The 56003-nt window shown below is 67.6% G+C and carries 51 protein-coding genes, 1 pseudogene and 1 riboswitch (1 of these 53 cut by a window edge); of the genes and pseudogenes, 26 read left to right on the top strand and 26 right to left on the bottom strand.

What is annotated here, in order from left to right; all coding sequences use genetic code 11:
- The 4 genes from ACFQ4G_RS02790 to ACFQ4G_RS02775 form a co-directional block, all read right to left on the bottom strand.
- Positions 1–574, bottom strand: partial view of a potassium transporter Kup gene (locus tag ACFQ4G_RS02790; protein WP_238205196.1) — the 5' portion only. Its footprint begins 1286 nt before the window's first position; the window shows 574 of its 1860 coding nt (coding positions 1–574); its start codon is at positions 572–574; the stop codon falls past the left edge of the window.
- A 349-nt stretch (positions 575–923) separates the two neighbouring features.
- Positions 924–1655 (bottom strand): dethiobiotin synthase, encoded by a 732-nt coding sequence (gene bioD / locus ACFQ4G_RS02785; protein ID WP_238205105.1) that lies wholly within the window; start codon positions 1653–1655, stop codon positions 924–926.
- Complete coding sequence (locus tag ACFQ4G_RS02780) at positions 1652–2425, bottom strand: ferredoxin--NADP reductase (protein WP_019906363.1); 774 nt, start codon at positions 2423–2425, stop codon at positions 1652–1654. The genes bioD and ACFQ4G_RS02780 overlap by 4 nt, the downstream gene beginning before the upstream one ends.
- Before the next feature lie 148 nt (positions 2426–2573).
- Entirely contained in the window at positions 2574–3509 is a 936-nt protein-coding gene (locus tag ACFQ4G_RS02775; RefSeq protein ID WP_238205107.1) for a ring-cleaving dioxygenase, read from the bottom strand.
- A 160-nt stretch (positions 3510–3669) separates the two neighbouring features.
- Between ACFQ4G_RS02775 and ACFQ4G_RS02770 the strand changes: the two genes are divergently transcribed.
- Positions 3670–4293 carry an FMN-dependent NADH-azoreductase gene (locus tag ACFQ4G_RS02770; RefSeq protein ID WP_238205114.1) on the top strand — a complete coding sequence of 208 codons (624 nt, stop codon included), beginning with the start codon at positions 3670–3672 and terminating at the stop codon, positions 4291–4293.
- Here the strand turns inward: ACFQ4G_RS02770 and ACFQ4G_RS02765 are convergent.
- The 6 genes from ACFQ4G_RS02765 to ileS form a co-directional block, all read right to left on the bottom strand.
- The gene (locus tag ACFQ4G_RS02765; RefSeq protein WP_238205115.1) at positions 4290–4886 is read right to left on the bottom strand and encodes a HupE/UreJ family protein; all 597 of its coding nucleotides are present in this window, start codon (positions 4884–4886) and stop codon (positions 4290–4292) included. The genes ACFQ4G_RS02770 and ACFQ4G_RS02765 overlap by 4 nt on opposite strands.
- Positions 4887–5077: 191 nt before the next feature.
- Positions 5078–6379, bottom strand: a complete 1302-nt coding sequence (locus tag ACFQ4G_RS02760; protein WP_238205116.1) for a M16 family metallopeptidase — start codon at positions 6377–6379, stop codon at positions 5078–5080.
- A gap of 64 nt (positions 6380–6443) precedes the next feature.
- Positions 6444–7829 (bottom strand): M16 family metallopeptidase, encoded by a 1386-nt coding sequence (locus ACFQ4G_RS02755; protein ID WP_238205118.1) that lies wholly within the window; start codon positions 7827–7829, stop codon positions 6444–6446.
- Between the two features lie 322 nt (positions 7830–8151).
- On the bottom strand, positions 8152–8781 hold the full coding sequence (locus tag ACFQ4G_RS02750; RefSeq protein ID WP_238205120.1) for a hypothetical protein: 630 nt from the start codon (positions 8779–8781) through the stop codon (positions 8152–8154).
- Positions 8782–8973: 192 nt separating this feature from the next.
- A complete protein-coding gene (gene lspA / locus ACFQ4G_RS02745) occupies positions 8974–9474 on the bottom strand; it encodes a signal peptidase II (RefSeq protein ID WP_238205122.1) in 501 nt (166 codons plus the stop codon).
- 127 nt (positions 9475–9601) lie between these two features.
- Positions 9602–12586 (bottom strand): isoleucine--tRNA ligase, encoded by a 2985-nt coding sequence (ileS, locus tag ACFQ4G_RS02740; protein ID WP_238205130.1) that lies wholly within the window; start codon positions 12584–12586, stop codon positions 9602–9604.
- Positions 12587–13021: 435 nt separating this feature from the next.
- On the opposite strand from ileS, the gene ACFQ4G_RS02735 reads away from it, so the two are divergent.
- Together ACFQ4G_RS02735 and ACFQ4G_RS02730 are read left to right on the top strand one after the other, a co-directional pair.
- Positions 13022–13288, top strand: a complete 267-nt coding sequence (locus ACFQ4G_RS02735) for a hypothetical protein (protein ID WP_018045876.1) — start codon at positions 13022–13024, stop codon at positions 13286–13288.
- 182 nt (positions 13289–13470) lie between these two features.
- Positions 13471–13671, top strand: a complete 201-nt coding sequence (locus tag ACFQ4G_RS02730; protein WP_238205131.1) for a hypothetical protein — start codon at positions 13471–13473, stop codon at positions 13669–13671.
- Between the two features lie 77 nt (positions 13672–13748).
- On the opposite strand, the gene ACFQ4G_RS02725 is transcribed toward ACFQ4G_RS02730, so the two are convergent.
- The 3 genes from ACFQ4G_RS02725 to ACFQ4G_RS02715 form a co-directional block, all read right to left on the bottom strand.
- A complete protein-coding gene (locus ACFQ4G_RS02725; RefSeq protein WP_238205132.1) occupies positions 13749–14387 on the bottom strand; it encodes a MarR family winged helix-turn-helix transcriptional regulator in 639 nt (212 codons plus the stop codon).
- A gap of 196 nt (positions 14388–14583) precedes the next feature.
- Entirely contained in the window at positions 14584–14973 is a 390-nt protein-coding gene (locus ACFQ4G_RS02720) for a response regulator (protein ID WP_026597410.1), read from the bottom strand.
- A gap of 82 nt (positions 14974–15055) precedes the next feature.
- On the bottom strand, positions 15056–16339 hold the full coding sequence (locus tag ACFQ4G_RS02715; protein ID WP_379039656.1) for an adenosylmethionine--8-amino-7-oxononanoate transaminase: 1284 nt from the start codon (positions 16337–16339) through the stop codon (positions 15056–15058).
- A gap of 149 nt (positions 16340–16488) precedes the next feature.
- Between ACFQ4G_RS02715 and ACFQ4G_RS02710 the strand changes: the two genes are divergently transcribed.
- A complete protein-coding gene (locus ACFQ4G_RS02710) occupies positions 16489–18072 on the top strand; it encodes a hypothetical protein (RefSeq protein WP_379039640.1) in 1584 nt (527 codons plus the stop codon).
- Positions 18073–18122: 50 nt separating this feature from the next.
- Positions 18123–19310, top strand: a complete 1188-nt coding sequence (locus ACFQ4G_RS02705; RefSeq protein ID WP_238205134.1) for an aminotransferase class I/II-fold pyridoxal phosphate-dependent enzyme — start codon at positions 18123–18125, stop codon at positions 19308–19310.
- A 2-nt stretch (positions 19311–19312) separates the two neighbouring features.
- Here the strand turns inward: ACFQ4G_RS02705 and ACFQ4G_RS02700 are convergent, their stop codons facing one another.
- Complete coding sequence (locus tag ACFQ4G_RS02700; protein ID WP_238205136.1) at positions 19313–22738, bottom strand: acyl-[ACP]--phospholipid O-acyltransferase; 3426 nt, start codon at positions 22736–22738, stop codon at positions 19313–19315.
- 187 nt (positions 22739–22925) lie between these two features.
- Here ACFQ4G_RS02700 and ACFQ4G_RS02695 point away from each other — a divergent pair, with 187 nt between their 5' ends.
- The 4 genes from ACFQ4G_RS02695 (at position 22926) to ACFQ4G_RS02680 (ending at position 24910) form a co-directional block, all read left to right on the top strand.
- Entirely contained in the window at positions 22926–23543 is a 618-nt protein-coding gene (locus ACFQ4G_RS02695; protein ID WP_238205138.1) for a TetR/AcrR family transcriptional regulator, read from the top strand.
- A 166-nt stretch (positions 23544–23709) separates the two neighbouring features.
- Positions 23710–23991 carry a BrnT family toxin gene (locus ACFQ4G_RS02690; protein ID WP_238205140.1) on the top strand — a complete coding sequence of 94 codons (282 nt, stop codon included), beginning with the start codon at positions 23710–23712 and terminating at the stop codon, positions 23989–23991.
- Positions 23961–24323, top strand: a complete 363-nt coding sequence (locus tag ACFQ4G_RS02685) for a helix-turn-helix domain-containing protein (RefSeq protein ID WP_238205142.1) — start codon at positions 23961–23963, stop codon at positions 24321–24323. Before ACFQ4G_RS02690 ends, ACFQ4G_RS02685 begins: the two co-directional genes overlap by 31 nt.
- 20 nt (positions 24324–24343) lie before the next feature.
- Positions 24344–24910, top strand: a complete 567-nt coding sequence (locus ACFQ4G_RS02680; protein ID WP_238205144.1) for a pyridoxamine 5'-phosphate oxidase family protein — start codon at positions 24344–24346, stop codon at positions 24908–24910.
- A 178-nt stretch (positions 24911–25088) separates the two neighbouring features.
- On the opposite strand, the gene ACFQ4G_RS02675 is transcribed toward ACFQ4G_RS02680, so the two are convergent.
- Both ACFQ4G_RS02675 and ACFQ4G_RS02670 read right to left on the bottom strand, forming a co-directional pair.
- Entirely contained in the window at positions 25089–25961 is an 873-nt protein-coding gene (locus ACFQ4G_RS02675; RefSeq protein WP_238205146.1) for a DUF3108 domain-containing protein, read from the bottom strand.
- A gap of 141 nt (positions 25962–26102) precedes the next feature.
- The gene (locus tag ACFQ4G_RS02670) at positions 26103–27122 is read right to left on the bottom strand and encodes a gamma carbonic anhydrase family protein (protein WP_238205148.1); all 1020 of its coding nucleotides are present in this window, start codon (positions 27120–27122) and stop codon (positions 26103–26105) included.
- Positions 27123–27356: 234 nt separating this feature from the next.
- On the opposite strand from ACFQ4G_RS02670, the gene ACFQ4G_RS02665 reads away from it, so the two are divergent.
- Positions 27357–27848 (top strand): molybdenum cofactor biosynthesis protein MoaE, encoded by a 492-nt coding sequence (locus ACFQ4G_RS02665; protein WP_238205150.1) that lies wholly within the window; start codon positions 27357–27359, stop codon positions 27846–27848.
- A 148-nt stretch (positions 27849–27996) separates the two neighbouring features.
- A complete protein-coding gene (locus ACFQ4G_RS02660) occupies positions 27997–29145 on the top strand; it encodes an AI-2E family transporter (RefSeq protein WP_238205152.1) in 1149 nt (382 codons plus the stop codon).
- 72 nt (positions 29146–29217) lie between these two features.
- On the opposite strand, the gene ACFQ4G_RS02655 is transcribed toward ACFQ4G_RS02660, so the two are convergent.
- A complete protein-coding gene (locus ACFQ4G_RS02655; protein WP_379039635.1) occupies positions 29218–30189 on the bottom strand; it encodes a site-specific tyrosine recombinase XerD in 972 nt (323 codons plus the stop codon).
- A complete protein-coding gene (locus ACFQ4G_RS02650) occupies positions 30186–30338 on the bottom strand; it encodes a histidine kinase (RefSeq protein ID WP_238205154.1) in 153 nt (50 codons plus the stop codon). The genes ACFQ4G_RS02655 and ACFQ4G_RS02650 overlap by 4 nt, the downstream gene beginning before the upstream one ends.
- 317 nt (positions 30339–30655) lie before the next feature.
- On the opposite strand from ACFQ4G_RS02650, the gene ACFQ4G_RS02645 reads away from it, so the two are divergent.
- Positions 30656–31273, top strand: coding sequence for a shikimate kinase (locus tag ACFQ4G_RS02645; protein WP_238205156.1), 618 nt, complete (start codon positions 30656–30658; stop codon positions 31271–31273).
- Positions 31270–32391 (top strand): 3-dehydroquinate synthase, encoded by a 1122-nt coding sequence (aroB, locus tag ACFQ4G_RS02640; protein WP_238205158.1) that lies wholly within the window; start codon positions 31270–31272, stop codon positions 32389–32391. The genes ACFQ4G_RS02645 and aroB overlap by 4 nt, the downstream gene beginning before the upstream one ends.
- A 27-nt stretch (positions 32392–32418) precedes the next feature.
- Here the strand turns inward: aroB and ACFQ4G_RS02635 are convergent, their stop codons facing one another.
- The gene (locus ACFQ4G_RS02635) at positions 32419–33192 is read right to left on the bottom strand and encodes a cation transporter (RefSeq protein WP_238205159.1); all 774 of its coding nucleotides are present in this window, start codon (positions 33190–33192) and stop codon (positions 32419–32421) included.
- Between the two features lie 68 nt (positions 33193–33260).
- Between ACFQ4G_RS02635 and ACFQ4G_RS02630 the strand changes: the two genes are divergently transcribed.
- Entirely contained in the window at positions 33261–33716 is a 456-nt protein-coding gene (locus ACFQ4G_RS02630) for a MerR family transcriptional regulator (protein ID WP_238205161.1), read from the top strand.
- 76 nt (positions 33717–33792) lie between these two features.
- The gene (locus tag ACFQ4G_RS02625) at positions 33793–34188 is read left to right on the top strand and encodes a hypothetical protein (RefSeq protein ID WP_238205163.1); all 396 of its coding nucleotides are present in this window, start codon (positions 33793–33795) and stop codon (positions 34186–34188) included.
- Positions 34189–34464: 276 nt separating this feature from the next.
- Here ACFQ4G_RS02625 and ACFQ4G_RS02620 read toward each other — a convergent pair whose 3' ends face one another.
- The gene (locus tag ACFQ4G_RS02620) at positions 34465–34686 is read right to left on the bottom strand and encodes a hypothetical protein (RefSeq protein WP_238205165.1); all 222 of its coding nucleotides are present in this window, start codon (positions 34684–34686) and stop codon (positions 34465–34467) included.
- A 395-nt stretch (positions 34687–35081) separates the two neighbouring features.
- On the opposite strand from ACFQ4G_RS02620, the gene ACFQ4G_RS02615 reads away from it, so the two are divergent.
- From ACFQ4G_RS02615 to ACFQ4G_RS02575, 9 genes are all read left to right on the top strand, one after another.
- Positions 35082–35261: a hypothetical protein gene (locus ACFQ4G_RS02615; RefSeq protein ID WP_238205167.1), complete on the top strand. Its 180-nt coding sequence runs from the start codon at positions 35082–35084 to the stop codon at positions 35259–35261.
- A 69-nt stretch (positions 35262–35330) separates the two neighbouring features.
- The gene (locus tag ACFQ4G_RS02610; protein WP_379039631.1) at positions 35331–35462 is read left to right on the top strand and encodes a hypothetical protein; all 132 of its coding nucleotides are present in this window, start codon (positions 35331–35333) and stop codon (positions 35460–35462) included.
- 540 nt (positions 35463–36002) lie between these two features.
- A complete protein-coding gene (locus tag ACFQ4G_RS02605; RefSeq protein WP_238205206.1) occupies positions 36003–37073 on the top strand; it encodes a sulfate ABC transporter substrate-binding protein in 1071 nt (356 codons plus the stop codon).
- A gap of 169 nt (positions 37074–37242) precedes the next feature.
- Complete coding sequence (gene cysT / locus ACFQ4G_RS02600; protein ID WP_238205169.1) at positions 37243–38100, top strand: sulfate ABC transporter permease subunit CysT; 858 nt, start codon at positions 37243–37245, stop codon at positions 38098–38100.
- The gene (gene cysW / locus ACFQ4G_RS02595) at positions 38093–38980 is read left to right on the top strand and encodes a sulfate ABC transporter permease subunit CysW (protein WP_238205172.1); all 888 of its coding nucleotides are present in this window, start codon (positions 38093–38095) and stop codon (positions 38978–38980) included. The genes cysT and cysW overlap by 8 nt, the downstream gene beginning before the upstream one ends.
- 4 nt (positions 38981–38984) lie before the next feature.
- A complete protein-coding gene (locus tag ACFQ4G_RS02590; RefSeq protein WP_238205174.1) occupies positions 38985–40031 on the top strand; it encodes a sulfate/molybdate ABC transporter ATP-binding protein in 1047 nt (348 codons plus the stop codon).
- A gap of 100 nt (positions 40032–40131) precedes the next feature.
- Positions 40132–40689, top strand: a complete 558-nt coding sequence (locus ACFQ4G_RS02585; RefSeq protein WP_238205176.1) for a DUF4337 domain-containing protein — start codon at positions 40132–40134, stop codon at positions 40687–40689.
- 73 nt (positions 40690–40762) lie between these two features.
- Positions 40763–41269 (top strand): phosphate-starvation-inducible PsiE family protein, encoded by a 507-nt coding sequence (locus tag ACFQ4G_RS02580; RefSeq protein WP_238205178.1) that lies wholly within the window; start codon positions 40763–40765, stop codon positions 41267–41269.
- A 167-nt stretch (positions 41270–41436) separates the two neighbouring features.
- Entirely contained in the window at positions 41437–42783 is a 1347-nt protein-coding gene (locus tag ACFQ4G_RS02575; RefSeq protein ID WP_238205180.1) for an L-serine ammonia-lyase, read from the top strand.
- A 59-nt stretch (positions 42784–42842) separates the two neighbouring features.
- Here the strand turns inward: ACFQ4G_RS02575 and ACFQ4G_RS02570 are convergent, their stop codons facing one another.
- Positions 42843–45176 carry a Tex family protein gene (locus ACFQ4G_RS02570; RefSeq protein WP_238205182.1) on the bottom strand — a complete coding sequence of 778 codons (2334 nt, stop codon included), beginning with the start codon at positions 45174–45176 and terminating at the stop codon, positions 42843–42845.
- A gap of 232 nt (positions 45177–45408) precedes the next feature.
- Here ACFQ4G_RS02570 and ACFQ4G_RS02565 point away from each other — a divergent pair.
- Positions 45409–46517: pseudogene (locus ACFQ4G_RS02565) on the top strand (hypothetical protein).
- Between the two features lie 152 nt (positions 46518–46669).
- Here ACFQ4G_RS02565 and ACFQ4G_RS02560 read toward each other — a convergent pair.
- The 3 genes from ACFQ4G_RS02560 to ACFQ4G_RS02550 all read right to left on the bottom strand — a co-directional run bounded on the left by ACFQ4G_RS02560 (position 46670) and on the right by ACFQ4G_RS02550 (position 51969).
- Positions 46670–48823, bottom strand: a complete 2154-nt coding sequence (locus ACFQ4G_RS02560; RefSeq protein WP_238205184.1) for a TonB-dependent receptor — start codon at positions 48821–48823, stop codon at positions 46670–46672.
- A 111-nt stretch (positions 48824–48934) separates the two neighbouring features.
- Positions 48935–49138: riboswitch (cobalamin riboswitch) on the bottom strand.
- 83 nt (positions 49139–49221) lie between these two features.
- Positions 49222–50325, bottom strand: a complete 1104-nt coding sequence (locus ACFQ4G_RS02555) for a catalase family protein (RefSeq protein ID WP_238205188.1) — start codon at positions 50323–50325, stop codon at positions 49222–49224.
- A gap of 168 nt (positions 50326–50493) precedes the next feature.
- On the bottom strand, positions 50494–51969 hold the full coding sequence (locus ACFQ4G_RS02550; RefSeq protein ID WP_238205208.1) for a glucan biosynthesis protein: 1476 nt from the start codon (positions 51967–51969) through the stop codon (positions 50494–50496).
- Between the two features lie 256 nt (positions 51970–52225).
- Between ACFQ4G_RS02550 and mdoH the strand changes: the two genes are divergently transcribed.
- Complete coding sequence (gene mdoH / locus ACFQ4G_RS02545; protein WP_238205190.1) at positions 52226–54178, top strand: glucans biosynthesis glucosyltransferase MdoH; 1953 nt, start codon at positions 52226–52228, stop codon at positions 54176–54178.
- A 9-nt stretch (positions 54179–54187) separates the two neighbouring features.
- Here mdoH and ACFQ4G_RS02540 read toward each other — a convergent pair whose 3' ends face one another.
- Complete coding sequence (locus ACFQ4G_RS02540; protein WP_238205192.1) at positions 54188–54649, bottom strand: hypothetical protein; 462 nt, start codon at positions 54647–54649, stop codon at positions 54188–54190.
- 97 nt (positions 54650–54746) lie between these two features.
- Positions 54747–55925 (bottom strand): trans-sulfuration enzyme family protein, encoded by a 1179-nt coding sequence (locus ACFQ4G_RS02535; protein WP_238205194.1) that lies wholly within the window; start codon positions 55923–55925, stop codon positions 54747–54749.
- Positions 55926–56003: the final 78 nt, after the last annotated feature.

The following is a 56003-nucleotide window of genomic DNA, read 5'->3' as shown; positions in this document are numbered from 1 at the left end:
GGGCGCCGAGGATCTGGGGTGCGTGCCAGATGCCGCCGAGGCCGAGCAACGCCAGGACGATGAACCACACCACCATCACCGGGCCGAAGATGCGACCGATGAAGGCGACGCCCTTGCTCTGCACCAGGAACAGCCCGACCAGGATCGCGATGGTGATCGGCAGGACGAGACGATCGAGCCCGGGGGCGGCGACCTTGAGTCCCTCCACGGCGCTCAGCACCGAGATCGCCGGAGTGATCGCGCCGTCGCCGTAGAGGAGCGCTGCGCCCACGAGGCCGACGACGAGAAGCACGGCCTGCCGCGTGCCCGGCTTGGCATGGCGCGCCCCGAGGAGCGCCAGCATGGCGACGATGCCGCCCTCGCCCCTGTTGTCGGCGCGCAGGATCAGCACGGCGTATTTCAGCGAGACGATGAGGATCAGCGCCCAGAAGATCAGGGACACCGCGCCGACCACGGCGATGGCCTCGGGCGGTCCGCCGCCGGAGGCCGCCCGCACCGCTTCCTTGAAGGCGTAGAGCGGACTGGTACCGATATCGCCGTAGACGATGCCCAGCGCTCCCAGGAGGAGCGGCAGGCTGGCGCGCGGCGTGCCTCTGCTCTCCGGTTGCGCCTCATGGACCGGTTCCCGTTGAGCCAATGGGCTATCCCTCCGCGAGAAGCCCGGATGCATTCGGTTTCCGCCCGACCAGACTTAGCGGTAGCTGGCCCGACGTCCAGGGACGGACGTCATTGCGTCATGCGGATGAGGAAACCATGCACGACTCTCGCACCGAGTGTACCCGCCCGCTCACGCCGAGATCGGCGAACGACATCGGTGATATCCAACGTGATGCCGGCGCAACCTGCTGTTGGAAAACAGGTTCTTCGAGTCCCGGAATCGGCAGGAATGACGGGCGTTCAGGCGCCATCCATAGCCGACACCATCATCGACGGTTTCCTACTTCCGGTTCTGGCGTTCCAGCCGGCGGAGCCTGGACCAGCCGCGCCAACGCCTCCGGGCATTCGCCGTCGCGGGCGATGCACATGACCGGAACCGCCATGTGGCGCCGGATGGATTGGGCGACCGACTCCGGGGATGTCGGCGCGCCGAGGCTTTCGCAGACGACGAGTCCGAGGAGCGTCTGGCCGTGAAACCGCAGGGCTTCCGCCGCGGTGAGAACATGGCTGATCGCGCCGAGATAGCTGCCGGAGACGAGGAGGGTCGGCAGGGCGAGGGCCTTCAGCCAGTCGAGGCCCGTCGCCTCCTCGGTGATCGGGCTCATGAGGCCGCCGACGCCCTCGATCAGGACGACGGTCTCCGAATCTGCGGCCGCGATCCGGGCCTCGCACCAGCCGACGAGGTCGGTGAGATGCAGGCTCCGCCCCTCGCGCGCGGCGGCGAGATCGGGAGCCAGGGGAGCGGAAAAGCGCCAGGGCGTACAGGCCGCGATGGTCTCCGGCGTCACCGGCAAGCCCTGGGCCTGCAGCAGGATCGCCGTGTCGCTCTCGCGAAACGCCGGATCGTCGAGAGAGGGAACACCGCTAGCCAGCGGTTTCAGGGTCGACACGGCGAGGCCCTGGCGGCGCAGGGCACGCGTCAGGGCGGCGGTGACGTAGGTCTTGCCGATCTCGGTCCCGGCGCCGGCGACGAAGACGGCGCGGGCACGCGCGCTCACTTCTCGACGAAGGCCTTCTCGATGACGTAGTGGCCGGCCTCGCCGTGGTTGCCCTCGACATAGCCGCCGCTGGTCAGCATCTCGCGGGTGTCGCGGATCATGTCCGGCGAGCCGCACAGCATGAAGCGGTCGTTCTCCACCGACATCGGCGGCAGGCCGATATCCTCGAACAGCTTGCCGGAGGTCATCAGGTCGGTGATGCGGCCGCGGTTGCGGAAGGGCTCACGGGTGACCGTCGGATAGTAGATCAGCCCGGCGCTGATGACCTCGCCGAGGAACTCGTGGTTGGGCAGGTCCTGCGTGATCGTCTCACCATAGGCGAGTTCGGAGACCTGGCGGCATCCATGGACGAGGACGACCTTCTCGAAACGCTCGTAGGTTTCCGGGTCCTTGATGATCGACATGAACGGGGCCAAGCCGGTGCCGGTGCCGAGAAGGTAGAGGTTCTTGCCCGGCATCAGATTGTCGAGCACGAGGGTTCCGGTGGGCTTCTTGCCGACCATGATCGGATCGCCGACTTTGAGGTGCTGCAGCCGCGAGGTGAGCGGGCCGTTCTCGACCTTGATCGAGAAGAATTCGAGCTCTTCCTCGTAATTGGCCGAGACCACGCTGTAGGCGCGAAGGAGCGGACGACCCTCGACCTCGATGCCCATCATGACGAACTCGCCGTTGCGGAAGCGGAACGCGGGGTCGCGGGTCGTGCGGAAGGAGAACAGCGTGTCGGTCCAGTGGTGGACGCTCAGCACACGCTCCTCGTTGAACTTGCTCATCGACGGGTCCGTCTCAAACTTCGCTTGCGAATCTCAGCCTTCAGCCGGGTCTTTTCGCACCTGCGGCACGCCCGTCAAGGCATAGCAGGCGCGCAGGTAGCGAAACCGCCAACTGTCTGGAATCGCTCTTAATACGTGAACAGGGCGTTCACAGCGGCTTCAGCCCCGCTTCGATCTCGGCGCGACGGCCCTCCAGGAAGGGAGGCAGGGACAGGCGCTCGCCCAAGGTCTCCAGAGGCTCGTCGGCGGTGAAGCCGGGACCGTCGGTGGCGATCTCGAACAGGATGCCGTTGGGCTCGCGGAAGTAGAGGCTGCGGAAGTAGTAGCGGTCCACGGGCCCGCTGGAGGGCATGCGGCGCTGTTTCAGCCTGTCGGCCCAGTCTGCGTAATCCGCATCGGGGATATGGAACGCCACGTGGTGCACGGCACCGGCCCCCTGTCGTGCGGGAGGCGAATCGGGTTCGGCGACGAGGTGAAGCTCGGCTCCCGCTCCGCCCTCGCCCATCTGCCAGACGCGAACCTCGCCCTTCGGCAGTTCGTAGCTCCGGACATGGCTCATGCCGAGCACCTCGGCGAGCACGGCTTCCGTCGCCTCGATCCGTGCGAGGCTGAGGCGGATCGGCCCCAGGCCCCTGATCTGCCGTTCGGCCGGGACCGGACTGCCGGACCACGGATGGGCCTCGCCGGCCCCCCCGTCGTCCACCAGCATCAGGCGCTGGCCCTCGCCATCCTCGAAATCGAGGGTCAGGCGACCGTCGCGCAGGACCGGCTCCCGATGCGCCACGCCGTGGCGGGCGAGATGCTCGCACCACCACGCGATCGTGCCTTCGCCGGAGACGCGAAAGCCCGTCCGGACGATGCTGTTGGTGCCGCGACGCTCGAGGGCGGCGGGCCAATCGAAGAAGGTCATGTCGGTGCCGGGCGCGGCGATGCCGTCGGCATAGAACAGGTGATAGGCCGAGACGTCGTCCTGGTTCACCGTCTTCTTCACGAGCCTCATGCCGAGAACCCGCGTGTAGAAGGCAGCGTTGTCGGCGGCCCGCGCGGTGATGGCGGTGAGATGATGAAGTCCGGTGAGCTGCATCGGCATGTCCTGCGAAGGATGATTTGTGCTGAGATGGATCGTCCGGCCACGGAATACGATGGGAGGCTTCATCCTCGGCCGGAAGATCTCTGCCCCTGGGCCGAAGCGCGTCGCGCGATACATCCTTCGTGTTCCGTCCTCTTAACCAAAGGTCTCCTGCATGCCCCATCTGCTCTATGTCGAAGCCTCGCCGCGCAAGGAGCGTTCCGCCTCGATCGAGGTGGCCCATGCCTTCCTCGATGCCTGGGGCGCTCGGCACGACGACGGCACGGTGGACGTTCTCGACGTGTGGAACACGCCGCTTCCGGACTTCGATGGCGAGGCGCTGGCCGGCAAGTATGCGGCGCTGGCAGGGGAGGCTCTGAGTCCGGCGCAGGAGGAGGCCTGGGTCGCGATCCGCGCCCTGGCCGAGAGATTTCACGCCGCCGACCTGATCCTGTTCGCGGTGCCGATGTGGAACTACACGATCCCCTACAAGCTCAAGCACCTGTTCGATCTGGTCTCGCAGAAGGACCTGCTGTTCACCTTCGACGAGCGCGGCCAGAACGGGATGCTGACATCCACGGCGGTGGTGATCAACGCCCGCGGCGTCGCCATCGGCGAGGATTTCCCGGCCGAGATCTACGACCACCAATCGAGCTACATGGCGACGTGGCTGCGCATGGTCGGCATCACCGACATCCACCAGATCGCCGTGGAGAAGGGACTGATGGGCGCGGATCTCGACAGCGAATCCCGCGAGCGCGGTCGTGCCGAGGCCGAGGCCCTGGCCGGGAAACTCTAGACGACGCCCGCCAGGAGACCGAGGCCGGCGGCGGCGAAGGCCGCACCCGCCATGCGCAGGGCGGGACGCCCCTTCGTCCCGTCGAGGCGGCCCATGCCGAGGCCGAGGCCGAGCCCCGCGGCATGGAGCAAAGCGGTGGCCGCGACGAAGCCGGCACCATAGGCGAGGCCGGAAACCGCCTCCGGCATCTCGGCGCCGTGGGCATGGCCGTGGAAGACCGCGAAGACGCCCACGAGGGCCATGGCCGCCGCGACCGGCATAGTCAGGCGCAGGGCGACGGCGGCGCCGAGCACGGCCACGGACAAGGCGATGGCGGTCTCCACATGCGGGAGCGCCACGCCGGAGACGCCGAGAGCGCCGCCCACCACCATCATGCCGACGAACGAGAGCGGGACGAGGAAAATGGCCCGGCCGCCGACCTGGGCGGCGACGAGCCCCACCGCCACCATGGCGAGCATGTGGTCGAGACCGGTCAGCGGGTGCAGGAACCCATGGGCGAGGCCCGATGCATCGCCCTGCCCGGTATGGGCGAGGGCGGGACCGGCCATGAGACCGAGTGCAAGACCCGGCAGAATTCGAACGACGCTTCTCATTCCCGCTCTCTCCGAAGCCATAGAGGCCGTCACCTTTCCTGAATGCAGGACGTCGTCGGTCCTGGCAACGGTCGTGCCGACGATGGCGGGATCAGACAAATCCGGCGTCGGGGCGCTCCTTCCCCGGACGGGTGGAGCGAAGCGGAACTCGATCCGGGGCCCAGCGAGAAAAGCCGCGAAGCGTCCGAATTCTACAGGAAATCCGTCGGCCGGCCTGCGGCGACCACCAGCATCTTGCCGTCAGCGAAGGTGCGGGCGCCGGCGCGGCGGATGTCAGCCTGGGTCACGTTCGCCACCATGTCGTTGCGGCGGCCGAAATAGTCCATGCCGAGGCCCTCGAAGGCGATCTGCACGAGCTGATGAGCGATCTTGGTCGAGGTGTCGAAGCCGAGCGCGTAGGAGCCGGTGAGGTAGTCCTTGGCCTTCTGCAGTTCTTCGTCGGAGGGACCGTCGCTGATGAGGCGGCCGATCTCGTCGCCGATCACGGAGAGGGCCTCGCCGACCCGCTCGTTCTTGGTGGCCGTGTAGCCCCAGGTCATGGCGCTGGCGCGGTGGCTCACGAGGGAAGTGCCCACCGAATAGGCCAGTCCGCGCTTCTCGCGCACTTCCTGGAACAGGCGCGAGGTGAAGGAACCGCCACCGAGGATGTGATTCAGCACGTAGGCCGGGATGAAGTCCGGGTCCTTCCAAGGCACGCCGCCCATGCCGAAGCGAAGGACCGACTGGGGCACGTCGATATCGACGACGACGCGACGGCCGAGCTGGCCGACCCGAGTCTGCGGAAGCGCTTTCAACGGGCCGGCCTCGTCCAGCGTGCCGAAGGCCCGGTTGAGGGCATCCGCGAGGCGCTCGGCATCGATGGCGCCGACGGCGGCGACCTTCAGGCCGCCGCGACCGATGATCAGCTTGTGCATCGCCACGAGGTCGTCGCGGGTGATGGCAGCGATGCTCTCCGGCGTGCCCGAAGAGGGCCGGGCGTATGGATGGCCGGCATAGGCCTCGGCGAAGAAGCGGCGCGAGGCCATGACGCCCGGATCGTTCTGCTGGTAACGCAGGCCGGCCAGGGTCTGGGCCCGAACCCGCTCGATGGCGTCGGGGTCGAAGCGTGGCTTCGCCAGCGCCAGCGCGAGGAGGTCGATCGCCTCGTCCGCGTGCCTGACCAGCATCTTGAGAGAGCCGCCGACCGCGTCGGCGCCAGCATGGAACGACAGTTCGATGGCGCGCGCGGCGAGACGCTCCTGGAAGGCGTCGGAGGAGAGGTCGCCCGCGCCTTCGTCGAGGAGGCGTGCCAGCATCTGCGCGACGCCGCCCTTGCCCTCGGGATCCTGCGCGGCTCCACCCTCGAAGGTGAAGGCCAGGGCGATCATCGGCACCACGGGTGATTCCACGTGCCAGGCCTCGATGCCCGCGGCGGTCGTCACCGGAAGGGCCAGGGTCGGCGCGTTGGCGCTGCGGCTGGCGGTATCGACCAGATTGGCTTCGGCGAAGGTCATGGGAACCTCATTCTTCTTCTGGCGGCGCGGGCCGGGATCAGCGGGATCGTGCGTGAGGCTCGCCTCACGCAGCCGCGGCGTCGGGATCGCGCGTCTTGGTCAGGTATCCGGTGACGGACCGGGAGGGGATCAGGTAGCGCTCGGCAACGGCGGCGAGCCGAGCCTGGGTCACGCCCTCGATGTCGGAGGGCCAGCGACGGACCTCCTCGATGGATTCGCCGATGGCGAGGGCCGAACCGTAGATGCGGGCCAGCGACGACTGACTGTCGGAGGAATAGACCGTCTCGGCCACGAGCCGGGTCTTGGCCCGCTCGAGCGCCTCCGAACCGAGCGCCTCGGAGGGCACGCGCCGCAGGACGCGGTCGACCTCCTCTTCGAGCTTCTCCAGGCTGACGCCCTCGGCGGGGATCGCGTAGACCGAGAAGCGAGTGTCGTCGATGGCCGAGCCCATGTACCAGGCACCGGCATTCACCGCGATGCCGAGTTCCATCACCAGCTTGCGGTAGAGGAACGAGGTCGAGCCGCCCCCCATCACCTCGGCCAGGAGTTCGAGGGCGTGGCACTCGCCGTCGCGGGCCGTCATGCAGGACGGGGTGAGGTAGAGGCGCTGCAGCGTCGGCTGCTCCACCTTCGGGTCGGCGACACTGAGCCGGCGCAGGGCCCGAGGCTCGGGCTCCTTGGCACGCACCCGCACCGGCCGGGCGCCGCGCGGCGCGACGAGGCCGTAAGTGTCGTCGGCGAGCCGCCGGACCTCGTCGGGCGTCACGTCGCCGGCGACCACCAGGATGGCGTTCTCCGGCGTATAGAAGCGGTTGTAGTAATCGAGGGCATGGGTGCGGTTGAGATCCTCGATCTCGTGCATCCAGCCGATGATCGGCGTGCCGTAGGGGTGATGCACGAACAGCGAGGCAGCCATGGCCTCCGAGAGCTGGGCCGAGGGATCGGTCTCCACCCGCATGCGGCGCTCTTCCAGCACCACGTCGCGCTCGGGCGCCACCACCGAATCCTCGAGGACGAGGCCGGTCATGCGGTCGGCCTCGAACGCCATCATGGTCTTGAGGTGATCGCGGGCGACGCGCTGGAAATAGGCGGTGTAGTCGTAGGAGGTGAAGGCGTTCTCCTGGCCGCCGAGGCCGGAGACGGCCTGCGAGAAGGCGCCGACCGGATGCTTCTCCGTGCCCTTGAACATCAGGTGTTCGAGGAAATGCGCGATGCCGGACTGGCCCGTCGGATCATCGGCCGAGCCGTTGCGGTACCACACCATATGCGTCACCACCGGGGCGCGGTGATCGGGCACCACGACGACGTCGAGGCCGTTATCGAGGGCGAAGGCGGAGACTTCGGGGCCACCCGCCTCGGACCGGCCGAACGGCGCAGCCTCGGCCCGGCCCGCATGGGAATATCGACGGTTGAGCGAGAACCCGGGCGTATCCTTCCGCAGCAGATGCATCGTCTTTTCCTTGATACGTCGGCCATTTCTGACCGACCGTCATGAGCGCAATGCCCTTTGCGCGTTTCTCGACATGCCACGATCCCGAAAACGGAGATCAGGGCAAATCCCGTACCGGTGCCCGTCTCGCACCGATCTGATGCGCCGGACTCGACGGCGCGGTGTGATCTTTCGCGAAGGACGAGCCTGTCCGCGAAGCTGTTCCGGCGATCATCTCGTCCGACGATGCCGGCTGATGCTCGATGTCTGGCCTCGCCGAAGGTCATCGCGACGAAACCAGCCTCCAGAGCATCGTGCCGGATACGGTATCTGGGGCAATACTCTAGCGGCCTCGGATATACGCACCCGGATCGGCTTCCTCACGCTCGCGCGAGGGATTGTTGATCGGATCGCTGTTGTTTCGAGCGACCGCCTTCGGAGCCTTGCGGTATCCGTTCGGCGGGTCGGTGAGCGTGTCGCGATCGGGCTCGGCCAGGACGGGCTCGGCCTTGTCCTCGCGCTTGCCGAAGATGTCGAAGGGGTTCCAGATCGACGACGAGGCGCCATCGCTCTCGGGCCGGCCCGGCTCGGTGCGCACACTCGCATCGGCGCGTCGGCCGCCACGCATCTCGTCGATGGAGAGCGTCATGTTGTTGTCGTTCATGCGACCCTGCGTGCCGCGGGAAATCGGCTTCTTCGCGTCGGCGATCTCGCGCTCGCGCTGGGCGATCTCGGGGTCCTTGGGCCATTGTGGCGAGGCCGTCGCGGCACGCGGCTGCGGAAGGGCCTTGCCGTCGAGCTTGGGCGGCATCACCAGGGGAGCCCGCTCACGATAGGTGATCGTCGGCTTCTCGGGCTCAATGAGCCCGATGCTGCTCAAGGTGTCGCGCATGAAGACGCCCTGCTGCGCCTGCGCACCACTGGCTGCGAGGAGTCCGGTTAGGCCGAGGATGAACCCGCGATGCCCGATCATGCTGCCCCCAAATTGCGCTGGCTCGAAGTCGCGCATGCCCGGACCGTGCCGGCCCTTATTGGTCGATGCCGATCCTGCGCTTCTGGCCTGACGGCGGTTTCAGGCGATCGTATGGCGCCTTGACAGCAGCGCACCAGCCTCGCGGGCACAACGATCCGCACTGTGGTTTACACATCACAACCGCGGAGTTCCTCAGGCGCCGGCCGATGGAGCCTCGTCGCGGGACCGTCGGATGGGAATCAGGCTGTCGATGAGAAGGCCGACCACGCCGGCGACGATGGCCGCATCGGCGATGTTGAACACGTACCAGGACCATGCACCCGCATGCAGGTGCACGAAATCGAACACCGCGCCGTAGGCCGCGCGGTCGATGGCATTGCCGATCGCCCCGCCCGCGATGAGTCCGAGGGCGGCGGCGAGCAGCTTCGACGAGGCCCGGCGCATCCACAGGATCATGCCGGCGGAGGCCGCGACCGAGACCGCCACCAGGATCCAGCGGCCGAGACCGCCGTCCTGCTGGAACAGCCCGTAGGAGATGCCGCGGTTCCAGACGACGACGAAATCCGCGAAGGAAGTCAGGTGCCAGGGCTGGGTCAGCACCAGATCGGTGCCGAAATACAGCGAGAGCTTGGAGGCCTGATCGAGGACGAGGGTGGTCAGGAGGATGAGCCATCCGAGGCGGAAGGGAGTCATCGGGCCGCAACTCCCGGCACGACGATCCCGACGGCAACCTCATCATTAGGTGCCGGAGCCCTCCTCCGAGACCGCTTGTGCGACACCCAGGATCGAGGATCGAGGATGGATGTCGTGCCGCCGTCGCTCACGCCGCGCTCGCCGCACCGTGGAGCGCGTCCCACTCGCGGAGCGCCTGAGCGTCGCGCGGCGTCACGTCCGGATAATCGGGGTCGGACCCGACCGTCTCGGAGACTCGCCACGACCGGGCGCATTTGCGACCCTTGGCCGACCCGGAGACCACCGCCACCCCGCGCACGTCGTCGAGGCGGAAGGCCTGTTCCGGTCCCTCGCCCTCGACGATCGTGATGCCGGAGGTGATGCAGACTTCCGAGAAGTCGATTCCTTCCAGCGCCGTCAGCAGATCGGCATCGGCGATGAACACAGTCGGTGCCGCTTCGAGGCTCGCGCCGATCCGCTTGGCGGCGCGCTCGATCTCCAGGGCGCCGGTGACGACGCGGCGGACCCGGCGGACCTTCTGCCAGCGTTCCGCGAGGGACGCGTTACGCCAGGAGGACGGGGTCTCGGGCAGGGTCTCGAGATGGACCGAGCCGACCTCCGACGGAGTGCGGTCGAGCCAGGCCTCCTCCGCCGTGAAGGCGAGCACCGGGGCCAGCCAGATCGTCACCCGCCGGAAGGTCTCGTCGATCACCTGCAGCGAGGCGCGCCGGACCTGCGACGAGATCGGATCGCAGTAGAGCGCGTCCTTCCTCACGTCGAAGTAGAAGGCCGAGAGATCGCCGGTCATGAAGCCGTTGAGGAGCGCCACCACGCGCTTGGTGTCGAAGGTGGCGTAGGCCTCGCGGATCTCGCCGTCGAGTTCGCAGAGCCGATGCAGGATCAGCCGTTCGAGTTCGGGAAGGTCGGCATGTGGAACGCGCTCACCCGCCTCGAAATGTGCCAGAGAACCGAGCATCCAGCGCAGTGAATTGCGCAGTTTTCGGTAGGTCTCGGCAAAGGTCTTGATGATCTCCGGGCCGATGCGCAGGTCGTCGGCATAATCAGAGGCCGCCACCCACAGGCGCAGGATGTCGGCGCCCGAATCCTTGATGACGCTCTGCGGCGCCACGACGTTGCCCTTCGATTTCGACATCTTCAGCCCCTTGGGGTCGAGGACGAACCCGTGGGTGAGGACGATGTCGTAGGGCGCGCGCCCCCTGGTTCCACTCGATTCGAGCAGCGACGACTGGAACCAGCCGCGATGCTGGTCGGAGCCTTCGAGATACATCACCGTATCCCGGCCGCCGTCGCGCTCGCGCACCACGCCGGACAGGCCCGGGAACTGCTCCGGATCATCGAGCACGAAAGCATGGGTCGAGCCGGAATCGAACCAGACGTCGAGGACGTCGGTCACCTTCTCGTACTCCGCCGGGTCGTATTCGGGCGCGAGGAAGCGGGCTCCGTCCGCATCGGTGAACCAAGCGTCGGCGCCCTCTGCGGCGAAGGCCGCTGCGATACGGGCGTTCACCGCCTCGTCGCGCAGGACCTCACTGGTGCCGCGCTTGACGAAGACCGTGATCGGCACGCCCCAGGCGCGCTGGCGCGAGACCACCCAGTCGGGGCGGTTGGCGACCATGCCGTTGATGCGGTTCTTGCCCTGGGCGGGCACCCATTGCGTGTCGTCGATGGCCTTGAGGGCCACTTCGCGCAGGGTGCGGCCGTCGAGGGAGTCCACCGGCTTGTCCAGCGCGATGAACCATTGCGGCGTGTTGCGGAAGATCACCGGCTTCTTCGAGCGCCAGGAATGCGGATAGCTGTGCTTGAGCGTACCACGCGCCACCAGGGTGCCGGCTTCGGTGAGCGCCGCGATGACCGCCTTGTTGGCGTCGCCCTTCTCGCCCTTGGGGGTGAGAACGAGTTTTCCCGTGAAACCGGGCGCCTCCTCGGTGAGCGCACCATCTGCATCGACGGTGTAAGGGATACGGGTCTCGATGCCGCGCTGGGCGAGCGCGCGGCCATTGGCCATCCAGACCTCGAAATCCTCGCGGCCATGGCCCGGCGCTGTGTGGACGAAGCCGGTGCCGGCCTCGTCGGTGACGTGGTCTCCTTCCAGGAGAGGGACCTGGAAGTCGTAGCCAGCGGTGTGCCCGGCCAGCGGATGCGAGAGAGTGAGGCCGGCGAGTTCGGCGGCGGTCACGTCACGGACGCGCTCGAACGCCTCGACCCGAGCCGAGGCGAAGACGCTGGCGGCCAGGGTGTCGGCCAGGATGTAGGTGTCACCGGTCTTGGCCCAGTTCTCCTCGGCCGCCTGGGTCACGCGATAGAGACCGTAAGCCACGCGCTTCGAATAGGCGACGGCGCGGTTGCCCGGCATCGTCCAGGGAGTAGTGGTCCAGATCACGACGCGCGCGGCGGCGAGATCGCCGGATGCTCCGGCTTTCGGCCGGAACGCCGCAAAGATCGTGTCGCTGACGTGGTCCTCGTACTCGACTTCCGCTTCCGCCAGCGCCGTCTTCTCCACCACCGACCACATCACCGGTTTCGAGCCTCGGTAGAGCTGGCCCGTCATGGCGAAGGTCATGAGTTCGCGCGCGATCGCCGCCTCGGCCGGGAAGGCCATGGTCGCGTAGGGATGTTCCCAATCACCGGTGACGCCCAGCCGCTTGAACTCGGCCCGCTGCACGTCGAGCCAATGGCCGGCGAAGGTCCGGCATTCCTGGCGGAACTCGATGACCGGCACGTCGTCCTTGTTGCGGCCCTTGGCGCGGTACTGCTCCTCGATCTTCCACTCGATCGGCAGGCCGTGGCAGTCCCAGCCCGGCACGTAATTGGCGTCGTAGCCGAGGGTGCCCTGGCTGCGGACGATGACGTCCTTCAGGATCTTATTGAGCGCCGTGCCGATATGGATGTTGCCGTTGGCATAGGGCGGTCCGTCATGGAGCACGAATTTCGGCCGGCCCGCGGCCTTCACCCTGATCTGGCCGTAGAGGTCGATGGCGGCCCAGCGCTCCAGCAGGAGGGGCTCGCGCACCGGCAGACCGGCCCGCATGGGGAACTCGGTCTTCGGCAGGAACAGGGTCTGCGAATAGTCGCGGGCGGGCGGGCCGGCGTCGGTGGCTGTCGAATCGGTCATGGGGTCTTCTGCGAAACGGTGCGCTGATCTTCAAGACGGTCGGCGTCGGGCCGATGTCGGCGAACGGAGGCGGTGCGCCGCCCTCCCGGCTCCCGCTCGGGCCGCCTCAGCGGCCTTCAGGCGGAGGCCGGGCTCGTAATTCGAAGGCGGCCGAGACCGCGCGGGACGTCATGAACGCGCATGGCCGGCTTCTAGCAGCGCCGGGCGGCGGAGGCCAGCAGCCGCTGGACCATCATCGTCCCCGCGTGATCCTGCCCTTCACCTTAACTCGCGATCACCCTGTGCGATCGATGCCACCTTTTCGAAGCTCGGCCGTTATCTGACACGCGTGACGGTGCGCCGCCCGGTCGAGGACGGTGCAGGCCCGAGCGCCCCAAGGTCGATCCAGCCGCCGAAACGCGGCTGGTGCCTGAGGAAAAGAAGAGGAAGCCCGTCATGAAAAAGGCATTGCTCGCCGCAACCCTGGTTCTTTCCGCCTTCGCGCTATCCGGCGCGGCCGAGGCCCAGGGCCTTCCCGGCGGCGTCCGTCGCGGTGCGGCAGAAGGTGATCGCGTCGGCGGACCGATCGGCGGCATCGTCGGCGGTGCGGTCGGTGGCGCGGTCGGAACGGTCAACGGCGCCCTCGGGATCGATCCGGGCCGCCGCGCCTACCGCACGCGCATGAACTCGCGTCGCCATTATCGCCACCGTCACCACCGCTGAGGCGGCACCGGCCCGGCCTTCCCGATAATCGGGAGGGCCGGGCTCATCGCGCGCAACGCGGCGCATTCGTTTAAGCTTGTCTTTATGCCGACCTGACAATGTCGGCCCGTTCTTTTGCATCGGGCGGCATGCCAATGGCTAAGTGGGTTCCCCTGACGGCCCTCTTCGGGCTCGTATGTCTGATGGTCATCCCGACACCCGGCATCATCGGAATCATGATCGGGAGCGTCTGCGCCCTCGCCATCATCGTCAGCGCGATCATCCTGGCCATCGACCGCCTGGCCGGACGCCTCGCGATCATGGTCTCGCGCAGGAAGCAGGCCCGAGCACCGAAGCGCAACCGCGCCGTACATGCGCATTCGGGCATGACCAGAAAAGTCTGAAACGCTGCCACTCTGTGACAGATGAGCCCTATCAGCCTGTCTCCGTAGTCATGGTCGCTCGGAAAACCTGATCCCGCTCAGACCAGACGATCGCCCTGGATCGGGACGACCAGTGCATCCGCGTCGTCCTCGTCGGTCTCGATATCGGAATCCCCATCCACCTCGTGACCGGTCATGCCCGACACGTCGGCCAGGTTGCGAGCCGCCTTGCGCAGGAGCTTGCGCAGACGGCGGCGCTCCTTGCCGTCGAAACCATCGAGCATCTCCGATTCGACGTCGTCCCAGATCCGCTCGATCGCTTCCGCCTTGGCGAGCCCCGTATCGGTGAGGCGCACGCGGACGATGCGGCCGTCGCCGGCCTCGGCCCGACGCTCGACGAAGCCGAGGGCGGCCAGCCGGGAAATCGTCTTCGACGCGGTGGGCGGACGGACCCGCAGGGTGGCTGCGAGATCGCCCATGGTCATGGTGCCGGCAACGGCCAGGGCCTGCACCACCTGCTCCTGTCCGGCGAACAGGTCGAGGGCAGCGAGTCGATCACCCACCCGCGAGCGGTGGAGCCGCGCGGCCTGGACCAGGGCCCAGCCGACGCTCTTCGAACCCGGAGGGCGGATACGCTTGTCGGACTTGCCCATCGTCTGTTCGCTGTCCCTGTCGGTCCTGCCCGACGATGCGGCCTTGCCGGACGATACCGCCAGTCGTTCTTCAGCCGAAACCATCGCCGCCCGACTCCACCGCTCACAGAGGGCCGAATTCCTCCGATCCCGAAAGACCCGGGCGGACGGAAACGGCCATTTGCGCGCATGTGCCGTCCGGCTCGTGAAGCTGAGATGACAGCGGGCCTGGATTCCCGATGAAAACGTCGGCCGGCAAAGGAAACCTTGCCGGCCTGCCATCCGCCCCGATCGGATGTCTTCAGCAGGGCATCAGGCTCTGGATCTGATGAAGGATGTCCTCGCCGGTGCAGGGACGCGAGATGAAGCGGGCGCCTGCAGGGATGCGCTCCGGATCCGGAGCGGCACGACCCGAAACGATGACGATCGGCAGGGTCGGACGCGCTTCCGACACCGCATTGGCGAGATCGAACCCGTTGACCTTGCCTGACAGTTCCACGTCCGTGATCAACCCGCAGATGTCCGGCCGGGCCTGGAGTATGCCGAGGGCCCTCTCGGCCGAGGCGCATTGCACCGTCTCGTAGCCGCCATCCTCCAATACGTCCCCGAGGTCCATGATCGTCAGGGCCTCATCCTCGACGAGGAGGATCACCGGCCTGTCGTCGTCCGAGCGCGTCGTCTCATTCACCACGATGCCCACCCTTCACCGTTTGACCCAACCTGACCCAACGATAAACATCCGTTCAGGTTGCAGCGGCCGAGCGGCCAGATTTTCACGCTCCGAGACTTGGGTCCAACGTTTGGCGAACGGCAACGGTGACGGCTGCGCACAGACGGTCGAGATCGTCCGGTGCGATGGTCAGGGCCGGCGTCAGGTAGACGATGTCGCCGAAGGGGCGAACCCAGACGCCGCTCTCGATCAAGCGCGCCTTGAGCGCCGCGAGATCTGGCGTACGGTCGAATTGCACCACGCCGATGGCTCCCAGGACACGGATATCCGCGACACCGGCGAGGCCGCGCAGGCCTGCGAGCCCGTCCCGCAGGCCGTTCTCGATCGTCCGCGCCTGTTCCAGACGAGGCTCGGTCTCGAACAGGTCGAGGCTGGCATTGGCGGCGGCGCAGGCGAGGGGATTGGCCATGAAGGTCGGCCCGTGCATCAGCGCCGCCGACGGATCATCCGACAGGAACGTTTCGAAGACGCAACGCCGCGCCATCGTCGCGGCCAGCGCCATGGTGCCGCCGGTGAGTGCCTTGGACAGGCACAGGATGTCGGGCACGATCCCGGCCTGCTCGCAGGCGAACAGAGTGCCGGTGCGGCCGAACCCGGTGAAGATCTCGTCGGCGATGAGGGGCAGACCGTGCCGGCGCGCGGCCTCCGCCACCCGTGCCAGAGTCGCTGGCGCGTGCATCACCATGCCGCCCGCGCCCTGGACCAGCGGTTCGACGATCATTGCGGCGAGTGTGTCGCCGTGTTCGGACAAAGCGCGTTCGAGGGCCTCAGTCGTGGCGTCGTCCGTAGGCAGGTCGCAGAACAACTGAGCCGGCAAATAGGCGCCGAAACGCCGATGCATGCCCTCCTCCGGGTCACAGATCGACATCGCCCCCATCGTATCGCCGTGATAGCCGCCGCGGAAGGCGAGGAAGCGACTGCGTCCGGCGATCCCGCGGTTGAGCCACATCTGCGCGGCCATCTTCAGGGCCACCTCCACCGCCACCGATCCGGAATCGGTGAAGAAGACATGATCGAGGTCTCCCGGCGCCAGGGCGGCGAGGCGCGATGCCAGGCGCTCGGCGGGCGCATGGGTCAGCCCGCCGAACATCACATGCGGCATGGTATCGAGCTGAGCCGCCACGGCCGCGCGGATATGCGGATGGTTGTAGCCATGGACCGCCGTCCACCACGAGGCGATGCCGTCGATGAGCTCGCGCCCGTCGGCCAGAACGATGCGCGAACCCGAGGTGCGCACCGCTTCGAGCGGTGGCGCCGCCGACTTCATCTGGGTGTAGGGCCGCCAAAGGGTGTTCGTTTCGCGCGCGGACGTGGAATGGGGGATCATGGAATGGGGGATGGGGATGGAGCGCGGGGCGGTCAAGGGACCGAGGCTCTAACCCGATCTTAAAGCCGCCGGCCGCATCCTCTGCGGCCTCAACCCTCCAGGCGATCGAGATGCCTTCCGCGGGGGATGTCCGGTTCCGGGAACGTCCAGTGGTTGCCGAGCGCGTGTCGCCTGCCGAGAGATCCAGCATCGACGCGGCCGGGCTTTGGAGCGCGTCTCCGCTGGCTCTCGCGGTCTTCGCGCTCCTGTTCGCCGTCGCCCTGCTGCCGGTGCTGGCGATGCCGATCCCGGCGATGGTCGACTACCCCAACCATCTCGCCCGCATGCATATCCTGGTTCGGGACGGGACGCCGGCCTCCCACCCGTTCTACCGGGTGACCTGGGCGTTCTACCCGAACCTCGCCATGGATCTCGTCGTGCCGCGTATCGCGCGGCTCACCGGAGTCGAGTCCGCGACCCGCCTGTTCCTGCTGGCGAGCCAGATCCTCACGGTGACCGGTGCCTGCGCCATTGAGTTCGCGGTGAAGCGCCGCTTCCAGGTGAGCGGCTTTCTCGCCCTGATGGTGCTCTACAGCGTGCCCTTCGCCTGGGGCTTCGTGAATTTCCAGTTCGCCCTCGGCCTCGCGCTCTGGGGCGTCGCCGCCTGGATCACCCTTCAGGACCGTGGCTGGGCACTCCGGCTCGCAAGTCACACGCTGTTCGTCGCCCTGCTGTTCGGCTCCCACCTGTTCGCACTCGGCCTCTACGGCTTCACCCTCGGCATGCACGAGATGTGGCGTGCACGGTCCCGGCATCCGCCTCTGCGGGAAACGGTCCTGCGCTTTCTCGCCCTGGCCCTGCCGGCACTCCTCGCCTTCGGGGTCATGAGGGCCAGCGGAGGCTCCGTCGGCCAGGAGGGCACCGCCTGGAACGGCCAGGCGAAGCTGATCATGGCCTTCGCGACGCTGAATGGCTACGACCTGTGGCTCTCTGCCGCCGGGACGATCATCCTCGTCGGCCTCACCGCCCTGCTCGCTCTGCGTGGCGCGTTCCGTCCGGTTCAGTCCGGATATTGGCTGGCGGCCGGTCTCGCCTGTCTCTTCGTCGTTCTGCCGTCACGCCTGTTCGACACCGCCTTCGTCGATCTGCGCGTGACGGTTGCCGCCCTCCTCATCGTTCCGGGCTTCATCGTGGTGTCGCCGCCGAGCCGGGCGTGGGGTCGGATCGCCGGGGCGGCCATCCTCGGCCTGACCGTGGCGAATGTGAGCTGCGCGCTCGCCATCGCGGCGATCTATCGGGGCGAGTACGCAGCCCTCCTCACGTCCTTCGAACAGTTGAAGCCGGGCTCGCGCGTACTCGTCGGCCATAGCGGCAGCGGCAAGGACCCGCCCCTCGACGATCTGGCCGATTACCCGATCTACAACGCGGCGACGCTGGCCGTCGCTTACGCGGATGCGTTCGTGCCGACGCTGTTCACCTCCATCGGCAAACAGCCGGTCACGGTGATCGATGCCTATCGCCCTCTCGCCGTCCCCTATGGCGGCCCGACGCCGACGGCGATCCTGCGGGAGGTGGCCGAGGGCCGGCCCAGCGACGAGGCGCCGGGCTATACCCGCGCCTGGACGAAGGATTTCGACTACCTCTACGTGGTCGGCCCCTCGGCACCGAACCCGATGCCGGGTCTGCTCGTGCCGCTGGCCGCTTCCTCGCGTTTCGCGCTCTATCGTATCGAGAAGCCCGGTCCCAGCGAGTGATCGCGGCGCTCGCTTGACATCGCGGAGGGACGAGCCTCCTTCCCAGCTCCATGTCCAGCCCCGACAATCCTTCCGGTCGCGCCGGCGCCAGCAGCCTGGAAACCTTCGCGCGCGATCATCTCGTCCGCCTCGGCGAGACGTCCCTGCGCCGGCACCTCATCCCCACCGTCCGCGGTCCGCATTCGGTTGCGGCGCGACACGGGCGCAGCCTCGTCTCCTTTTCCTGCAACGACTATCTCGGCCTGTCGCAGGATCCGCGCGTCATCGCGGCGGTTCAGGCCGCGACCGCCCTTTACGGGACGGGGGCCGGTGCCTCCCGTCTCGTCACCGGCAGCCACCCGCCCCTCGCCGCCCTGGAAGAGCGCCTCGCCGCCCATAAGGGGACGGAAGCGGCCCTGGTCTTCGGCAGCGGCTATCTCGCCAATCTCGGCATCGTCTCCGGGCTCGCGGGCCCGCGCGATCTGATCCTCGTGGACGCGCTCGGCCATTCCTGCCTCTGGGCGGGCGCACGGCTCTCCGGCGCGAAGGTGGTGCGGTTCGCCCATAACGACCTCGGCGATCTCGAAGGGCAGCTGGCCAAGTATCGCTCCCGCCACCAACATGCGCTGATCCTCACCGAGCGCGTCTTCAGCATGGATGGCGACCGGGGACCCATCGCCGACATTCTGTGTCTCGCGGAGGCACACGACGCCTGGACCCTGGTGGACGACGCCCACGGCCTCGGCGTCATCGGGAAGGACGCGCGGGCGCCCCTCGAAATGGGCACCCTGTCGAAGGCGCTCGGCTCCTATGGCGGCTATCTCTGCGCGTCCCGCGCCGTGGTCGACTTGATGACGAGCCGCGCGCGCAGCTTCGTCTACACCACCGGCCTGCCGCCGGCCTCTGCCGCCGCCGCGCTCGCCGCCCTGGAGATCATGGAAGCCGAGCCCGACTTCGCCGCCCGACCCCTGGCGCTCGCCCGCCGCTTCACCGCCCGGCTCGGTCTGCCCGAGGCGCAGAGCCCGATCGTCCCCATCCTCATCGGCGAGGCGGAAGCGGCGCTCGCTCTGTCGGCGGCCCTGGAGGAGCGCGGCTACCTCGTCGTCGCCATCCGCCCGCCCACGGTCCCGGCCGGAACGGCACGATTGCGGGTGGCCTTCTCGGCGGCACATACCGAGGCGCAGGTGGACGCGCTGGCCGAGGCGGTCAGGGCGCTGGGGTTCGAAACCCTCCCCCCTCAGCGGGAGAGGGTTCGTTAGCTCTATGCCGCTGCGGTCGCCTCGCCGCCCGCACGCTCGCGCGCCAGCTTGACCACACCGACCTGATCGACCTTGCCGGTCCCAAGCATCGGCAGCTTGTCCAGGACGACCACTTCGGCCGGGATGGCGATCTCGGTGGCGCCCTTGCCCTTGGCAAAGGTCTGGTAGGCCGGGCGGGTGGCGTCCTTGCGCTCGGTGAACAGGATCAGCCGCTCGCCCTTGCGCGCGTCGGGCACCGCGGCCACCGCGCTCGGCGTGTCCGGCCAGAGTTCGGCGGCGATCGCCTCGATCCCGGCCAGGGACACCATCTCGCCGGCGATCTTGGCGAAACGCTTGGCGCGGCCCTTGATCGTGACGAAACCCTCCGCGTCGATGGCGACGATGTCGCCGGTATCGTGCCAGCCCTCCGGCGGCGGCTCCAGCACGCCCGGCTTCTCGGCCCTGAGATAACCCAGCATCACGTTCGGACCCTTCACCGACAGGCGGCCGCCTTCCTCGATGCCGGGCACCGGCTCGAGCCGCGATTCGATCCCCGGCAGGAGCCGGCCGACCGTGCCGAAGCGATTGAACATCGGGGTGTTGAGCGCGACCACCGGCCCGCATTCGGTGACGCCGTAGCCTTCGAGGATGCGCAGGCCGAACTTCTCGCCCCAGGTCTTGCGGGTCGCCTGCTTCACCGCCTCGGCCCCGGCCACGACGTAGCGGAGCGAGCGCAGGTCGTAGGAATGAGCGGTCTTGGCGTAGCCGGAGAGGAAGGTGTCGGTGCCGAACAGGACGGTGGCGTTCGAGCCGTAGATGAGTTCGGGCACGATCCGGTAATGCAGCGGCGAAGGGTAGAGGTAGACCGGCACACCTGAGACCAGGGGCAGGATGAGCCCCGCCGTCAGGCCGAAGGCGTGGAACACCGGCAGGACGTTGAAGACCTTGTCGCTCGGCCCGAAATCGATGCGGGCGGCGACCTGTGCGGTGTTGGCGAGCATGCAGCGATGGGCGAGCACCACGCCCTTGGGCGTGCCCTCGGAGCCGGAGGTGAACAGGATCGCCGCCGGATCGTCGCCGCGCCGCGCCACGAGCGGTTTGCGGGAGGCGAGCAGCCCCTTGAGCTTGTCCATGGCGCTGACGCTCGCGCGGATGTCCTCCAGATAGACCAGCTTCACCTTGCCCTGGATCGCCTCGACCAGGCCGCCGAGGCGGCCCTTCTCGATGAAGGCGCGGGAGGTGAGGATGGTGTCGACCTGCGCCGCCGTGCAAGCCGACAGGACGTTGGCGGGGCCGGCCGAGAAGTTGATCATCGCCGGCACGCGTCCGGCACTCGCCAGGGCGAAGAAGGTCACCGCCGCGCCGTTGGCATTGGGCAGCATCAGCCCGATGGCCTTGCCCTCGCCGGCGAGCGGCATCAGCTTCCGGCCCAGGATGTTGGCACCCATCACGAGGCGCGAATAGCTGAGCGTCCCCGTGACCGGATCCTCCACCGCCGTGCGGCGCCAGCCGTGGTCGTTCCCGGCCTGGATCAGGGCGCTCATCACGCTGCGGTCGATGAACGCGGTGTCGAAGACGAGATCGGACATGATGTCGTAGAGTGCCGCTCCAGCCGCGCGCCGCCGGTTCTTGCCCTTCAGCGCGGGATCGACGGTAAGCGCCACCGGCGACATCACCGTGACGACGACCTTCGGCCACCAGCGGCGCAGGACCTGATTGCGGGAGAGCCGCGAGAAGGCGGTCTTCTCCAGGCCCTCGATCTTCACCGGCACGACCTTGGCGCCGGACTTGTCGGCGATGAGGCCGGCCCCGTCATAGACCTTCATCAGGCTGCCCGTGACGGTGAGGCGCCCCTCCGGGAAGATGATCAGGGTCTCGCCGTTCTTCACCGCGTTGATGAGCGTGCGGGTGGCCAGCGGCCGGGTCGGGTCCAGCGGCATCGCCTTGGTGACCCTGAGGAACGGCTTCACCCACCAGCGCTGCGCGATGCCGTGATCGATGGCGAAGACCGGTTCCTTCTCCAGCAGCGAGAGGGCGAGCGGCGCATCGAGGAACGAGACGTGGTTGAGGGCGATGATCGCGTTGGGGCCGGCCTTCTCCACGTTCTCCAGCCCGCGCACTTCGAGCCGGTAGAAGGCGCGGAACAGGATCGAGAGGAAGTCGCGGAAGGCATTCGTCGGCATCACCTTCAGCACGATCACGCCGGCGGCGAGGTTGGCCACGCCGATGAGGGTGAGGAGCGAGGCCATGGACCAGCCCGCCCCCTGCAGGGCGGCGAGGCCCAGCGCCCCGGTGACCATGAAGGCGGCCGTGAGCACATTGACCGCGCCGATGACGCGGGCGCGCTTGTCCTTGTCGGTCCAGGCCTGCACGGCGGCGAAGGAGGGCACGATGTAGAGGCCGCCGGCAATGGCGAGGCCGGCGAAGGCCGCGGCCACCCGCAGGCCCGTCCCGGTGGAGAGGAAGGCGCCAGCGCCCATCACCTCGCCGGAGACGGGCGGCAGGTGCGAGACGGTCCAGGCGAGGTCGAGGCCGAACAGGCCCATGAACAGGGCGCCGATCGGCGTGGGCAGCAGGACGATGCGTCCACTGGCGAGCCAGGAGGCCAGGGCCGAACCGACCGCGATACCCACCGAGAAGATCGCGAGCAGCAGGGTGACCACGGTCTCCGAGCCGTTAAGGCTCTCGCGCACCAGCACCGGCAGGAGGGCGAGCACCACCGCACCCACCAGCCAGAACCAGCTGACGATGAGCGAGCCGCGCCACAGGCGGGTATCGGCGTAGAGGTCGCGCAGCAGCGCCACGGTGGAACGGGCGACGTTGGGATCGATCCTGAGCGTCGGCGCCGCCTCACCGGTGGAGGGAATCTGTCTCGCCGAGAGCCAGCACAGGACCGCGAACAGCATGATCAGGGCACTGAAGGCGAGGGCATCGCCGCCTAGCGCACTGGCGAAGCCCGCCACGATGGTACCGAGCAGGATCGCCAGGAAGGTCGCCGCCTCGACCAGGGCATTGCCCGCAGTGAGCTCGTTGCGCTTCAGGTGGTCGGGCAGGATGCCGTACTTGATCGGTCCGAACAGAGCCGCGACCGTACCGAACAGGCCGAGCGCCACGAACAGCACCGGCACGGAATGCAGGAAGAAGCCGATCGCGGCGGCGGCGGCAGCGAAGATCTCCGCGAATTTCAGACGCTTGGCGATGAGCGCCTTGTCGTAGCGGTCGGCGAGCTCGCCGCCGAGTCCCGACAGGATGAAGAACGGGCCGATGAAGACGGCACCGGCCAGCGTCACCAGGATGCCCGAATGAGCGGCCTCGCCACCGGCGCCGGAGACCTTGAACAGGATCAGGAAGACCAGGGCGTTTTTGAGGAAATTGTCGTTGAACGCCGAGAAGAACTGGCACCAGAACAGGGGCGCGAACCGGCGCGTGGTCATCAATGTACGGAACATCGGGGTCTCCTCGGGGCGGACCATGACTGCCCACCCGGTAACGAACCGTCAAATTCGGCGGCCTGCCGTTTTTGAACGTCGTGCAAATTTAGCGCGAGACCGGGCACGCCACAACGTTGATTTTGCACGTCGTTCAATCTATGCGTCGGTGACGTGCCGGACGGCACGCGAACGAGGGGGGACGGGATTGGCGAAGGCGACCAAGCCGGCAAGGCGCGGCACTGGACCGAGGGGCGAACACAACCGCGAGGAATTCGCCGCCCTGGTGACCAAGGCGGCCGAAGGACTGGTGCGCATGGAGGGCCTCCGCGGCCTCGGGATGCGTCGGCTCGCTTCGGTGATCGGCTACGCCCCGAACTCGATCTACAACGGCGTCGGCGATCTCGATGCGGTAGTGATGCGCGTCAACGCCCGCACCCTGGAACGTCTGCACGCGGCGCTCACCGGCGCGATCCGTCCCGACGCCGCCCCACGCGACAACGCCTTGGCGGTGGCCGATGCCTATCTCGCCTTCGTCGCTTCGGATCCCCAGGTCTGGAGTCTCGTCTTCGAACATTCCGTGGCGCCGGATTCGGCCTTTCCCGACTGGTACGCCGCCGCTCTTGCGCGGGCGACGGACCTGGTCGACGGGGTACTGGAACCCCTGATCCCCGATGCGGGCGAGAGACGGCAGGCGGTGGCGACCCTCTGGGCCGGCCTCCACGGACTCGCCTCTCTCTCCACCTCGAACAAGCTCGCCGTGCTGACCCCCGAGCCGCCGCGCGACCTGGCGCGGCTATTGGTCGGGCGGTTCCTGCGGCCCTAGAAAGCGCGCGTTGTAGCGAGGAACCCGGTGATTCCTTTACTGAGGTGATTCCTTTACTGAAAGGACGCTGTCAGCGTATATATTCCTCTCGTGAAATTTCCACGGAGACCCTTTCTCTTCGGCTGCAGAGGCGGAAAAGGAGTTCTCTGAGAGACGCGAAGCCCGGATGAATTTCGATTGGGATCCGAGCAAGCAGATCAAGGTTCTGACGGAACGCGGCATCGACTTCGCGGACGCCGTGGCGATCTTTGCGGGTCCGGTACTCGTGAAGTCGGACACGCGGCAGGATTACGGAGAGATTCGTATGATCGCCATCGGACAGGTGAACGAGGTTTTCGTCACGGTTGTCTACACTGACCGTGACGACACGCGATGGATCATCACGGCTTGGCCTGCGAACCGCAAGGAGCGCGCGGAATGGCAAAGATTACACTCGAAGAAGCCTTGAAACGTCCCATCACAGTCGATCGCGACAAACTGGACGCGACCACCGAAGAGGATATCCGCCGCTACATGATAGAGGACGGGGTCGACCCGGACGATCCGTCCTACCTCGATGGCGCAGCCATCGTGCGGCCTCCTCAGATGATTCGCGAGCACTTCGGCATGACGCAGGCGACCTTCGCCGAAGTGATCGGCGCACCTCTGGCGACCCTCAAGAACTGGGAACAGGGTCGCACCATGATCCCACCCTACGTCCGCACTCTACTCAACATCCTGGATCGCGAGCCCGAGGCGGCCCTGCGCGCGATCATGGCGGGACGGCCCGAGGCGGCGTAGCGCAGCGAGAAGGATCATCCATGGCCAAGCAGTTCCCGGCCCTCGACGAGCGCCATCTCGATTTCATCGCCCGGCAGCACATCGTCTTCACCGCATCGGCGGCGGAAGGTACGCGGATCAACCTGTCGCCGCGCGGCACCGACACGTTCCGGGTCATCGACCCGAACACCGTCGTCTATCTCGACCGTACCGGAAGCGGCAACGAGACCGCCGCGCATCTGCGAGCGGACGGACGACTGACGGTGATGTTCTGCGCATTCGAGGGGGCGCCGACGATCCTGCGGCTCTACGGGCGCGCCGAAGTGCTCGCGCGCGGCGGCGAGGCCTATTCCCGCCTCCTCTCGGACGCGTTCGACGGGTGTGAACCGCCCGGCGCGCGCCAGATGGTGCGCCTCCATATCGACCTCGTGCAGACTTCCTGCGGCTTCGGCGTGCCGTTCTTCGACTACCGTGAGGAACGTCCGACCCTCGACCGCTGGGCCATGTCGAAGACCGGGGCCGAACTCGACGCCTACCGGCGTGCCAAGAACGCCCGCAGCATGGATGGGCTGCCCACGGGGCTGTTCGCCGACGAGGATGTATCCTGACATCGCGCGGCTTCGGGCAGGCGGCGCGGCGTGGATCCCGGGTTCCGCTGCGCGGCCCCGGGAAAGGCGGCGCGGGTGGGAAGGACGTGCCGTCCTCGCGAACCTTCCCCGGCCGCCTGGAGCGCCAGCGGAAGGTGAGCCGGGGTTCGGCGCAAGAAGCCGCGAAGCGTCCGTCGCCCTACCGGGCGTTGGGCAGGTGGACTTTCACGGAGGCCCGGCCCGAGGGCTCCGTCTTCGGTCCCCATTGCGTGGCCTCGATCCCGGCCGTGCCCCAGCCCGTGGCCATCGCGATGGTCAGCGGCAGCAGCACCGCGCCGCCGGGGACGGGCGCGAACCGCACGCGGATGTCGTCGTTCTCGGCCATCCGGCGAACGCTCGTCCCTTGGGCGCGGTGGCCGGAGATCGGCACCCAGCGCACACGGCAATCGAGCGCCGGCCCGCGATAGGGCCCCTCTTCCACCGTCGCGAGCTTGCCGCGGGAGAGGACGAGGTCGGCCCGGGCGACCCCGTTGAAGACCGGGACGCGCCGCTCACACAGAGCGGGGTCGAGAGAGGCGGCGCCGAGCGGGATCGCCAGCATGGTCAGGGGATCGACGATGCCGACCTTGTCCTGCGGCGCCACCGGAATGCGGTCGGGCGCCGGGGTAGGAGGCGGCTCCACGCTTTCCCCGTGCGCTCGACCGCCCGACAAGCTCATCGAGACCTGGACCGGTTTGCCGCCATATCGGCTTTCGGTCCGGAACGTGCCGGTGAGCGCCCCGGTCCGCGACCGTTCTCCAGACGCCGAGGCCGTCCCCGATCCATCGAAGAAGACACCGGCGAGGCCGCGCAGGCCCGCCTTCAGATCATAGCCGTAGCGACCACCCGACTGGTCGACGGAGAGGGTCGCCTCGCCCACGGGAAGGTTGAGGAAGGTGAGGCGATAGGTGGCGGAAAAGCGCTGCGGCGCGGGATCGGCCGAAACCGGTCCCGTCACGGAGAGCATCAGAAGCACCGCGCCCGTGGAAGCCGCGAATCGTGTGCTGCGAGCGTTACCGGAAGCGGCGGTCATGCACTGCCCTCTTGCTTGCAACCTCTCGTGTCTGAAGAATGCCGAGAGCTTTGGCGGTGCGAAGCTGCACCCTCCGCGCAAAGATCGAAATCACAAGACGGAGGGCCTCAAGGCTTCGCGCGCCCAACCCCTAACCCCCGTTCAGAATCCTTCTGCCTCGATCTGCCGATACACCCGCCCGTGCTCGCAATAACCGGCGACGATCCGGGTCATCATCGTGCGCTTCTCGGCGTCTAGGGGACCGAGGATGCGGGCGGGGCGACCGCCCCAGAGATGGCCGGTTTCGAGGAGCTGGCCCGGATCGGTGGTGGAGCCGCCGGCGAGGAGCACGTCGTCGGCCACCACGGTGCCGGGGGCCAGTACGCAGCCGATGCCGATGAGGCTGCGGGCGCCGATGCGGCAATCGGCCAGGCGCACATTGTGCGCGATGGTGGTGTCGCGGCCGATGACGACGCCTTCCCCCCGCGCGCGGATGACGGTGTTGTCCTGGATGTTGGTGTCGGCTCCGATGAGGATGGGACCGATCTCGGCATGCAGGTCGCAGGAGAATAGCACGGTCGCTCCAGCCCCCAGGGCGATGCGACCGCGCAGGCGCGCCGTGCTGGCCACATAGACGCTCGAATCGGTATCGACCTCGTCACCCGCGCCGGGCGACAGGGTGTCCCCCGTGGCCTCGCGCACACGCTCCGCCCGTTCCGAGATCTCCGCCAGGGTGACCGGACGCTGGGGCTTGGCCGGACTGCCGGCATAGGCGAAGCCCGTGGCGAGATGTGAGCGCGGGAAGACGGTGGCGCCCGCTTCGATCACCACACCATCCCCCACCGTGGCACCGTCGAGGACGATCACGTCGTCCTCGATCACCACATCGGACCCCACCGTGCAGGCATGGACCACGGCGTTGCGGCCCACCGTCACCCGGTCACCGACGAGGGTGGGATGCGAATCGGTGGCGATATGGACCGTGGACCGGTGGCCGAGCCAGAAGCGCTCGCCGATGGTCACGCTCTCGCCGTCAGCGCGGATCACGCTGTCGTCGCCGAGCCAGGCCTGAGCACCGATCGTCGCGGCGCCGATGACCGTGCTGGCACGCCCGCACCAGACCGGACGGGCCGAGAAGACCGGCAGGATGCCGTCATGGGGCAGAATCAGCTCAGGCGTCACGCGAGGGTGTCCTTCGAGGCCGGTGGCGTGGACCGGATGTTGGAATGCCGGGGGTCCCGGGGCATGGAGCCCATGCCGATCGAGTGGTAAGGCCGGGTGCCGGGATGGCGATTGCCGCGACGATGCCGAACAGCGTGGAATCACCGCGCGGACTTTGCAATCTCGCGCTTCCCTTAAGGGCGATCAAACCTGGTCGCGAGAGCTTTCGCGCCCATGGGTCAAGGAAATCGACGGATGTCGGCAGGTGAAATCGCGGCAGGGGCGCAGGTCGCGTCCGGGATCAGTATCCAGAGCGCGCCCTTCGACGTGGCCGCGGAGATCGCGCGGCTGACGCAGGAACTGCAGGGCCGAGCCGGTGCGATCGTCACCTTCACCGGCCTGTGCCGTGACGAAGGCGGCCGACTGACCGGGCTCGAACTCGAACATTATCCCGGCATGGCCGAGGCCGAGATCGGCCGGGTCGTGGAATCGGCGCTGGGGCGCTGGCCGCTCCAGGCCGTGCGGGTGATCCACCGGCACGGCCTCGTCGCGCCGGGCGACGGCATCGTCCTCGTCGTGACCGCTTCCAGTCACCGGGTAGCCGCCTTCGAGGCGGCGAGCTTCCTGATGGATTACCTCAAGACGAAGGCCCCGTTCTGGAAGCGGGAGCACCTGGCCGACGGCACGGTCGGGGGATGGGTCGAGGCCACGGGGACCGACGACGAGGCCGCCGCACGCTGGGCGTGACGACGGCCGGTCGGGGATCGCCACCGGACAATCCGCAGACAGCAAATCCACAGTCAAGAACGGTCGTCCTGCCGACCGGCCCTTGTCTATGACGGGATCCGCGCGCCCGGTTGCGCCGCGCTCGGCAGGCCGCGCAAAAGGACATGACATGCGACAGAGCACGACGATCGAGGGCGAGCCGGGCCCGCGGCCGGCGAACTGGTCGCCGGCCGTCTCGGGGATCGCGGTGGTGGCGTTCATCGCCGTGCTGATCCTGGCCTGGACCGCGGCCTCGACCCTGCTCCTGATCTTCGCCGGCATCCTGCTCGGGGTCTTCCTCGACGGGCTCACGCGCCTCCTCGGTCAGGTGAGCGGGCTCGGCCGCGGACTGCGGCTCACCATCGTCAGCCTGGTCCTCGGCGGCCTGAGCCTCGGATTCCTCGCCTTCGGCGGGGCCACTGTGGTGCAGCAGGGCCGCGAGCTCGGCCAGACCATCGCCACACAGGCAGGGTCGGTCCGCGACCGCCTGAAGCAATACGGGATCGATCTGCCGGCTTTCTCGGGGACGAGCGAAACGTCGGGCGGTCAGGAGGGCGGCACCGACAAGGAGACGAAGGCCGGGGGCCTCAGCGGTCTTGCCTCGAGTGCGATCAAGAGCCCCAGCTCCCTTCTCTCCGATGCAGGCAGCATGCTCGGGCCGGCGGCGGCCGTCATCACCGGCCTGTTCAGCGCACTCGGCAACGTCCTGGTGATCGTCTTCCTCGGTCTCGCCTGTGCGGCCGACCCTGCCAGCTATCGCCAGGGCGCCGTGCGGTTCGTGCCGCCGCATTATCGTCCCCGCGCCACCGCCCTCCTCGACGGGATGGGCGAGACCTTGCGGCATTGGCTGTTCGGCCAGCTCATCACCATGGCGGTGATCTTCCTCTGCATCTGGGCGGGCCTGAGCTTCCTCGGCATCGGCGGCGCCCTGATCCTCGGCCTGCAGGCCGGTCTCCTCGCCTTCATCCCCACCATCGGGCCGCTGATCGCCGGCGTCGTCATCGTGCTGGCGGGCCTCGCCTCCGGCACCAATGCGGCGCTCGGCGCCTTCGGCGTCTATCTCGTGGTCCAGTGCCTGGAGAGCTACGGGCTGACACCGTTCATCCAGAAGCGGGCGCTGGACATCCCGCCGGCCACGATCTTCGCCGGCCAGCTCGTGCTCGGCGTCCTGTTCGGACTGTGGGGCATCGCCCTCGCGCTGCCCCTGATGGCGGTGATCAAGGTCGTCTTGGCGCAGGTCTATATTGAGGATACGCTCGACGAGGAGGCGGAGGTGTGAGCATGGCGCGCACGACGCCGGGAAGCCGTCTCAGGTGATCGGCTCGCAGGAAAGCTGTTGGAACGCGGAGGCCTAAGGCGTCGTCTCCGTTTCGGCCGGGTCGTCCATGAGAGGATGAAGGTCACGGACCATGCTCTTCAGGCGCTCGTCGAGGATGTGCGTGTAGATCTGCGTCGTCGAGATGTCGGCATGCCCCAGAAGCTCCTGCACGATCCTGAGATCGGCGCCGTTCTGCAGGAGATGGCTGGCAAAGGCGTGGCGCAGCACGTGCGGGCTCACCCGGTCCTCGCGGATTCCCGCCGCTGAGGCCGCCGCCTTGAGGTCGCGGGCGAAGGCCTGCCGGGTCAGGTGGCCGCTCTCGCTGTCGGCCGGGAAGAGAAACGAACCGTCATCCGTGAGATGGGCCAGATGTTCGCGCATGGCGGCTCGGGCCAGATCCGTGAGCGGCACCAGCCGCTCGCGCCCGCCCTTGCCCTTCACCACGAGGTAGCGCTGCTTCGTGGTGGCGGCGGAACGCGGTAGCGCGACGAGTTCCGAGACGCGCAGGCCCGTGGCGTAGAGCGTCTCGAGCAGGCACAGCATCCGCAGGGCGCGCCGCTTTTCGCCGGGCTCGTCCACCCCTGCCGCCACGGCCCGCTCGCGGGCGATGCGAAGGAGGCCGTCGACCTCGGCCACGGACAGCACCTTGGGCAGAGTCCGCCCCCGGCGCGGGCCGCCCACCGGCGCGCTCGGATCGGTCTCGGCGAACCCTTCCGCGTAGAGGAACTTGTGGAAGCCCCGGATGCAGGACAGTCGACGTGCGGCGGAGGAGGCTTTCAGCCCCTGCGTCTCGAGATCCGCCAGATAGGAGCGGACCTCCCCGGCATCGGTGTCGAGCGGATCGCGCCCGGAGGCGGACAGGGCCGCGAGGTAATGATCGAGGTCGCGCCGGTAGGCGGCGAGCGTGTTGGCCGCCGCCCCGCGCTCGGCGGCGAGCATGTCGAGATAGGCCACGATGAGGTCCGGATCGTCGGACCCCGCATCTTCGCCGCCCGTGCCGGTCACCGGCCCGGCGGCTGCAGCTTGGCGGAGGGGATGGTGACGCTCATCTCCCGGGGCGTGGGCTGGACGAAGGTCGCGAGCGCGAACATGCCTGCGAAGACCAGCCCCCCGAGGATGGCGAGCGTGGCGAGGAAGCGAAACAGGGTCGGCACTCGTACGGACCTCGGTCGATAAGGAACTCAAATCGAAGGGACTGGGCGGATAGGACGGTATCGTCGGGCAGGCTCGGCAGGCGAGAGAGTTGCACAGCCGAGCCAAGGGTTTGCATCATGCCGGGCGCGCGATGGCAAGGACTTCGGAGCCACAGGTTGCGTCGCAAGCGCCTCGCATCCGAGGAAGGGCGATCGGCCTCAGTGGTTCATGGCGTATCCGCGTCGGGTCAAGAATCGTGCGGCGCCCTACGGCCTCGCTTCGCCCGGACGGTGAAACGCGCTAGGATCGGATCAAAGGGCTTATCAAGATTCCAGCAATGACCGAGACCGAGCCAGCGGAAGGCGACATCGCAGGCGATCCCATCGAAGTCCGGCTCCGCCGCGCCCTCGGCGCGCGCTCGATCGTGCTCGTCGGTCTCATGGGCGCGGGCAAGAGCACGGTGGGGCGACGTCTGGCCACGCGACTCGGACTGATGTTCAAGGATGCCGACAACGAGATCGAGGCGGCGGCCAAGCTCACCATCCCCGACATCTTCGCCATCTACGGCGAGCCGAGTTTTCGCGAGGGCGAGGAGCGCGTCATCGCCCGGCTCATCCGTGAGGGACCGCTGGTCCTCGCCACCGGCGGCGGTGCCTTCATGCGGGAGGCGACGCGGGCGCGGATCGCGCAGGGCGGCGTCTCGGTCTGGCTGAAGGCGGAACTCGACGTGCTGATGCGCCGCGTGCGCAAGCGCGGCAACCGCCCCCTTCTCCAGACCGATGATCCGGAAGAAACGATGCGGCAGTTGATGGAGATCCGGCATCCCGTCTATGGCAGCGCCGATGTGATGATCCCCTCGCGCGACGTCTCGCACGACCGCGTGGTGGAGGACGTGATGGAGGCCCTCGATGCCTATCTTAACGGACCCTCGAACCGAGGCGTCGCCGCGCAGTGAGTGACGGACAGACGGTCCACGTCCCCCTCGACCAGGGCCGGGACTACGATATCCATATCGGCCGCGGCCTCCTCGACGGGGCCGGCGCGCGCGTCGCCGAGTTGGGGGGCCGTGCCGCGGCCATCGTCACCGACGAGACCGTGTCGGCGCTCTATGGGGAGCGCCTGCGCGCTAGCCTCGAAGCGGCAGGCCTGCGCTCCGGCCTCGTCGTCGTGGCACCGGGCGAGGCCTCGAAGAGTTACGCGACCTATGCGCAGGTCTGCGACGGCCTTCTCGCCCACAGGATCGAGCGCAACGACCTCGTCGTGGCTCTGGGCGGCGGCGTCGTCGGCGATCTCGCCGGTTTCGCGGCGGCGACGCTGCGGCGCGGCGTGCGTTTCGTCCAGGCGCCGACGACCCTGCTGTCCCAGGTCGATTCCTCGGTGGGCGGCAAGACGGGCATCAACTCGCCGCTGGGTAAGAACCTCATCGGCGCCTTCCATCAGCCTCGCCTGGTCCTGGCCGATACCAGCACTCTGGACACCCTGTCCGAGCGCGAGATGCGCGCCGGCTATGCCGAAGTGGCGAAATACGGGCTCATCGCCGATTCCGGCTTCTTCGACTGGTGCGAGGCCAACTGGGCCGGCATCTACGCCGGCGGCCCGGAGCGCGACGAGGCGGTGGCGATCTGCTGCCGGGCCAAGGCCGGCGTGGTGGTGCGCGACGAGCGCGAGGACGGCGAGCGCGCCCTGCTCAACCTCGGCCATACGTTCGGTCATGCCCTCGAGCGCCTCACCGGCTACGAATCCGCCCGCCTCGTCCACGGCGAGGGGGTGGCGATCGGGTTGGCTCTGGCCTTCCGCTTCTCGGCCCGTCTCGGCCTCTGCCCCGGCCAGGATGCCGGCCGCGTCGCCAACCATCTGGCGCTGGCGGGCCTGCCCACCCGGCTCCAGGCCGTCCCCGGCGGATGCGGCGATGCCGACGCCATCCTCGAAGCCATGGCCCAGGACAAGAAGGTCCGCGACGGAGCGCTCACCTTCATCCTCGCCCGCGGGATCGGCCGGAGCTTCATCGCACCGGGCATCGACCGGGCCGAGGTCAGGGCCTTCCTCGAAGACGAGTTGCGGCCGGATCGATAGCGGGATCCTCCCGACAGCCGGGTGACCTCACTCCGCCGCCACCGTCCGCACGGTCCGATCTCCCTCGCGGTACTCGCCCCAGGCCTGTTTCAGGATCTGGACCGAGGAGGTGAGGAAGATGCCGGCCATCAGGGCGGCGACGGCCAGATCCGGCCAGGCCGATCGGGTACCCCAGACCGCCAGCGCCGCGCCCATCACCACGATGTTGCCGATGGCGTCGTTGCGCGAGCACAGCCAGACGGAGCGGACATTGGCGTCGCCGTCCTTGTAGCGCATCAGCAACAGCACCGAGGCGACGTTGGCGCCGAGCGCCATCAGACCGACGCCTCCCATCAGTTCCGCGCTCGGTACCCCGAGGACGAGGGTCTGGTACACGGTCGAGCCGAAGACCCAGAGCGCCATCAGGCTGAGACTCACCCCCTTGGCCAGCGCCGCCATGGAACGGGTGCGCAGGCTCGCCCCTATGACGGCCAGGCTCAGGCCGTAGGTGACCGTATCGGCGAGGAAGTCGAGGGCGTCGGCCTTCAGCGCCTGCGATCCAGCCGCCTGTCCCGCTGCCATCTCGGTGACGAACATCGCGCCGTTGAGGGCGATGACGAACCAAAGCACCCGCTTGTAGCGCGGATCCACGCCGTCGAAGACCGGAACCCCACCGCCGCAGCCACAGGATTCCTCATGTGCCGCGGCCTTCGGAACCAGGACCGCCGTAGCATGGCAGTGCCCGTCGCCCGCTGAAAGGGCGTGCCCATGGGTGTGGCTTCCGCCGTGATTCTCGCTCGTGCCGCAGCAGGATTTCGCCATGGCTCTCTCCTCGTTTCGTCGCTAGAAGAGAGCCTACAAGCTCTAGCGACTAGAGGATCAAGCGGAAAATGGCGTTCTCGATCGGAACTCTGTCGCGCCGCGCCGGGGTGAAGGTACCGACGATCCGCTATTACGAGCAGGTCGGCCTGATGCCCTCGCCGCCGCGAACCGACGGGCAGCAGCGGCGCTACGGCGAGGCGGAGGTGGCGCGCCTCAACTTCATCCGCCATGCGCGCGAACTCGGCTTCGAGGTCGACGCGATCCGCGAACTCCTCGCCATGAGCGCGCAGCCGGAGGAATCCTGCGCCGAGGTCGATCGCCTCGCCCGCCGCCATCTCGCCGAAGTCGAGCAGCGTATCGCCCGGCTCGTCTCCCTGCGCACGGAATTGCAGCGCATGGTAGCGGAGTGCGGCCACGGACGGGTGGGGGAATGCCGGGTCATCCAGGTCCTCGCCGATCACGGCGAATGCGACCACGACCATGACCGCGCAAGGTCCGGATCCTCGGGCTTCGTCGAGGCGTAAACTTCGCCGCGGCGGCGGAGCCGAAGCCACGCCCCATGGGTTGTCCGTTCACAGACAGATCCTTCGAGGACACCCCATGAACCAGATGCCCCGAACCATCGCCGCCCTGCTGGCCGCCGGATTGGCCGCCACCCTCGTGGCCGGTCCGGTCCTCGCCTCACCCTGTTCGGACGAAATCGCGCGGCTCGATGCCAAGGTGAAGGACGAGGCGACCGGCTCCATCTCAGCATCGACCTCGGGCAAAGCGGCTGCCGGCGCGCGCGAAGGCCAGGGGGAATCCGCTCAGAGCGGCAATGCCTCGACCCCGGCCGCTCCTCCGGAGAAATCCGCCGAGGCCGGAAAGGGCGCCGAGGCCGCGATGCAGGCCAAGGTCGCCCTGGACGAGGCGCGCACCGCCGACGGCAAGGGCGATGCCAAAGCCTGCGACGCGGCCGTGGGACGCGCAAAGAGCCACCTCGCCACGGCTCCCTGAGGAGGAACGGGCATCCAGCGGCTACCGATGTGAATGCTTGAACCATGTCCCGTGGTGCACCGGCCGGAGAGCCCGGCGCGGTGCCTACGGCGGCGATGGTCGATTGAGGAAAAGAGAAAATTCTTCTTCGGCATGTGTCAGCCGAACCCCGTCGCGGACCTTATCCTCATCGACGACCGGGCATGCGCGGCGCGTCACCTTTCCTCCGAGCCGGGCGGCCTCGGAGATCTTCTCCAGACCCTCGGCTTCCGGCTTCGTTCCGTGCCGAATCCGGCCTTATGCCGCTGCGCTCAATGCGTGTTTGTTGCCCTTGATGCCGGCGCACAGATCGTCGATTTCCGCAAGATCAAGACTTTCACCCGAGTGATTTGCAATCGCATCGATCAGGTGATCCTGCCTCGGATCGAAGGGATGACCCTGAAGACGATAAAATTGATAGTAACGCAAGGCCGCCAATACGGTGTCACGTTCTCGCACTGTGATGGTGATGGTCTGCATTCTTTGAAGATCTCCCCTTTGTGCAACGAGTTCTGTCTGAGGACTTGAATCCGACTCAGCGAGCTTGAGCGTTGTAACCCCGCTTCGGCGGCGGCGTCCACAGCCGGAAACCTCTCGGTAACCCTCTTCGGGAATCGACCGACGGTGCCGCTCGGCGCAACTCCTTGTAGCCGCGCCATTTCCTTGGAGAGCTCTACGCGGCAGATTTTTTTGTCCTGGAAACTGCCAAAGGTCATTGACAGAAGAGATCGATGCTGTGGCCAAGCTCGGGCCCGATGACGGAGGCGATTTTCAGGGGAGATCGATAAAATTGTTCTTAACCAAGCTGTGTCAGCCTCCTCGTCAGGGCCGACACCGTCACGCGTGACGGGGCCGGGATGAGCGGAGTCCCTCTCATGACCAAGATGCAGCCGGATAACGGTCGGACACGGCCGGCGAGCCCTGTATCCCTCAGTGCGAACGTGCGTCGCCATCTCGGGATGAACCTGCGCAACCTCTATGCGGGCTCGTTGGTGGAACCGGTCAGCGAGCGAATCGAATCCCTGCTGACGAAGCTCGGACGCACCAAGACCTGAACCTCTCGTCGCATGACGAGCGAGACGACACACGGCGTTCAGATTCACGATGGTATGGATGCCGTCCACGTGCCGGCGACCGTCCGGCTCGATCTTTCCAACCCGCGAAACCCCACCGCCATGACCGTGCTCGTTCTCGTCGTCGCCGGAAACATCCTGCTGGCCACCCTGTTCTCCCTGGTGGCGCTCGCCTCGGACTGACCCTCGTCCTGCGGAGAGAGCTCCCGCCATCACGGCTGTCGGCGCTGATATCCCGCACGGCCGAATTCTCCCGACCGCAACTTTCCCAACGCATGGCAGACATCGCGGTTTGAACCGCCGGTCGCGGCATCCCGCGACCGGTCTTTCGTCGCGCGGCCCGTCGATCGACCCGAAGCCCCGGCTTTGTCCGGGACCCTCTGCGATTCACGTCATCGACCGGCGGTTCGCATACCAAGAGCCGCCCCATCGCCCTTGACGATGCAGATTCATGACGGAACGTTCTTTCTAAAGAACTCGTCTCGGCAGATTATTTCTTCTCTCGATGATACGGAGATGAGAACAGCGTTCTGCCTCACGTCATTCGTTCTTCCACACCTCGATTTCGGAAGGAGAAATCCCTATCTGGCGCATTACGAGCCGGTTTCGGTCGCGCTTGACATTGTTCTTTAAAACGAACGAAACGTAGCTTTATCGACGCTGTCGGGATGGGTTTGTCCCGGTGGCTGCGACGGAGCCGGAGACAAACCTGTGAGCGCGACGATGTCCTTCACACCCAATGCCCGCCGCCCTTCCCGCAGGAAGCTGGCTCTCGCCCTGTGCGCCGGCACGGTCTGCCTGGTATCGGCAGGGTTCGGATCGGCTCTTCTGATTTCCGGCGCGGCCCTGGCGCAGACCGAGCTCCTCAACGTGTCCTACGATCCGACGCGCGAGCTCTACAAGGACATCAACGCGGCGTTCGTCGAGGAGTGGAAGGCGAAGACCGGCGAGACCGTCATCGTCCGCGCCGCTCACGGCGGCTCCGGCTCGCAGGCCCGCACGGTCATCGACGGCATCCCCGCGGACGTGGTGACCCTGGGCATCCCGTCCGACATCGACGCGATCAGCCGTCTCTCGAAGAAGATCCCGGCCGATTGGCGCACCAAGCTGCCGAATGAAGGGCTGCCCTACACCTCGACCGTGGTCTTCCTCGTCCGCAAAGGCAACCCGAAGGGCGTGAAGGATTGGGGCGATCTGGTGAAGCCCGACGTGAAGGTGATCACCCCCAATCCGAAGACCTCGGCCGGCGGGCGCTGGAACTTCCTCGCGGCCTGGGGCTACGCCTACGAAAAGGAAGGCAAGAGCGCCGACAAGGCCAACGCCTTCGTGGGCCAGCTCTACAAGCAGGTGCCGGTGCTCGACACGGGTGCCCGCGGCTCCACCGTAACCTTCGCCCAGCGCGGCCTCGGCGACGTGCTGCCGACCTGGGAGAACGAGGCCTATCTCGTCTTCGACGAGTTCGGCCGCGACAAGTTCGATGTGGTCGTGCCGCCGACCTCGATCTATGCCGAGCCTCCGGTCGCCCTCGTCGACGCCAATGTCGACAAGAAGGGCACGCGCAAGCAGGCCGAGGCCTACCTCCAGTTCCTCTACTCGGACAAGGCGCAGGCGATCTTCGCCAAGCACCATTACCGTCCGATCAAGCGAGAGGCTGCCAAGGCCGAGGATCTGGCGCAGCTGCCGGAGCTGAAACTCTTCAAGATCGAGGATCTCCAGGGCAACTGGGACGATATCCAGAAGAAGAATTTCGACAATGGCGGCCTGTTCGACCAGCTGAGCAAGCCGGCGCCCTAAGCAGGTTTCGCAGAAGTGGTCACCGGTTCTGCGACAGAAACCTGCGACACACCAAGGACCTAAGCAGCGTGAAGCGTTGGCGTGCCATTGCGAACCTGCTTAGCGCGCTCCGCAGGCGCCCTTCCCCGCAAAGGGGGAGGGTCACCGAAGACGAATGCAGGACCATCCCATGGCAGAGCCGCCTCTGCGTCCGAGACGACGCTTTCGTCAGCCCAGCGTGATCCCCGGCTTTGGGCTCACCTTCGGCTATACCCTGACCTGCCTCGGCGTGATCGTGCTGCTGCCGCTCGCTGCCCTCGTGGCGCGGGCCTCCGGGCTCGGCCTGTCGGGGATCTGGGACGTCGCCACCGATCCGCGTGTGGCCAGCGCCCTGCGCGTGAGTTTCGGCGTGTCGCTGCTGGCGGCGTTGACCGCGTCGGTCTTCGGCTTCCTCGTCGCCTGGGTGCTGACCCGCTACCGCTTTCCCGGCCAGAAGATCGTGGATGCGGTGGTCGACCTGCCCTTCGCGCTGCCTACCGCCGTGGCCGGCATTGCGCTGGCCTCGCTCTACGCACCCAACGGCCTCGTGGGCGAGCAGCTCGCCAAGATCGGGATCGAGGCGGCCTACACCCCGGTCGGCATCTACATCGCCATGGTCTTCATCGGCCTGCCTTTCGCCGTGCGCACGGTGCAGCCTCTCATCGTGGAGATCGACAAGGAGATCGAGGAGGCTTCGGCCACTCTCGGGGCGGGGCGTTGGCACACCCTCGTCCGGGTGGTGCTGCCGCCGCTGATCCCGGCCGTGCTCACGGGCTTCGCCCTCGCCTTCGCCCGCGGCGTCGGCGAATACGGCTCGATCATCTTCATCGCCGGCAACCTGCCCTACGTTTCCGAGATCGCGCCGCTCCTCATCGTCATCAAGCTCTCGGAATTCGATTACGGCGGCGCCTGCGCCATCGCGACGATCATGCTCGGCATCTCGTTCGTGACGCTGCTGGCCATCAATCTGATCCAGGCCTGGAGCCGCAGGAGGTTCGGTTATGTCTAGCGCCGTCGCCATACGGCCTCCCGCACGGCCCGACCGCGCCGAGAGCGTGGTCACCGAAGGCCGGGCCGTCCGCTGGGGACTCACCGGCATCGCGATCCTGTTTCTCGCGCTGTTCCTCGTGCTGCCCCTGGTGACGGTGTTCATCCAGGCCTTCGCCAAGGGCTGGTCGGCCTATTTCGCCGCCTTCCAGGAAGCCGACGCCCGTTCGGCGATCCGGCTGACCCTGCTCGTCGCCGCCATCGCCGTGCCGTTCAACCTCGTCTTCGGGGTCTCGGCCGCCTGGGCCATCGCCAAGTTCGAGTTCCGCGGGAAGAACCTCCTCGTCACTCTCATCGACCTGCCGTTCTCGGTCTCACCGGTCGTCTCCGGACTGATCTACGTGCTGGTCTTCGGCTCGCAGGGACTGATCGGCCCGTGGCTGATCGAGAACGACATCCAGGTCATCTTCGCGGTGCCCGGCATCGTACTGGCCACGATCTTCGTCACCTTTCCCTTCATCGCCCGCCAGCTGATCCCGCTGATGCAGGAACAAGGTACCGCAGAGGAGGAGGCCGCCCTGACGCTGGGCGCCTCCGGCTGGCATGCCTTCCGGACGGTGACGCTGCCCAACATCCGCTGGGGACTGCTCTACAGCGTGCTCCTCTGCAACGCCCGCGCCATGGGCGAATTCGGCGCGGTCTCGGTGGTCTCGGGCCACATCCGCGGCCTGACCAATACGCTGCCGCTCCACGTGGAGATCCTCTACAATGAGTACAACTTCGTTGCCTCTTTCGCCGTCGCCTCCCTCCTTGCCGGTCTCGCTCTTGTCACCCTCGTCATCAAATCCCTTCTCGAATGGCGCTACAGCGCCGACATCGCGGCGGGCGCACGGCGTCACTGATCCGGTGGGAACCTCCACGGCGATCCGGGTCGAGAACCTGTCGAAGACCTTCGATACCGCGGCCGTCCTGCACGACCTCTCCCTTGATGTCCGGGCGGGCGAACTGCTGGCGCTGCTCGGCCCCTCGGGCTCGGGCAAGACCACGCTGTTGCGCATCATCGCCGGGCTCGATTTCCCCGATCGCGGCCGCATCATCTTCGGCAGCGACGACGCGACTCAGCTGCCAGTGCAGGAGCGCGCCGTCGGCTTCGTGTTCCAGCACTACGCCCTGTTCAAGCATATGAGCGTCGCCGAGAACATCGCCTACGGCCTCAATGCCCGGAAACGCTCCGAGCGACCGGCCAAGGCCGAAATCAAGCGCCGGGTGGGCGACCTTCTCGACCTGATCAAGCTGTCGGGCTTCGCCGACCGCTACCCGTCGCAGCTCTCCGGCGGCCAGCGCCAGCGCATCGCACTCGCCCGGGCCCTCGCCGTCGAGCCCCGGGTTCTCCTGCTGGATGAGCCCTTCGGCGCCCTCGACGCCCAGGTCCGCAAGGACCTGCGCCGCTGGCTGCGCGAGATCCACGACCGCACCGGCCAGACCACGATCTTCGTGACCCACGACCAGGACGAGGCGCTGGAGCTCTCCGACCGCGTCGCCGTCCTCTCCAAGGGCCGTCTCGAGCAGATCGGCACCCCCGACGAGGTTCAGGAGAACCCGGTCTCGTCGACGGTGCTGAAATTCCTCGGCGACACGATCGAGGTGGAGGCGATCGTCCAGGGTGGCGAGGTGCGGGTCAACGGCCGGCTGACCCCGGTCAAGGCGCCGAACGGGCTCGTCGGTCCGGTCAAGCTCTATGCGAGGCCGTGGCAGCTCCAGTTCGCCGAACCCGATCAGGCTCATCTCGAAGGATCGGTCCGCTCGTCCTATCGCAGCCAGGGCCGCCAGCGGATCGAGGTGGATCGCCCCGAGGGCAAGACCGTGGTGGTCGAGGCCTCCGACAGCGGCCGCGTCGCCGCTGGCCGCCATGTCGGCCTGAAGATCATCGGCGGCTACGTCTTCAAGGATTGAGGCGTCGGCGACCTGATGCCCACGCGGCGGAGGAAACGGTTGCGATTCCTCCGCAGATCGGGTGTGACTCCCGCCGTCGAAACGCGAGGGAGCATCCGGCATGTCGGGTCATGGGGCCGTCGAAGGCTCGAACAAGAAAGTCGCGCTGCTGATCTCGGTGCTGGCGCTGTTCCTGGCAATGGCAGAGACCTTGGCCAAGGGAGCGCAGACCGAGGCGCTCAGCGCCAATGTCGAATCCTCCAACCAATGGGCCTATTATCAGGCCCGCACCATCCGCGGCACGATCCTCAAGACCGCCGACGAGACCCTTGCGCTGATCCCGCCCGAGACCGCCAACGCACCGGCCATCGCCGCCAAGCGGGCCGAATGGGCCAAGACCATGGCGCGCTGGGAATCGGACCCGGCGACCGGCGACGGGCGCAAGGAGTTACAGGAGAAGGCGCGTGCCTCGCAGGAGCACCGCGACCTCGCGCTGCATCGCTACCATCACTATGAGTTCGGCTCGGCCGCCTTCCAGATCGGCATCGTGCTCGCCTCGGCACAGGTCATCACCGGCATCGCCGCACTGACGCTGGCGGGTGGGTTCCTGGGACTTGCCGGCCTCGTGATGCTGGGCTTCGGCCTCTACGCGCCGCACGTTCTGCCGTTCTTCCACTGAACCGCAAATCTCGGGTTCCGAGCCTGGACTCCCATCCCTCCCGCCACAGTTGAGGTAAGAGGGAGGGCATGTCATGGCGCGAGACAGCGAGCAGGAAGGCCGGCTGACCCGGATCTCGGCCTTCGTCTTCCTGCATACCGAGCACGCGATCTATGCGGCGCTCGGCATGCTCCTGGCCGCCACGGCGGTCCTCGCCCTCATCGACGCGACCGGTCTGCTCTTCGCCGCGATTCGGGAGTTCGGCGGCTCGGGAGAGCTCCTCAAGATCGTCGACAGCCTGCTGTTCCTGCTGATGCTGGTGGAGATCCTGCATACCGTGCGGGTCTCGATGCGCTCGGGCAAGCTCACCTGCGAGCCCTTCCTCATCGTCGGGCTGATCGCCTCGATCCGGCGGGTCCTCGTCATCACCCTGCAATCCTCCGAGGTGATGCACGGAGCGCTGACGCCCGAACGGGAGGCGCTGTTCCGTGCCTCGATGATCGAACTCGGCGTGCTCTCGGTGCTCATCCTCACCATGGTGATCTCGATCTTCCTCCTGCACCGCGCCCGCGACGACCAGCAGGTGGCCGGCCAGGAGTGATCGCGTTCTCATTCTCGCGGCCTTGGCTTTTAAGACCTAGCTTCTGACACTTGGCTCCTGACACTTGGCTTCGCACTTGCGAAGACGAGGCCCGATCTTCAGATCAGGCTAGTGGGATGAGCGGTCGCGACGCCGCGCGATGCTGCGGATGAGACGGACCGGGACCGATGATCAGCGCCTTCGACCTGTTCAAGATCGGGATCGGCCCGTCGAGTTCGCACACGGTGGGACCGATGGTGGCGGCCCGTACGTTCCGCGAGCGGACGCGGCACCTGCCCGGTCTCGCCCGCATCCGCGCCGAGATCTTCGGCTCACTCGCCTGGACTGGTCGCGGACACGGGACCGATGTGGCCATCGTGCTCGGCCTCCTCGGCCATAGCCCGGCCGAGATCGACCCCGACCGGGTCGACGCATACGTGGCCGAGGTGACGCGGACGGCGAGGCTCGGCCTCGGCGGCCCGGCCTTCGAGCCCGAGACCGATCTCGTCTTCAACTTCACCGAAGTGCTGCCGGTCCACACCAACGGCATGCGGTTCCGGGCGCTGGACGGTCACGGTGCCGTACTCGACACGGTCACCTGCTACTCCATCGGTGGAGGTTTCGTGGTCGGCGAGGATGAGACGCCATCGGATGAGGCCGTGGAGTTTCCGCTGCCCTATGCCAGCGCCGCCGACCTCCTGGCCACGTGCCTGCGCACCGGCTTCTCCATCGCCCAGGTCCAGCGCGCCAACGAGGGCGCGAGCCGCAGCCGCGAGGCGATCGACGAGGGGCTGGACGCGATCCGCGACGCGATGTTCGCCTGTATCGACCGCGGGCTTCGCCAGACCGGCGAATTGCCCGGCGGCCTCAAGGTGCGGCGGCGGGCCAAGAAGCTGTTCGAGGATCTGGAGGCCAACCGGCACCTCAACGCGCGGCCGGCTCACGAGATCATGGACTGGATTAGCCTGTTCGCCCTCGCGGTGAACGAAGAGAACGCCGCCGGTGGACGGGTGGTGACCGCGCCCACCAACGGGGCGGCCGGCATCGTCCCCGCGGTGCTGCGCTACGCCCGCGACTTCTGCCCGGGCTGGAGCGACGAGCGCGGCCGCGAATTCCTGCTCGTGGCCGCCGCCATCGGCGGGCTGATCAAGAGCCGGGCCTCGATCTCAGGCGCCGAGGTCGGCTGCCAGGGGGAGGTCGGCTCGGCCGCGGCCATGGCGGCGGCGGGGCTGGCCTCGCTGCTCGGCGGTTCGACCCTGCAGATCGAGAACGCCGCCGAGATCGCCATGGAGCACCATCTCGGCATGACCTGCGATCCGATCGGCGGCCTCGTCCAGATCCCGTGCATCGAGCGCAACGCCTTCGGGGCCAACAAGGCGGTGGTGGCCGCTTCCTTGGCCCTGCGCGGCGACGGCATCCACCGCGTCTCCCTCGACGAGGTCATCGAGACCATGCGCCAGACCGGCCACGACATGCAGGCGAAGTACAAGGAGACCTCACTGGGCGGTCTCGCCGTGAACGTGGCGGCGTGCTGAGGGGGAAGCGCATCCCCTCTCCCCGCCGCCTGCGAGGAGAAGAAGAGTGCGCGCAATCGTCAGCGGCGTCCCCGGTCCTTCCCCTCCGCCGCCCGGCGCAGGGCCTCGGCAAACGCGCCGTCGGGGGCCGGTCCGCGTGGCGCCGGGGCCGGCATGGGTCTCGGCGGGGGCCGTGAAGAGGACGAGCGGTCATCGGATCGCCCCGGTCGCGACGTACCTGCCTCCTCCGAGCGCATGCTGAGTGCGATGCGCTTGCGATTGGCGTCCACTTCGACGACGCGGACCTGCACCACGTCGCCGGGCTTCACCACCTCGCGCGGATCCTTCACGAAGCGGTCGGCCAGGACCGAAATGTGGACGAGGCCGTCCTGGTGGACTCCGATATCGACGAAGGCGCCGAAGGCGGCGACGTTGGTCACCACGCCTTCGAGGCGCATGCCGGGCTTGAGGTCCGAGATCTTCTCCACCCCGTCCTGGAAGGTCGCGGTCTTGAAGGCCGGGCGCGGGTCGCGGCCGGGCTTTTCCAGCTCCGCCAGGATGTCAGTGACGGTGGGCAGGCCGAAAGTCTCGTCGGTGAAGCGCTTCGGGTCGAGACGCCTCAGGACCGGGCCGTTGCCGATGACGGCATGAATGGGCTGCCCGGCGGCGGCGAGGATGCGGCGCACCACCGGATAGGCTTCCGGATGCACGCCGGATGCGTCGAGCGGATCGTCGCCGCCGCGGATGCGCAGGAAGCCGGCGGAGAGTTCGTAGGCCTTGGGTCCGAGACCCGCGACTTTCTTGAGGCTGGTGCGGGTGCGGAACGGCCCTTTCTCGTCCCGCGTCGCCACGATGTTGGCCGCCACCCGCTCGGACAGGCCGGAAACGCGGGCGAGGAGAGGTGCGGAGGCGATGTTCACGTCGACGCCGACCCCGTTCACGCAATCCTCCACCACCGCATCGAGAGCCTTGGACAATTGCCCCTCGGCGAGGTCGTGCTGGTACTGCCCGACGCCGATGGCCTTCGGTTCGATCTTCACCAGTTCGGCCAGCGGATCCTGCAGGCGCCGCGCGATGGAGACCGCCCCGCGCAGGGTCACGTCGAGGCCCGGCAATTCGGCACTGGCATAGGCGGAGGCCGAGTAGACCGAGGCGCCGGCCTCGGACACCATCACCGTGGTCAGCTTGAGTTCGGGCTGCTTGGCGATGAGTTCGGCGGCGAGCTTGTCGGTCTCCCGCGAGGCGGTGCCGTTGCCGATGGCGATGAGTTCGACCTTGTGCTCGCGACACAACTTAGCCAGCGAACCGACTGCGCCGTTCCAGTCGCGGCGCGGCTCGTGCGGGTAGATCACGTCAGTGGCCGCGACCTTGCCGGTGGCATCGACCACAGCGACCTTCACCCCGGTGCGGAAGCCCGGATCGAGGCCAAGGGTCGGACGCGCCCCGGCGGGAGCGGCGAGCAGCAGGTCGCGCAGGTTGCCGGCAAAGACGCTCACCGCGCCGGTCTCGGCCACTTGCCGCAGGCGTGATCTCAGGTCGGTGTCGAGGGCGGGTTTCAGCTTGGTGCGCCAGGTCCGGCGTACGGTCTCCATCAGGAAACGGTCGCCCGGCCGGCCATGATCGCCGATGCGGAAGGCGCGAGCGATGCGCAGCTCCTGCCAGGAGGGTACGCCCTTCTCGGCCGCGTCGCCGGGGGCATCGGTGATGTCGAGGTCGAGGATTTCCTCCTTCTCGCCCCGGTACAAAGCCAGGATGCGGTGCGAGGGCAGACGGGTCAAAGGTTCGGAGAAGTCGAAATAGTCGGCGAACTTCTCGCCCGCCGCTTCCTTGCCCTTCCTGACGACGGAGGTCATCCGGCCGCGCTGCCAGACCGTGTCGCGCAGATTGCCGACGAGTTCGGGATCCTCGCCGAACCGCTCGATGAGGATGGTTCGCGCCCCCTCCAGCGCGGCCTCGACATCGGCGACGCCCTTGCCCGCATCGACGAAGCCTGCCGCCGCTTGCTCGGGCGCGCGGTCGGGATGGGCGAGCAAGGCCTCGGCCAGCGGACCGAGCCCGGCCTCCCGGGCGGCCTGAGCCTTGGTGCGGCGCTTCACCTTGAACGGCAGGTAGAGATCTTCGAGCCGCGCCTTGGTGTCGGCCCCGAGGATGCGGGCCTTCAAGGCCGAGTCGAGCTTGCCCTGGCCCTCGATGCTCTCGAGGATGGCGGCGCGGCGCGCCTCCAGGTCGCGGAGATAGGCGAGGCGCTCCTCCAGATCGCGCAGCTGGGCATCGTCGAGGCCGCCAGTGACCTCCTTGCGGTAGCGCGCGATGAACGGCACCGTCGATCCCCCGTCGAGGAGTTCGACGGCCGCGATCACCTGCCGCTCGGCGACCTTGAGCTCCGCCGCGATGGTTGCAGTGATGGCGGCCATGGATTCCTCGCGCGCGTGAAGGGGCCGCGGTGTCTACAGGCCAGGCCGGAGAGCGGTCAAACCGCGTCCCATCGCCCCGCCAGGCTCCGGGGCCGATGTGTTCGTGACAAAGCCCCCCCTGTCGATACCGATTGTCGCGATAGAGGCCGCGGATCACGCTTGCCTGCAATGGACAAGGGGTTCGTCGCAGCGGAAACTTGTCGGAAGAATATGGGGTCAGGGAGAGAATCGCATGAGGCTCAGGCTTGCTCTGGCCGCGTTCGTCGTCGCCTTTTCAGGCGCGGCCTCGGCGGACCCCCGACCTTCCAGGTCGATCCGGCCTGGCCCAAGCCCCTGCCGAACGACTGGATCATGGGCCAGGCCTCCGGCGTCGCCGTGGATGCCGAGGACCATGTCTGGGTGGTGCAGCGGCCCCGCTCCCTAACCGACGACGAGAAGGCGGCGAGCCTCGACCCGCCGCGCACCAAATGCTGCCACCCCGCTCCTCCCGTGCTGGTCTTCGACCAGGACGGCACCCTGATCCGCTCCTGGGGCGGTCCGGGCGAGGGCTATGACTGGCCCCAGAACGAGCACGGCATCCATATCGACCACAAGGGTTTCGTCTGGCTGGCGGGCAACGGCGAACAGGATGGGCTGATCCTGAAATTCACGCCGGAGGGCAAGTTCCTCCTGCAGATCGGCAAGCAGGGTCCGCAGACCAACAGCCTCGACACGACCCGCCTCGGACGGCCCGCCGCCATGCAGGTGGACCCGGAGACCAACGAGCTCTTCGTCGCCGACGGCTACTTCAACCACCGGGTCATCGTGTTCGATGCCGAGACCGGAGCGTTCAAGCGGATGTGGGGCGCCTACGGCAAGCCGCCCACCGACGAGATCCTGCCCGCCTACGACCCGGCCGCCGCACCGGCGCAGCAATTCCGCAACCCGGTCCATTGCGTCCAGATCGCCCGCGACGGGCTGGTCTATGTCTGCGACCGGGCCAACGACCGGGTCCAGGTGTTCCGCCGCGACGGCAGCTTCGTGAAGGAGTTCTTCGTGGAGAAGACCACCCGCGCCAACGGCTCCGTCTGGGAACTGGCGCTCTGGCCCGACCCCGACCAGACCTACCTCCTCAACGCGGACGGCGCCAACAACGAGGTCCGTACGCTCAAGCGCGATACCGGCGAAGTGCTCGGCGCCTTCGGCCGCAACGGCCGCATGGCGGGCGACTTCCACTGGGTCCACAACCTCGCCGTGGACAGCCGGGGCAACGTGTTCACCACGGAGGTGGACACCGGCAAGCGCGCGCAGAAGTTCGTGTTCAAGGGGGAGATGGTGGTGCGCAAGCGGGTGGGGCCGTAGGTGCCCAGAGCTGCGAGGGCAGCTTTCGACTCGACCAGACCGTCATCGAAGTGACGGGGGATGACTGGTTCTGGCCCCGCTAAACCTCAGAATGGGCGATGGCCCAAGAATGTGACGCCCATCGGATCGGCTTCTCGACCCAAGCGATTTCCTCAAAATCGCCCCGCCACTGTCAACCGAACCGCCATCGGTTCCACCGGATGCAGATGTGTGTCCGCCACTCCGCCCGCCGGTTCGCCGCGCAGCCGTGACTCATAAAAATAATCGATCTGGCTCGCCTTGACGTTGAGCAGGTTGAGAATGTCGAGCTGCACCGTGACGCCGTTCTCGAAATTGTAGCCGATGCGGCCGTTCACCAGGGTGGTGGGCTTCGAGCGGACGGAATTGTCCTCGATCAGCGGGCGCGGGCCGAAATAGCGAAGCCGCATCGTGCCAAACCAGCCGAGTGACTCGCCCAGTGTGAAGCCGGCCGCCGCGATGGCGGTGGGCGCGGCGGGAATGCGGCTTCCGGCCGGATCGCGGTCTGCGAAGCGGGCATGCGTCACGGTGAGGTCGCCGTCCAGGGCGAGCCAGGGCGTCACCGCGTAGTGGTTGGTCCATTCGATGCCGGTGCGGCGGCTCGGGCGGCTCGGCTCGGTGGTGCCGGCATCGCCGATGAAGAGGTTCTCGGAGTCGAAATCGAGCTGGAACAGGGTCACCGTCGATTCGAGGCCGGCGATGGAGCGGTTGCGGATGCCGACTTCCGAGCCCACCGAGCGCACCAGCAGCGGCACCCGGTCGAGGGGAAACAGGGGATTGCCCGGATCGACGGTGATGGTGGCACCGCGGGCATCGTTGGAATGGAAGCCCTCGCCGTAATTCACGAACAGCTCGGTCTCGATCCAGGGCCCGAACACCACGCCCAGCTTGGGGCTGACGATGCCGTCCCGCGCCTTGCCCGAGTTCAGCGGGTTGTCCGATCGCACGGTGGCGTCGTAGGCGTCGGCGCGGACACCGACGCTGGTGCGCAGCCAGTCGGTCCAGCGCAGGCGGTTCTCGAAATACAGGGCGGCGCTGCCCTCCTGCACCCGGTCGTCGCGAACGGTGGAGAGCGAGACCCGCGATCGCGTGTTGAACAGGCCGACATGGATGTCGTCGAACCGGGTCTGCACGCCGATCTCGTTCTCCATGGAAAGACCGAACAGCTCGCCCTTGAACACCCGGGCGATCTCGCCGCCGGCGACGGTGCGCCGGTCGAGCTGGCGGAACTGGTCGCCATTGACCGGATCGTTGAGAAAATAGGTGAAGTTGTTGAACAGGTTGAGGTTCGAGCGGATGACATAGGCGCTGGCGCGGGTGACGCCGCCTTCGTCCGACCGGCTCCAGCGCCCGGACAGCGACAGGCGGCTCGCCTCGCCGCCATCGGTGGGATCGAGGGTGCCGAAACGGCCGATCAGGCCTTCGGAAATGGCCCGCTGCGGAATCTGGTTCGTCGCCGTCCAGCGGTTGGAATAGGCCATGCCGGTGAGGGAGAACCCGTCGAGGGCGGTGCCCTGGCTGTAGCGCGCCACGCCGTTGAGCTTGCGGATCGCGTCCGGCACCACCCAGGGGCCGTCATAGACCTGCGCTTCACCCGCCGTGAGGAGGGTCCCCTCCCCTAAAGGAGCCGAGGCGATGGTGAGCGCCCGCTTGTAGCCGAAGCTGCCGATGGAGGTCAGCGCGAGATTGCGCGGCACCGCATCGATCGTGTCGATCCGCACCGATCCGGCGGAAGCGAAATCCCCGTCCCGGGCGAAATACGGACCCTTGTGGAATTCGACCGCGCCGACGAGTTCGGGAATGAGGAAGTTGATGTCGGCATAGCCCTGGCCGTGGGCATGGGTGCGCATGTTGGCGGGCATGCCGTCGATGGTGATGGCGATGTCGCTGCCATGGTCGAGGTTGAAGCCGCGCAGGAAGTACTGGTTGGCCTTCCCCTCCCCCGAATGCTGCGTGACGATGAGGCCGGGCACCGCCTCCAGCACCTCGCCGGGCCGGGTGATTGGACGGTCGTTGAGAACCTTGCCTGTGATCACGCCGGAACTCGACGTCAGCGCAGGAGCAGAAAGAGCGCCGAATGCCTCGGCGCCGCCGGCTCCTCCCGTCGCCCCGCCGAATCCTGGGCCGGCGACTGGAGAGGCAGTCTGCATGTCGGCGGCCACCGAGAGCTCCGACAGTGTCGCCTCGGTGGTGTTTCCCGGTCCGGCCTGGGCAAGGGCCGATGAGCAGGACGTCAGGAGTGCGACGACGAAGAGGGGAGGGAGAACGCGTGGAGGAGAGGCGGACACGGGAGGAACCTCGGGCGACGGCTGTGGCACGTCACCGCGAACGAAGCCGATCCGTGCACGCGAGCGCACGCTCCGACACCCCACCAGGGCACCCCGCCCGATGCGTTTCGCGTGTGACCACGACTGACGGCAGGTCTCCTGGCTCGCGGGTCACCGCCCTCTCATCGTCTTCCCAGAAGCCGGAGCCTCCAGTGACGTGTTGATGATGGGCTCGCCGCTTACAGTTGCGGGGGCAGCCGCGGCATCGGACCATCGAGATCCTCACCGCGTTCCCTTTTGATCCTCCGAAGAGGAACCGTCATGGCCACGCTAGGTCGAGGCTGACGGGACGGTCAATTGCAAGATTCTCCCTCACCGACCATCGCCGTGGCCCTGTCGCATCGCGGCAACGTCCGGCGTCACTCCGGCAGCGATTCGAGGCTCTTCGGCTCTTCGATGATCCGGCCGTTCTTCTCCGCCCGGAAGCGCTTGCCCATCTCGTAGGCCGATTTGCGCATGCGCATGATCCCGCCGAGCGGCCGGTGCGCGGCGAGCCCGTGCCATGGGCTGAAGGACAGGCCGTCATCGACGAAGGCCGCGCGGGCCTCGCTCCAGCTGATCTGCGGTGCGGCCATGAGCGTGGCGATGGTGCGGTAGGAGCTCGCCTCCTCGGGCCAAACCACGGAGGCGTCCTCCACCGGCATGTCGTCCAGGTTCAGGCAGAGTTGCGCCCGCAACTCCCAGGTGCCGCCATGCCGACGGAAATGCTCCAGCACCGCCTCTCGAATCGCGTTCGGGGCGCTCGTGTCGGCGAGGGGCGCGCTCGCGAGCGCCTTCAGTTCGGGCGAGACCGGAGCCAGCGAGATCTTGGCGATGTGGTCGCCGAAGCGAAGCGGGACCTGACTGTAGAAGCTGTCGCCGAGAATATGCGTCTCGGCCTGTCCGCCCAATGTCGCGAGGGTCGGGCTCGGCGAGCCGGTGGTGGCCACGACGGCGCTCTGCACGCCGCGCAGGGCGGCAGAGGCGACCTTCTTCAGGCCCTCCGCCCGGTCGGTGGTCTTGGCGAGGAGCTTCAGCGTCGAGAGGAACTGCTTCGGTCCCGGCGCCGAGAATGCCGGGCCGTTGACGAGCACGAAATCCTGGGTGGCATCCCCCTCCGATCCTTCGAGACGCTCACCCTCGACGCCGACGATCTTGATCGCCACGCCGCGCGGGGTGGAGACGCTGTCGTCCAGAATATCGCCGGGGATGGTCGAGAACCGCATCACTACGGGATAGCGGCCCGGCTTCGCGAACAGGCCCTGCGCCAGTTCGGGGGGCAGGTCGGCGGCCACGCTCAGTTCGGCCTTCAGCGCGCCATGCGCCTTGGCGTGAACGCTGCGGATGGCATGGCCGCCATCCGCGAGGGTCGTCTCGCTGATGGAGCGCATGGTCTCGTTCAGGGATCTGCTGGTCTCGGCCTCGTCGGATTCTGGTGTCTCGACGGTGGGGGTGTAGCGCAGGTAGGGGGTGTTGATCGCCAAGGGGCCTGACTCCGGGGGAAGGCAGAAGCCGCGCCCCGAGCGCTTCGAAGGCACTCAGGAAACTGCCGGCTCCGCAACTCGGTGGTGTTCCAAGGGAGAATCCCCGATCGGAGCCTCCGTTCCGATCCCTGCGACGCCTCGCCGAGTTGTGAGTTCCTCCAGCGGTGATCAGGCCACGTTGTCCCAGGTCTCGCTGATCGGGCGACCGAAGCGCATGAGTCGTGCCCGCAAAATGATGTCGCCGGGCGGTCGTGGGACCGGGGGCCGCCATTCCACATAGAGGCGCCAGCCGCCCGTCTGGGGAACCCGCTCCACCACCGGGTCGACCATGGTGCCGAGACTGGCCGAGACCTCCGCCGCAAGGCTTTCGTCGTGGCCGGCAGGCAGTCCCGGCCCCTCGAAATCGACGACGTAGAGACGTCGCTCCGGGCTCGGCGGCGTGGTCGGGCGCAGTCTTTCCGCCGAGCCGACGCGGGTTGAGACCACCCTGGCAAGGGCGCTCAGTACGGCCGTGTCCGGTTCGCCACCGACGGTGGAGAGGGTGTAGGCGAGGTCGAGGGCACCACCGCCGGCAACCGGTGCCGCCGGCACGAAGGCGGCGACGACGTTGTCCATGTATTCCTCGCGCGAGGGTATCTCGAAGAGCTGCACCGCGCCGACGCCGAACCCGGCCTGCGGCGTGACCCACAGGCCGGGCCGGGCCTCGTGACGCGCCTGGACATCCAGGTAGGCGGCAAAATTTCTTTCGCGCTGGAGGAGTCCGAACCCGTCGAGGGGATCTACCTGGAAGGCCGAGATCTGCGGATCGCGCCGTCCGTTGGTGAGCGGCCGCCATAGCCGGTCGTCCCTGGTGGAGACCACCAGCCCGTCGGAATCATGGACCTGGGGCCTGAAATCGTCGAAGGGCTGGGCGCCGCCCGCCCCTGGTCCATTCTCGCCATGCAGGAACATGCTGGTGAGAGGAGCGAGGCCGAGGCGCGGAATCGCGGCACGCGGATGCAGCGAGGCGGTGACCACCATGCGCGAGGTCTCACCCGGATGGACATCGAACCGATAGGCGCCTGCGAGACTCGGTGAGTCGAGGAGCGCCAGGATGGTGACGGCGCGAGCTTCCGCTTTCGGCTCACAGATCCAGAAAGCCGTGAAATCCGGAAATTCCTCCGCCCCGGGACCGCCCGTCTGGATGGCGGCGCCGCGTGCCGAGAGGCCGTATTCCTGCGTCTTTCCTCTCAGCCGGAAATAGGACGCTCCGAGGAAGACCAGGAATTCTTCTTGATGAGCCGGCTTCGCATCGTCGAATGCGTAGTGCAGACGGAAGCCGGCAAAGCCGAGATCGCTCGGAAAATCCTGTCCGGCCAAGCCCGAGCCGAGGTCGAACAGGCTGGACCGGTAGAGGATCGGCTGCGGCGGACCGTCCGGGGGCTGAAGGAACAGGGCGACGCGCTTCCTCTGCAGGAAGCCGCGATGGAACAGTTGCAGTGAGAACGAATCGCCGAGCCTGGGGGCCGCATCGGGCCGGAAGGTGATCGCCCGATACCCATCGTAGCTGAGGCTCGCGAGAGAAGCCGGGAGGTCGTCGGCAGAGGGCCGGTAGGGCGCGGCGGCGAGGCGGCGGGCCTGCTCCGTGACACCCTCAAAGGTCATCGGCCCGTCCCGCAGCGGGTCGGCCGTGTCGGCGGCCATCGTTCTGGCGGTATTCAGGTCGACGGCACTAGGAATTGCCAGGCCCGCGGCCACGCTCAGCGCGGTTCGCAAGGTCTGCCGCCGCGAGAAGGTATCGCGCCCCGAAAGCTCGTCGCCACCGTCGTCCCGTGTCATCGATGCCCTTTGATCTTCTTGACGGAAGGTCTTCGTGACGGAAGACGGCCCTCTTCAGCCTCGATCGAGTGTCCCGCGCCCCATGTCCATCACACGGTTGTCGCACGACGCATCCCCGGCCGGAATCCCGACCCCTTCGATTCCCGGCAGAGAGTCCGGCGAGACACCCTCGCTCGAGACGCCGTCCTTCCTCGGGCGACGGCTCCTGCTGGCGGTGCCCACACTCGCCACCGCCGCGGCGATCTCCTGGCTCGCCCTCGCCGCCTATGGTCGTCCCGAAGGCGTACTCGGCTGGGCCGTGCTGGTGCTGTTCTGCCTCGTGATGGCGTGGCAATCCTTCGTCGCCTGGCAATATGTCTACGGGCTCGTGGCGGCCGGTCTCGGCGATACCGCCAAATCCGCCATCGAGATCCGCTCCGCCACCGTGCCCGCCACCGCCTCCGGCCGGAGCCGCACGGCCGCCGTGGTCGCGATCCACGCCGAAGACGCGGTGGCGGTGTTCGCCGCGCTCCGGGTCATGGCCCGCTCGCTGCAGCGCCAAAGCGATACCGACCAAGGGGATGGCGACCAGGAAGGCGACGGGTCCGACATCGACATCTTCGTCCTCTCCGACACGCGGGACGGCGCCATCGCCGCGGTGGAGGAGCATGAATTCGCCCGGATCGAGGCCTGGACACGGCTGAACGGCCCCGGCCTTCCGCGCTTCCGCTACCGGCGGCGCCGGGACAATGCGGGCCGCAAGGCCGGGAACATCGCCGAGTTCTGCAGGACCTACGGCTCCGAATACGATTTCATGATCGTGCTCGATGCCGACAGCCTGATGACCGGCGCCACCATGCGCCGCCTCGCCCGGCTGATGGAGGAAGCGCCGAAGGTCGGGCTGATCCAGACCGTCTCCTACGCCACCGGCAGGGACACGCTGTTCGCCCGCATCCAGCAATTCGCCGTGCGGCTCTACGCTCCGCTGTCGATCCGCTGCCTCGAGACCTGGCAGGGAGCGGATGGAAGCTATTGGGGTCACAATGCGATCCTGCGGGTCGCGGCCTTCGCCGACAATGCCGAACTGCCGGTGCTGCCGGGCAAGGCGCCGCTGGGCGGCGAGATCCTCTGTCACGACATCGTCGAGGGCGCGCTCCTGCGCAGGGCCGGCTGGGAGGTCTGCCTCCTCCCGGAAATGGGCGGCACCTGGGAGGAGATGCCGACGAACCTCGTCGATCTCCTCGGGCGTGAGAGGCGCTGGTGCCAGGGCAACATGCAGCATCTGCGCGTCACCACCCTGCCGGGTCTTCGCGCGGCGAGCCGCTGGCACCTCATCGTCGGCATCCTGTCCTACCTCGCCTGCCCGCTCTGGGTGCTGTTCCTCGCCGCCGCCTCGATCCAGGCCGCCGTGACCGGCGATCTCGGCCTGCTGGCCTATGGGCTCACCGGGACGGGCCTCACCGCCCATGCGCTGGCCGCGCTCGTCGTCGCCGTGATGGCCCTGCCGAAGCTCCTCAGTCTCGGCCATGTCCTCGCCTCGGCGAGCCGCCGCGCCGCTTTCGGCGGTACCGCCTCGCTCCTGAAGAGCGCCGTGCTCGAACAGATCGTCTGGGTCCTGCTCTGGCCGGTCATGACGGTCTTTGCCGCCGGCGCCGTCGCCACCACCTTCATCGGCCGCGTGGTACGCTGGGATTCGCAGGTGCGCGACGACCGGCAGGTGCCGTGGTCCGAGGCGATCCGTCTGCAGGTGGATGCCCTGGTGGCGGGCGCTCTGCTCGCCGGTCTCCTCGCCTATGCGGGAAATCTCTGGCTCACCCTGTGGATGGCGCCGGTGACCTTGGCCCTTCTCACGAGCCCGGCCTTCAGCGTGCTGACCAGCCGTGCCGATCTCGGCCGCGCCTCGCAGAAGAACGGCCTTTTCCTATCGATCGACGACACGGACCGCGCCGCCGAACTCCTCGACCTCGCAGCGGTTCGCCGCGGGGAAGAGCGGGGCAACCGCCATCGCCGGGACGTCTGGGAGAGCGGAGACGCGAAGGTCTCCGCTCCGCGCTGAAACCGCGGATTATGGTTTCTCCAGCACTTCGATCGGGTTGGTGCGCTGGCTCGGCTTGGGCTCGGCGGTGACGGCACCCGCATTGCCATCCGACGTCTCGCGCTTCGCGCCGGAGCTTCTGTCCGCTCCAGGTCCGGTGCCCTGGGTCGGTACCGTTCCGCTCGCCAGTTCCAGGCAGGTCACCATCTCCACGTAGGAAGGATAGCCGCCGGCCTGGAACTGCTTCTCGCACTGGCTCTTCGCGGCCGGCGAGTAGTCGCCCCAGCGGCGCTGGGCTTCCTTGCGCGCCGCCTCCTCCGAACGCAGGCAGCCCTCGACGGTGGCATTGTCGCTGACGCTGGCTTCGGCGCGGACATCCGACTTGCAGGTCGCCTTCACGTCGAGCTTGGGCGGCCCGTCTGCGGCCGAGGCCGCACCGGTGAGGACGGCGAGCGCGAGGGCGCCGGTCAAGAGAGTGAATGAGTATCGCATCGGGTCGTCCTCGATCGTGTCGTATCGGCCGCCCGCCGGCGGCCGGTCCTTCGCACAACGCGCGAAGGCTGCGATCACACCATGGCGGGCGATGAATTCAGGCGAGAGCCGCATCGAGATCGGCGAACAGGTCGTCGACATGCTCGATCCCCACCGAGAGCCGAAGGAGATCGGGCGGACAGGGCGTACCCGGCCCTTCCACCGAGGCGCGGTGCTCGATCAGGCTCTCGACACCCCCGAGCGACGTGGCACGCTTCCACAACCGTACCCGCGCCGCCGTGGCGATCGCCGCTTCCTCGCCGGCCGCGACCCGGATCGACAGCATGAAGCCGAAGCCGCCCTCCATCTGGCGTGCGGCCACCGCGTGACCTGGATCGTCGGGCAGGCCCGGATAGAGCACCGACGAGACACGCGGATGGGCGGAGAATCGCCGTGCGAGTTCCGCCGCGGAGGCGGATTGCGCCGCCACCCGCAGGGGCAGGGTCCGCAGGGAGCGCATCAGCAGATAGGCCTCGAACGGCCCGAGGATCGCCCCTCCCCCGGCCCGGATCGCGCGGATCCGCTCCCAGAACGCATCGGCGCGGGCCGAGGCGAGAACGCCGGCGACCACGTCGGAATGCCCGTTCAGGATCTTGGTGGCCGAGTGCATGACGAGGTCGGCCCCGAGCGTCAGGGGCCGGGTGTGGATCGGCGAAGCGGCGGTGGAATCGATGGCGAGGCGGGCGCCCGCCTCGTGCGCGATCCCGGCTGCGGCAGCGATGTCGGTGATGGTCCAGAGCGGATTTCCGGGTGTCTCGATCCAGACCAGCTTCGTCGTGCCCGGCTGGATCGCGGCACGCAGGGCGTCTAGGTCGTCCATGGCGACGAAGTCGAGGCCCCAGCCCCGGCGTGGCGCCTCCTGCTGGAGCCAGCGCTTCAGGGCCCAGTACATCACGAATGGCGCGACGATATGGTCTCCGGGCTCCAGGGCCGAGAAGACCGCCGTGGCCGCCGCCATGCCGGAGCCGAACAGCATCGCGCCGGCTTCCGCCTCCTCCAGCATGGCGATGACGGCTTCGGCCTCGCGGGTCGTGGCGTTGTCCGGCCGGGCATAGGAGAAGCCCGAGCTGTAGCCGTTGTCGGGGTCGCGGATGAAGGTGGTCGAGACGTGGAGCGGCGCCACCACCGCCCGCGTCACCGGGTCGACCTGGCCCATGGCCTGGGCGGCCAGGGTGCGCTTGGCGTAGGATGGGTGGATGATGTCCGAGCCGTCATCGGGAGCGTTGGGCTGTCGCATGGATGCGGGTCCGTTCCTTGGGCGTTTCGGTCTCGACCGTAAGGTGGTGGGCCGTCGCAGAACGGAACCGACTTCGCA

Origin of the sequence: Methylobacterium marchantiae, assembly GCF_042679825.1 — a bacterium.
Classification (GTDB): domain Bacteria; phylum Pseudomonadota; class Alphaproteobacteria; order Rhizobiales; family Beijerinckiaceae; genus Methylobacterium; species Methylobacterium marchantiae.
Note: the sequence above shows the minus strand (reverse complement) of the source record. Positions and strands in the feature narration are given on the sequence as shown.

Excerpts from the sequence above, each read along its gene's own strand:
- ACFQ4G_RS02735 (WP_018045876.1), top strand. The coding sequence starts at position 13,022 with ATGAAAAAGGCATTGCTCGCCGCAACCCTGGTTCTTTCCGCCTTCGCG.
- ACFQ4G_RS02755 (WP_238205118.1), bottom strand. The coding sequence starts at position 7,829 with ATGCATCTGCTGCGGAAGGATACGCCCGGGTTCTCGCTCAACCGTCGA.
- ACFQ4G_RS02705 (WP_238205134.1), top strand. The coding sequence starts at position 18,123 with ATGTCCAGCCCCGACAATCCTTCCGGTCGCGCCGGCGCCAGCAGCCTG.
- ACFQ4G_RS02550 (WP_238205208.1), bottom strand. The coding sequence starts at position 51,969 with ATGACCTTTGAGGGTGTCACGGAGCAGGCCCGCCGCCTCGCCGCCGCG.
- ACFQ4G_RS02685 (WP_238205142.1), top strand. The coding sequence starts at position 23,961 with ATGGCAAAGATTACACTCGAAGAAGCCTTGAAACGTCCCATCACAGTC.
- ACFQ4G_RS02645 (WP_238205156.1), top strand. The coding sequence starts at position 30,656 with ATGACCGAGACCGAGCCAGCGGAAGGCGACATCGCAGGCGATCCCATC.
- ACFQ4G_RS02625 (WP_238205163.1), top strand. The coding sequence starts at position 33,793 with ATGAACCAGATGCCCCGAACCATCGCCGCCCTGCTGGCCGCCGGATTG.
- ACFQ4G_RS02675 (WP_238205146.1), bottom strand. The coding sequence starts at position 25,961 with ATGACCGCCGCTTCCGGTAACGCTCGCAGCACACGATTCGCGGCTTCC.
- ACFQ4G_RS02770 (WP_238205114.1), top strand. The coding sequence starts at position 3,670 with ATGCCCCATCTGCTCTATGTCGAAGCCTCGCCGCGCAAGGAGCGTTCC.
- ACFQ4G_RS02780 (WP_019906363.1), bottom strand. The coding sequence starts at position 2,425 with ATGAGCAAGTTCAACGAGGAGCGTGTGCTGAGCGTCCACCACTGGACC.
- ACFQ4G_RS02615 (WP_238205167.1), top strand. The coding sequence starts at position 35,082 with ATGACCAAGATGCAGCCGGATAACGGTCGGACACGGCCGGCGAGCCCT.
- ACFQ4G_RS02620 (WP_238205165.1), bottom strand. The coding sequence starts at position 34,686 with ATGCAGACCATCACCATCACAGTGCGAGAACGTGACACCGTATTGGCG.
- ACFQ4G_RS02605 (WP_238205206.1), top strand. The coding sequence starts at position 36,003 with ATGTCCTTCACACCCAATGCCCGCCGCCCTTCCCGCAGGAAGCTGGCT.
- cysW (WP_238205172.1), top strand. The coding sequence starts at position 38,093 with ATGTCTAGCGCCGTCGCCATACGGCCTCCCGCACGGCCCGACCGCGCC.
- ACFQ4G_RS02775 (WP_238205107.1), bottom strand. The coding sequence starts at position 3,509 with ATGCAGCTCACCGGACTTCATCATCTCACCGCCATCACCGCGCGGGCC.
- ACFQ4G_RS02680 (WP_238205144.1), top strand. The coding sequence starts at position 24,344 with ATGGCCAAGCAGTTCCCGGCCCTCGACGAGCGCCATCTCGATTTCATC.
- ACFQ4G_RS02630 (WP_238205161.1), top strand. The coding sequence starts at position 33,261 with ATGGCGTTCTCGATCGGAACTCTGTCGCGCCGCGCCGGGGTGAAGGTA.
- ACFQ4G_RS02690 (WP_238205140.1), top strand. The coding sequence starts at position 23,710 with ATGAATTTCGATTGGGATCCGAGCAAGCAGATCAAGGTTCTGACGGAA.
- ACFQ4G_RS02535 (WP_238205194.1), bottom strand. The coding sequence starts at position 55,925 with ATGCGACAGCCCAACGCTCCCGATGACGGCTCGGACATCATCCACCCA.
- ACFQ4G_RS02585 (WP_238205176.1), top strand. The coding sequence starts at position 40,132 with ATGTCGGGTCATGGGGCCGTCGAAGGCTCGAACAAGAAAGTCGCGCTG.
- ACFQ4G_RS02665 (WP_238205150.1), top strand. The coding sequence starts at position 27,357 with ATGTCGGCAGGTGAAATCGCGGCAGGGGCGCAGGTCGCGTCCGGGATC.
- ACFQ4G_RS02750 (WP_238205120.1), bottom strand. The coding sequence starts at position 8,781 with ATGATCGGGCATCGCGGGTTCATCCTCGGCCTAACCGGACTCCTCGCA.
- lspA (WP_238205122.1), bottom strand. The coding sequence starts at position 9,474 with ATGACTCCCTTCCGCCTCGGATGGCTCATCCTCCTGACCACCCTCGTC.
- ACFQ4G_RS02760 (WP_238205116.1), bottom strand. The coding sequence starts at position 6,379 with ATGACCTTCGCCGAAGCCAATCTGGTCGATACCGCCAGCCGCAGCGCC.
- ACFQ4G_RS02725 (WP_238205132.1), bottom strand. The coding sequence starts at position 14,387 with ATGGTTTCGGCTGAAGAACGACTGGCGGTATCGTCCGGCAAGGCCGCA.
- ACFQ4G_RS02635 (WP_238205159.1), bottom strand. The coding sequence starts at position 33,192 with ATGGCGAAATCCTGCTGCGGCACGAGCGAGAATCACGGCGGAAGCCAC.
- ACFQ4G_RS02715 (WP_379039656.1), bottom strand. The coding sequence starts at position 16,339 with ATGATCCCCCATTCCACGTCCGCGCGCGAAACGAACACCCTTTGGCGG.
- ACFQ4G_RS02570 (WP_238205182.1), bottom strand. The coding sequence starts at position 45,176 with ATGGCCGCCATCACTGCAACCATCGCGGCGGAGCTCAAGGTCGCCGAG.
- ACFQ4G_RS02700 (WP_238205136.1), bottom strand. The coding sequence starts at position 22,738 with ATGTTCCGTACATTGATGACCACGCGCCGGTTCGCGCCCCTGTTCTGG.
- ACFQ4G_RS02575 (WP_238205180.1), top strand. The coding sequence starts at position 41,437 with ATGATCAGCGCCTTCGACCTGTTCAAGATCGGGATCGGCCCGTCGAGT.
- cysT (WP_238205169.1), top strand. The coding sequence starts at position 37,243 with ATGGCAGAGCCGCCTCTGCGTCCGAGACGACGCTTTCGTCAGCCCAGC.
- ACFQ4G_RS02660 (WP_238205152.1), top strand. The coding sequence starts at position 27,997 with ATGCGACAGAGCACGACGATCGAGGGCGAGCCGGGCCCGCGGCCGGCG.
- mdoH (WP_238205190.1), top strand. The coding sequence starts at position 52,226 with ATGTCCATCACACGGTTGTCGCACGACGCATCCCCGGCCGGAATCCCG.
- ACFQ4G_RS02730 (WP_238205131.1), top strand. The coding sequence starts at position 13,471 with ATGGTCATCCCGACACCCGGCATCATCGGAATCATGATCGGGAGCGTC.
- ileS (WP_238205130.1), bottom strand. The coding sequence starts at position 12,586 with ATGACCGATTCGACAGCCACCGACGCCGGCCCGCCCGCCCGCGACTAT.
- ACFQ4G_RS02580 (WP_238205178.1), top strand. The coding sequence starts at position 40,763 with ATGGCGCGAGACAGCGAGCAGGAAGGCCGGCTGACCCGGATCTCGGCC.
- ACFQ4G_RS02765 (WP_238205115.1), bottom strand. The coding sequence starts at position 4,886 with ATGAGAAGCGTCGTTCGAATTCTGCCGGGTCTTGCACTCGGTCTCATG.
- ACFQ4G_RS02540 (WP_238205192.1), bottom strand. The coding sequence starts at position 54,649 with ATGCGATACTCATTCACTCTCTTGACCGGCGCCCTCGCGCTCGCCGTC.